56 protein-coding genes, 1 tRNA gene and 1 pseudogene (2 of these 58 cut by a window edge) are annotated in these 56,519 nt (G+C 63.0%); 38 read left to right on the top strand and 20 right to left on the bottom strand.

The genetic code is table 11. The annotated features are described in order from the left end of the window. Positions 1-505, bottom strand: the 5' portion of a protein-coding gene (locus ACN50D_RS01610; RefSeq protein ID WP_211920430.1) for a GNAT family N-acetyltransferase. It extends 317 nt beyond the left edge of the window; the window shows 505 of its 822 coding nt (coding positions 1-505); its start codon is at positions 503-505; its stop codon lies off the left edge, out of view. Between the two features lie 53 nt (positions 506-558). Here ACN50D_RS01610 and ACN50D_RS01615 point away from each other — a divergent pair, with 53 nt between their 5' ends. From ACN50D_RS01615 to ACN50D_RS01680, 14 genes are all read left to right on the top strand, one after another. Next, positions 559-1,191 (top strand): alpha/beta fold hydrolase, encoded by a 633-nt coding sequence (locus ACN50D_RS01615; RefSeq protein WP_007731295.1) that lies wholly within the window; start codon positions 559-561, stop codon positions 1,189-1,191. Further along, positions 1,188-2,468, top strand: a complete 1,281-nt coding sequence (locus ACN50D_RS01620) for an NAD(P)/FAD-dependent oxidoreductase (protein ID WP_211920428.1) — start codon at positions 1,188-1,190, stop codon at positions 2,466-2,468. The genes ACN50D_RS01615 and ACN50D_RS01620 overlap by 4 nt, the downstream gene beginning before the upstream one ends. Further along, positions 2,459-3,202, top strand: a complete 744-nt coding sequence (locus tag ACN50D_RS01625) for a DUF1365 domain-containing protein (RefSeq protein WP_211920426.1) — start codon at positions 2,459-2,461, stop codon at positions 3,200-3,202. The genes ACN50D_RS01620 and ACN50D_RS01625 overlap by 10 nt, the downstream gene beginning before the upstream one ends. Continuing rightward, positions 3,199-4,488 (top strand): SAM-dependent methyltransferase, encoded by a 1,290-nt coding sequence (locus ACN50D_RS01630; RefSeq protein ID WP_007731299.1) that lies wholly within the window; start codon positions 3,199-3,201, stop codon positions 4,486-4,488. Before ACN50D_RS01625 ends, ACN50D_RS01630 begins: the two co-directional genes overlap by 4 nt. After that, a complete protein-coding gene (locus tag ACN50D_RS01635; protein ID WP_211920424.1) occupies positions 4,485-5,801 on the top strand; it encodes an SAM-dependent methyltransferase in 1,317 nt (438 codons plus the stop codon). The genes ACN50D_RS01630 and ACN50D_RS01635 overlap by 4 nt, the downstream gene beginning before the upstream one ends. After that, complete coding sequence (locus tag ACN50D_RS01640) at positions 5,798-6,601, top strand: DUF1295 domain-containing protein (protein ID WP_037130102.1); 804 nt, start codon at positions 5,798-5,800, stop codon at positions 6,599-6,601. The genes ACN50D_RS01635 and ACN50D_RS01640 overlap by 4 nt, the downstream gene beginning before the upstream one ends. Before the next feature lie 23 nt (positions 6,602-6,624). Continuing rightward, on the top strand, positions 6,625-7,002 hold the full coding sequence (locus ACN50D_RS01645) for a fluoride efflux transporter FluC (RefSeq protein WP_007731302.1): 378 nt from the start codon (positions 6,625-6,627) through the stop codon (positions 7,000-7,002). Then, the gene (gene crcB, locus ACN50D_RS01650) at positions 6,999-7,343 is read left to right on the top strand and encodes a fluoride efflux transporter CrcB (protein ID WP_003942344.1); all 345 of its coding nucleotides are present in this window, start codon (positions 6,999-7,001) and stop codon (positions 7,341-7,343) included. The genes ACN50D_RS01645 and crcB overlap by 4 nt, the downstream gene beginning before the upstream one ends. Before the next feature lie 97 nt (positions 7,344-7,440). Further along, positions 7,441-9,078: a phosphoglucomutase (alpha-D-glucose-1,6-bisphosphate-dependent) gene (pgm, locus tag ACN50D_RS01655; RefSeq protein ID WP_211920422.1), complete on the top strand. Its 1,638-nt coding sequence runs from the start codon at positions 7,441-7,443 to the stop codon at positions 9,076-9,078. Positions 9,079-9,120: 42 nt separating this feature from the next. Continuing rightward, positions 9,121-10,374 (top strand): MFS transporter, encoded by a 1,254-nt coding sequence (locus ACN50D_RS01660; protein ID WP_211920420.1) that lies wholly within the window; start codon positions 9,121-9,123, stop codon positions 10,372-10,374. Positions 10,375-10,399: 25 nt separating this feature from the next. Continuing rightward, complete coding sequence (locus ACN50D_RS01665) at positions 10,400-10,888, top strand: MauE/DoxX family redox-associated membrane protein (protein ID WP_211920418.1); 489 nt, start codon at positions 10,400-10,402, stop codon at positions 10,886-10,888. A 42-nt stretch (positions 10,889-10,930) separates the two neighbouring features. Further along, complete coding sequence (locus ACN50D_RS01670) at positions 10,931-11,674, top strand: thioredoxin domain-containing protein (RefSeq protein WP_007731305.1); 744 nt, start codon at positions 10,931-10,933, stop codon at positions 11,672-11,674. A 145-nt stretch (positions 11,675-11,819) separates the two neighbouring features. Next, positions 11,820-11,892: transfer RNA gene (locus tag ACN50D_RS01675), tRNA-Ala, on the top strand. Positions 11,893-12,018: 126 nt separating this feature from the next. After that, positions 12,019-13,062 carry an NAD(P)/FAD-dependent oxidoreductase gene (locus ACN50D_RS01680; protein ID WP_307850403.1) on the top strand — a complete coding sequence of 348 codons (1,044 nt, stop codon included), beginning with the start codon at positions 12,019-12,021 and terminating at the stop codon, positions 13,060-13,062. Between the two features lie 10 nt (positions 13,063-13,072). Here the strand turns inward: ACN50D_RS01680 and ACN50D_RS01685 are convergent, their stop codons facing one another. Further along, positions 13,073-15,607: an alpha/beta fold hydrolase gene (locus ACN50D_RS01685; RefSeq protein WP_211920416.1), complete on the bottom strand. Its 2,535-nt coding sequence runs from the start codon at positions 15,605-15,607 to the stop codon at positions 13,073-13,075. A gap of 178 nt (positions 15,608-15,785) precedes the next feature. Here ACN50D_RS01685 and ACN50D_RS01690 point away from each other — a divergent pair, with 178 nt between their 5' ends. The 3 genes from ACN50D_RS01690 (at position 15,786) to bluB (ending at position 18,148) form a co-directional block, all read left to right on the top strand. After that, positions 15,786-16,388, top strand: coding sequence for a lipocalin family protein (locus ACN50D_RS01690; RefSeq protein ID WP_064444372.1), 603 nt, complete (start codon positions 15,786-15,788; stop codon positions 16,386-16,388). 81 nt (positions 16,389-16,469) lie between these two features. Continuing rightward, positions 16,470-17,522: a CobW family GTP-binding protein gene (locus tag ACN50D_RS01695; RefSeq protein ID WP_030534965.1), complete on the top strand. Its 1,053-nt coding sequence runs from the start codon at positions 16,470-16,472 to the stop codon at positions 17,520-17,522. Then, positions 17,519-18,148 carry a 5,6-dimethylbenzimidazole synthase gene (gene bluB, locus ACN50D_RS01700; protein ID WP_042924489.1) on the top strand — a complete coding sequence of 210 codons (630 nt, stop codon included), beginning with the start codon at positions 17,519-17,521 and terminating at the stop codon, positions 18,146-18,148. Before ACN50D_RS01695 ends, bluB begins: the two co-directional genes overlap by 4 nt. 40 nt (positions 18,149-18,188) lie before the next feature. Here the strand turns inward: bluB and ACN50D_RS01705 are convergent, their stop codons facing one another. The 4 genes from ACN50D_RS01705 to glp form a co-directional block, all read right to left on the bottom strand. Continuing rightward, positions 18,189-19,628 carry a DEAD/DEAH box helicase gene (locus ACN50D_RS01705; protein WP_042450056.1) on the bottom strand — a complete coding sequence of 480 codons (1,440 nt, stop codon included), beginning with the start codon at positions 19,626-19,628 and terminating at the stop codon, positions 18,189-18,191. 228 nt (positions 19,629-19,856) lie between these two features. Beyond that, the gene (locus tag ACN50D_RS01710) at positions 19,857-20,270 is read right to left on the bottom strand and encodes a molybdenum cofactor biosynthesis protein MoaE (RefSeq protein WP_003944730.1); all 414 of its coding nucleotides are present in this window, start codon (positions 20,268-20,270) and stop codon (positions 19,857-19,859) included. Continuing rightward, a complete protein-coding gene (gene moaCB / locus ACN50D_RS01715; protein WP_054187785.1) occupies positions 20,263-21,249 on the bottom strand; it encodes a bifunctional molybdenum cofactor biosynthesis protein MoaC/MoaB in 987 nt (328 codons plus the stop codon). Before moaCB ends, ACN50D_RS01710 begins: the two co-directional genes overlap by 8 nt. A gap of 28 nt (positions 21,250-21,277) precedes the next feature. Then, entirely contained in the window at positions 21,278-22,480 is a 1,203-nt protein-coding gene (gene glp, locus ACN50D_RS01720; protein ID WP_003944714.1) for a gephyrin-like molybdotransferase Glp, read from the bottom strand. A gap of 111 nt (positions 22,481-22,591) precedes the next feature. Here glp and moaA point away from each other — a divergent pair, with 111 nt between their 5' ends. The 3 genes from moaA (at position 22,592) to ACN50D_RS01735 (ending at position 24,970) form a co-directional block, all read left to right on the top strand. Next, positions 22,592-23,650, top strand: a complete 1,059-nt coding sequence (gene moaA, locus ACN50D_RS01725) for a GTP 3',8-cyclase MoaA (RefSeq protein ID WP_007731315.1) — start codon at positions 22,592-22,594, stop codon at positions 23,648-23,650. Next, positions 23,643-23,900 (top strand): MoaD/ThiS family protein, encoded by a 258-nt coding sequence (locus ACN50D_RS01730; protein WP_003944706.1) that lies wholly within the window; start codon positions 23,643-23,645, stop codon positions 23,898-23,900. Before moaA ends, ACN50D_RS01730 begins: the two co-directional genes overlap by 8 nt. 314 nt (positions 23,901-24,214) lie before the next feature. Next, positions 24,215-24,970 carry a hypothetical protein gene (locus ACN50D_RS01735; RefSeq protein ID WP_166809713.1) on the top strand — a complete coding sequence of 252 codons (756 nt, stop codon included), beginning with the start codon at positions 24,215-24,217 and terminating at the stop codon, positions 24,968-24,970. A gap of 25 nt (positions 24,971-24,995) precedes the next feature. Here ACN50D_RS01735 and nadE read toward each other — a convergent pair whose 3' ends face one another. After that, a complete protein-coding gene (gene nadE, locus ACN50D_RS01740; protein ID WP_064075192.1) occupies positions 24,996-25,820 on the bottom strand; it encodes an ammonia-dependent NAD(+) synthetase in 825 nt (274 codons plus the stop codon). A 68-nt stretch (positions 25,821-25,888) separates the two neighbouring features. On the opposite strand from nadE, the gene ACN50D_RS01745 reads away from it, so the two are divergent. After that, positions 25,889-26,443, top strand: coding sequence for a nucleosidase (locus ACN50D_RS01745; protein ID WP_192712528.1), 555 nt, complete (start codon positions 25,889-25,891; stop codon positions 26,441-26,443). A 19-nt stretch (positions 26,444-26,462) separates the two neighbouring features. Here ACN50D_RS01745 and ACN50D_RS01750 read toward each other — a convergent pair whose 3' ends face one another. Further along, on the bottom strand, positions 26,463-27,242 hold the full coding sequence (locus ACN50D_RS01750) for an META domain-containing protein (protein WP_211920414.1): 780 nt from the start codon (positions 27,240-27,242) through the stop codon (positions 26,463-26,465). Positions 27,243-27,277: 35 nt separating this feature from the next. After that, entirely contained in the window at positions 27,278-27,877 is a 600-nt protein-coding gene (locus tag ACN50D_RS01755; protein ID WP_192712526.1) for a TetR/AcrR family transcriptional regulator, read from the bottom strand. A 106-nt stretch (positions 27,878-27,983) separates the two neighbouring features. On the opposite strand from ACN50D_RS01755, the gene ACN50D_RS01760 reads away from it, so the two are divergent. Continuing rightward, positions 27,984-28,550, top strand: a complete 567-nt coding sequence (locus ACN50D_RS01760) for an NAD(P)H-dependent oxidoreductase (RefSeq protein WP_003944689.1) — start codon at positions 27,984-27,986, stop codon at positions 28,548-28,550. Positions 28,551-28,620: 70 nt separating this feature from the next. Here the strand turns inward: ACN50D_RS01760 and ACN50D_RS01765 are convergent, their stop codons facing one another. Beyond that, on the bottom strand, positions 28,621-29,448 hold the full coding sequence (locus ACN50D_RS01765; RefSeq protein ID WP_081557697.1) for a siderophore-interacting protein: 828 nt from the start codon (positions 29,446-29,448) through the stop codon (positions 28,621-28,623). A 291-nt stretch (positions 29,449-29,739) separates the two neighbouring features. Between ACN50D_RS01765 and nrdH the strand changes: the two genes are divergently transcribed. From nrdH to nrdE, 3 genes are all read left to right on the top strand, one after another. Further along, a complete protein-coding gene (nrdH, locus tag ACN50D_RS01770) occupies positions 29,740-29,970 on the top strand; it encodes a glutaredoxin-like protein NrdH (RefSeq protein WP_003944717.1) in 231 nt (76 codons plus the stop codon). Between the two features lie 82 nt (positions 29,971-30,052). Then, positions 30,053-30,532, top strand: a complete 480-nt coding sequence (nrdI, locus tag ACN50D_RS01775) for a class Ib ribonucleoside-diphosphate reductase assembly flavoprotein NrdI (RefSeq protein ID WP_211920412.1) — start codon at positions 30,053-30,055, stop codon at positions 30,530-30,532. Further along, on the top strand, positions 30,490-32,673 hold the full coding sequence (nrdE, locus tag ACN50D_RS01780; protein ID WP_003944756.1) for a class 1b ribonucleoside-diphosphate reductase subunit alpha: 2,184 nt from the start codon (positions 30,490-30,492) through the stop codon (positions 32,671-32,673). The genes nrdI and nrdE overlap by 43 nt, the downstream gene beginning before the upstream one ends. Before the next feature lie 61 nt (positions 32,674-32,734). Here nrdE and ACN50D_RS01785 read toward each other — a convergent pair whose 3' ends face one another. Then, on the bottom strand, positions 32,735-32,947 hold the full coding sequence (locus tag ACN50D_RS01785; protein ID WP_003944723.1) for a hypothetical protein: 213 nt from the start codon (positions 32,945-32,947) through the stop codon (positions 32,735-32,737). Between the two features lie 12 nt (positions 32,948-32,959). Next, a complete protein-coding gene (locus tag ACN50D_RS01790; protein WP_211920410.1) occupies positions 32,960-33,877 on the bottom strand; it encodes an SPFH domain-containing protein in 918 nt (305 codons plus the stop codon). Between the two features lie 170 nt (positions 33,878-34,047). Here ACN50D_RS01790 and nrdF point away from each other — a divergent pair, with 170 nt between their 5' ends. Continuing rightward, positions 34,048-35,013 carry a class 1b ribonucleoside-diphosphate reductase subunit beta gene (gene nrdF, locus ACN50D_RS01795; RefSeq protein WP_003944744.1) on the top strand — a complete coding sequence of 322 codons (966 nt, stop codon included), beginning with the start codon at positions 34,048-34,050 and terminating at the stop codon, positions 35,011-35,013. 75 nt (positions 35,014-35,088) lie between these two features. On the opposite strand, the gene ACN50D_RS01800 is transcribed toward nrdF, so the two are convergent. The 3 genes from ACN50D_RS01800 to ACN50D_RS01810 all read right to left on the bottom strand — a co-directional run bounded on the left by ACN50D_RS01800 (position 35,089) and on the right by ACN50D_RS01810 (position 37,768). Continuing rightward, positions 35,089-35,562, bottom strand: a complete 474-nt coding sequence (locus tag ACN50D_RS01800; protein ID WP_073512987.1) for an NUDIX hydrolase — start codon at positions 35,560-35,562, stop codon at positions 35,089-35,091. 66 nt (positions 35,563-35,628) lie between these two features. After that, complete coding sequence (locus ACN50D_RS01805; RefSeq protein WP_020969287.1) at positions 35,629-36,723, bottom strand: iron-siderophore ABC transporter substrate-binding protein; 1,095 nt, start codon at positions 36,721-36,723, stop codon at positions 35,629-35,631. Positions 36,724-36,772: 49 nt separating this feature from the next. Continuing rightward, on the bottom strand, positions 36,773-37,768 hold the full coding sequence (locus ACN50D_RS01810) for an ABC transporter substrate-binding protein (protein ID WP_030534954.1): 996 nt from the start codon (positions 37,766-37,768) through the stop codon (positions 36,773-36,775). Between the two features lie 350 nt (positions 37,769-38,118). Here ACN50D_RS01810 and ctaD point away from each other — a divergent pair, with 350 nt between their 5' ends. The 4 genes from ctaD (at position 38,119) to ACN50D_RS01830 (ending at position 42,860) form a co-directional block, all read left to right on the top strand. Continuing rightward, positions 38,119-39,909 (top strand): cytochrome c oxidase subunit I, encoded by a 1,791-nt coding sequence (gene ctaD / locus ACN50D_RS01815; RefSeq protein ID WP_020907234.1) that lies wholly within the window; start codon positions 38,119-38,121, stop codon positions 39,907-39,909. Positions 39,910-40,025: 116 nt separating this feature from the next. After that, positions 40,026-41,246: a phosphoserine phosphatase SerB gene (serB, locus tag ACN50D_RS01820; RefSeq protein ID WP_003944761.1), complete on the top strand. Its 1,221-nt coding sequence runs from the start codon at positions 40,026-40,028 to the stop codon at positions 41,244-41,246. Next, positions 41,243-42,028: a peptidyl-tRNA hydrolase gene (locus ACN50D_RS01825; protein ID WP_063836273.1), complete on the top strand. Its 786-nt coding sequence runs from the start codon at positions 41,243-41,245 to the stop codon at positions 42,026-42,028. The genes serB and ACN50D_RS01825 overlap by 4 nt, the downstream gene beginning before the upstream one ends. Positions 42,029-42,065: 37 nt before the next feature. Continuing rightward, a complete protein-coding gene (locus ACN50D_RS01830; protein WP_249342735.1) occupies positions 42,066-42,860 on the top strand; it encodes a YczE/YyaS/YitT family protein in 795 nt (264 codons plus the stop codon). Here ACN50D_RS01830 and glgX read toward each other — a convergent pair. Continuing rightward, positions 42,773-44,815: pseudogene (gene glgX, locus ACN50D_RS01835) on the bottom strand (glycogen debranching protein GlgX); the annotation flags it as partial. The gene ACN50D_RS01830 and the pseudogene glgX sit on opposite strands and share 88 nt — an antisense overlap. Before the next feature lie 51 nt (positions 44,816-44,866). Between glgX and ACN50D_RS01840 the strand changes: the two are divergent. The 5 genes from ACN50D_RS01840 to ACN50D_RS01860 are packed head-to-tail and all read left to right on the top strand — an operon-like array spanning position 44,867 to position 49,582. Beyond that, on the top strand, positions 44,867-45,688 hold the full coding sequence (locus ACN50D_RS01840; RefSeq protein WP_003944728.1) for an ABC transporter ATP-binding protein: 822 nt from the start codon (positions 44,867-44,869) through the stop codon (positions 45,686-45,688). Positions 45,689-45,744: 56 nt separating this feature from the next. After that, a complete protein-coding gene (locus tag ACN50D_RS01845; protein ID WP_003944751.1) occupies positions 45,745-46,563 on the top strand; it encodes an NUDIX hydrolase in 819 nt (272 codons plus the stop codon). A 10-nt stretch (positions 46,564-46,573) separates the two neighbouring features. Beyond that, complete coding sequence (locus tag ACN50D_RS01850) at positions 46,574-47,353, top strand: enoyl-CoA hydratase/isomerase family protein (protein ID WP_003944701.1); 780 nt, start codon at positions 46,574-46,576, stop codon at positions 47,351-47,353. A gap of 53 nt (positions 47,354-47,406) precedes the next feature. Then, a complete protein-coding gene (locus ACN50D_RS01855; protein WP_003944733.1) occupies positions 47,407-48,423 on the top strand; it encodes a class I SAM-dependent methyltransferase in 1,017 nt (338 codons plus the stop codon). A 1-nt stretch (position 48,424) separates the two neighbouring features. After that, positions 48,425-49,582, top strand: a complete 1,158-nt coding sequence (locus ACN50D_RS01860) for a THUMP-like domain-containing protein (RefSeq protein ID WP_007729420.1) — start codon at positions 48,425-48,427, stop codon at positions 49,580-49,582. Between the two features lies 1 nt (position 49,583). Here ACN50D_RS01860 and ACN50D_RS01865 read toward each other — a convergent pair whose 3' ends face one another. Beyond that, a complete protein-coding gene (locus tag ACN50D_RS01865) occupies positions 49,584-50,891 on the bottom strand; it encodes a PQQ-binding-like beta-propeller repeat protein (protein WP_007729417.1) in 1,308 nt (435 codons plus the stop codon). 137 nt (positions 50,892-51,028) lie between these two features. Here ACN50D_RS01865 and ACN50D_RS01870 point away from each other — a divergent pair, with 137 nt between their 5' ends. Together ACN50D_RS01870 and ACN50D_RS01875 are read left to right on the top strand one after the other, a co-directional pair. Further along, on the top strand, positions 51,029-51,793 hold the full coding sequence (locus ACN50D_RS01870; protein WP_003944741.1) for an acyltransferase: 765 nt from the start codon (positions 51,029-51,031) through the stop codon (positions 51,791-51,793). A 97-nt stretch (positions 51,794-51,890) separates the two neighbouring features. Next, complete coding sequence (locus tag ACN50D_RS01875) at positions 51,891-52,526, top strand: maleylpyruvate isomerase family mycothiol-dependent enzyme (RefSeq protein ID WP_007729415.1); 636 nt, start codon at positions 51,891-51,893, stop codon at positions 52,524-52,526. A gap of 18 nt (positions 52,527-52,544) precedes the next feature. Here ACN50D_RS01875 and ACN50D_RS01880 read toward each other — a convergent pair whose 3' ends face one another. Genes ACN50D_RS01880 through ACN50D_RS01890 form a run of 3 tightly spaced genes read right to left on the bottom strand, consistent with a single transcriptional unit; the run spans position 52,545 to position 56,121 of the window. Continuing rightward, a complete protein-coding gene (locus ACN50D_RS01880) occupies positions 52,545-53,789 on the bottom strand; it encodes a glycosyltransferase family 4 protein (RefSeq protein ID WP_003944732.1) in 1,245 nt (414 codons plus the stop codon). After that, entirely contained in the window at positions 53,786-55,312 is a 1,527-nt protein-coding gene (locus ACN50D_RS01885) for a glycoside hydrolase family 57 protein (RefSeq protein ID WP_211920601.1), read from the bottom strand. Before ACN50D_RS01885 ends, ACN50D_RS01880 begins: the two co-directional genes overlap by 4 nt. Before the next feature lie 29 nt (positions 55,313-55,341). Continuing rightward, a complete protein-coding gene (locus ACN50D_RS01890; protein WP_307850402.1) occupies positions 55,342-56,121 on the bottom strand; it encodes a class I SAM-dependent methyltransferase in 780 nt (259 codons plus the stop codon). Positions 56,122-56,392: 271 nt separating this feature from the next. Between ACN50D_RS01890 and ACN50D_RS01895 the strand changes: the two genes are divergently transcribed. After that, positions 56,393-56,519, top strand: partial view of an electron transfer flavoprotein subunit beta/FixA family protein gene (locus tag ACN50D_RS01895; protein ID WP_003944754.1) — the beginning only. It continues 674 nt past the right edge of the window; 127 of the gene's 801 nt are visible here — the first part of the coding sequence; its start codon is at positions 56,393-56,395; the stop codon falls past the right edge of the window.

Genomic DNA, 56,519 nt, shown 5'->3' on the forward strand with positions numbered 1-56,519 from the left:
CGAAGAAACGTATTACTGCGGTTGAGGGCGGCGACCAATTGGCGGCCATCACGGCGGCGTAGTCGGCGAGCTGCGAACGAGTCGTCACTCGCTGAACGCACAGTTCTGAGACAGGCGTTGGGCGTGGGACGACGTCCAAGTCTGCCGTCATCGCTCTTTCTTCCTCGGAGCGCACGCAGCCGAGGGCTGACAAGCGAGCACCGAGGTCAGAGGGCTTGTCGCGCGGACCCGTCCACCAGGAGAACGGACGACCGGTTGCTCGAAGCCACGCGAGTACGTCGAGTAGTCGTCGGTCTTCTTCCGGGCCTTCAGCAGCAGGTACAGCGAAGCGCGCACCAGCGATGATGTTGAAAGTGTCGTCGGTGAGGCCGCTGTCTGCGACGACAACATCTGCAGAGTCCGTGACCGATCCCGTCGGCAAGTGTTCATGCAGGTGGCAAGCATGGGATACCAAGTTGGCGTCCATGGCGTCGAGGACATCGCCGACGAGTGCTTCACGATTCACAAAAGAAATTCTACGAACCCCATCCAAATGGTTTTCGGCTCCGAATGCCGTGTATGACGCCCAACCGACGGCAACAGCAGGACGGTGACCAGCACCTGGTGGTGCTAGTGCTGCCTGGAGGAAAGGTATCGAGCCATCGCCCGGCTCGCGCCTGGCATCTGTCCAACCTTCGGATGTGCCCGTTCACCGCTCAGCTTCGCCTCTCCGGTGTGAAAGCGGTGCAGGCTCGCTATCGAGTTCGAGGTTGGAACGGTGCCGAGCGCAGTCCGGTCGCCGACGCCCGCGCCGCACTCGACGCGATAACGAAACGTAATTCACAAGCTCAGGTGATCCTGCTGGGGCACTCGATGGGCGGACGGGTCGCCGCCGAACTATGTGGCGATCCGGCGGTGGTCGGTGTGGTCGCGCTGGCGCCGTGGTGGCCCGATGGAACGTCGGTGAATCTGCATTCGGACACACCGCTGGTTGTGCTCCACGGCACGGCCGACTCGTGGACCGACCCGGCAGCGTCTCGGCGGAAGGTTGACGAACTGCAGAAGTCGGGTAAGAGCGCTGAATGGATCGGCATCGACGGCGCAGGCCACTTCATGCTCCGTCGGGCGGCGACTTGGCATCGCCTCGTCGCGGATGCAATCGCAGGAATGAGTCGCGGGGTAGCCGCAACAAAGATGGGAGAACGACGATGAGTTCCGACAAGCGCAAGGTGGCCGTCGTCGGTAGTGGTGTCGCAGGTCTGACAGCGGCGTGGGTGCTCAGTAAGGACAGTGACGTCACCCTCTACGAAGCGGATTCACGGCTCGGCGGGCACGCGGACACCCATTCGGTCACCGACCCGGAAGGGCGAAGCCTCGCCATCGACACGGGGTTCATCGTCCACAACGATCGCACCTATCCGACATTGTTGCGATTGTTCGCAGAACTAGATGTGCCTACGCAGGAATCCGATATGAGCATGTCGGTCAGGTGTGGGGGGTGCGGGCTCGAGTACTCGGGAGGCCAAGGGTTGCGCGGCGTTCTCCCGACGCCGGGGCTGCTGGTGAACGGCAGTTTTCTGTCGATGTTGATGGAGGTCAAGCGCTTCCATCGCCGTGCCCGCGCATTGCTCGACAACACGGATCCGTCGGCACCTGACCAGACGCTGGGAGTGTTTCTGCGCAGCGGCCGGTTCTCCGACTACTTCACCGCTCATTTCATGACTCCGCTCGTGTCGGCAGTCTGGTCGTGTGATCCCGGCTCGGCCCTGAAATATCCCGCGCGGTACCTGTTCTCGTTCCTCGATCACCACGGAATGCTGAGCGTCACTGGATCGCCGACCTGGCGAACAGTCACCGGTGGATCGGGCGAATACGTTCGTCTCGTCGCCAAAAGTATCGGGGATATCCGCCTCAACACGCCGGTTCGCGCCGTCCACCGGTTCGACGATCGCGTCGACATTCGTGACGGCGACGACCAGATCCAGACCTTCGACGCAGCCGTGGTCGCAACGCATCCGCAGCAAGCACTGAAGATTTTGGCGGATCCGACGCCTGCCGAATCCCAGGTCCTCGGCGCAATGCCGTACTCCGTCAACCACACCCAACTTCACACCGACGAGAATGTGCTGCCCGGCAACACCAATGCGCGCGCGTCGTGGAACTACTACATCCCTGAATGCAACGCGAAGCCGGATCACGTTCTGGTCAGCTACGACATGACGAGGTTGCAGCGGCTGCCGGAGACCGGCCGGCGCTACCTGGTGACGTTGGGGGGAGACGAAATGGTGGCCCCGGACTCGGTGATCGATCAGATGACCTACGAGCATCCGCAGTACACACCCACCTCCGTCGCCGCTCAAGCGCGGCTTCCCGAGTTGGACTCGGACGTGCTCGCGTTTGCCGGTGCGTACCACGGATGGGGCTTCCACGAGGACGGTGCACTCTCTGGCCTGCGCGCCGCCGAACGCGTCGGAGGTCGGTGGCCGTGACTACTCCCATCACGCCGTCCATCGTTCATACGAGCATTCGGCACGTACGAACGGAGCCGTTGCACAACGAGTTCGAGTACCGAAGCTACAGTTGGCTCGTCGACGTCGACGATTTGCCCGAGCTCCCGAAGGCTTTGCGGCCCTTGGCGAAGTTCGACGCCGGGGATCACCTCGGCGACCCCGCTCGATCGATTCGTGCCAACGTCGAGACTTTTCTGACAACCAACGGACTGGAGTTCGCCGGCGGTCGCATCCTCATGCTTACGAACGCGCGTGTGTTCGGCCATGTGTTCAACCCGCTGAGTGTGTTCTGGTGTCTGAACGACGACGGCAGTCAGCGGTGCGTCGTTGCCGAGGTTCACAACACCTACGGCGAACGGCACTGCTACCTGCTCGAAACCGACGAACGTGGCGGGGTTCGCACGTCCAAAGAGTTCTACGTATCTCCGTTCAACGATCTGGACGGCGAGTACCGGATGCGACTTCCGCTACCCGACACCGCGCTCGCGCTCTCGATAGTTCTGGCCCGTGACGGCAAGGCGCCCTTCGTGGCCACGGTGTCCGGTCGTTGTGTGCCGGCGACGACGCGCGAGATCGTGCGCAGTGCGCTCGCCATCCCGCTGGCTACGCTCCGAGTCGCCGCGCAGATCAGATTTCAAGGAATCCGGCTGTGGGCCAGGCGCTTACCCATCGTTCCCCGACCGCAACATCACCCGCAGGAGGCAGTGCAATGACCACAACAACTCTCGGCACCGAACCTTCCGCTCACACGATCGAAACCGAGCGGTGGCCGGGCGTCGCCACCGTGCCGAGCGGGCTCAAAGTGCGGGTTGCATCACCGGTTGCCCGCGCCCTGTTCCACAAGGCGGTCGCACGTTTGCCGCTGCGTGTCCAGATGCCCAACGGTGAGTTCTCCGGTGGCGGTAGCCCCGATTCGCCGTTAATGGTCATTCACCGCCCAGACGACTTCGCTGCTCGTGTGGGTGACAGTGGTTTGATCGGATTCGGCGAGTCGTACATGGCGGGCGATTGGGAAGCATCCGACCTCACTGCGGTCCTGGAAGTCTTCGCCTCCCGCGTGGCGACGCTCATTCCCGACTTCCTGCAGCGGCTACGAGGCCTCTACATTCCGAAGCAGCCTCGCAGTGAGCGGAATTCGACGCAGAACACGCGCTCGAACATCTCCCGGCACTACGACCTCTCGAACGAGATGTTCGAACTGTTCCTCGACGACACCATGACGTATTCCAGTGCTCTCTTCGAAGATTTGTCGGTAGGAGCTACCCCGTCGTGGGACGTGTTCGCAGCGGCGCAGCATCGGAAGATCGATCGACTGCTGGATGGCGCAGGTGTCGGACCCGGTTCGCGAGTGCTCGAAATCGGCACAGGCTGGGGAGAATTGGCGATCCGAGCTGCCCAACGGGGAGCGACGGTGCGCTCGGTGACACTTTCGGTCGAACAGCAGGAATTGGCAGCGAAGCGGATAAGCGCTGCGGGACTGGCAGATCGCGTTCAGGTCGACCTTCTCGACTATCGGCAAGTACAGGGGGAGTACGACGCCGTTGTGTCGGTCGAGATGATCGAGGCCGTCGGCCACCAGTACTGGGGAAGCTACTTCCAGACGATCGACGCCCTGCTGGCGCCGGGTGGGCGCGCGGCGATCCAAGCCATCACGATGCCGCACGATCGAATGCTCGCGACCCGCAACACCTACACCTGGGTGCACAAGTACATCTTCCCCGGCGGATTTCTCCCGTCGGTGCGGGCGATCGAGGACGTCACCGAGCGCATGACAACCCTGCGGGTGCGTGAGCGGATGTCGATGGGCGATCACTACGCGCAGACGTTGCGACTGTGGGACGAGCGATTCAGCGCTCGCACCGACGAGGCGTCCGCGCTCGGGTTCGACGCAGTGTTCGCGCGCATGTGGCATTTCTATCTCTGCTACTCCGAGGCGGGGTTTCGGTCGGGGTATCTCGACGTCCAGCAAATTGTTCTCGATCGGAGGAACCAGCGATGACTGCCACAATGGATCGAACGACACAAGGTACCGGCGTTGCGGGTCGTCTCTCGGACATCCTCAGTCCACTTGTCGGCGGCGAACTTCCGGTGCGGTTGACTGCATGGGACGGCAGCACAGCAGGTCCGGAAGATGCTCCGAAGGTGACGCTTTACAGCCCGAACGTTTTGCGACGCTTGCTCTGGAATCCCGGCGAGTTGGGGGCTGCGCAGGCGTATGTTCTTGGTGAACTCGACGTCGAGGGCGATCTAGGCGACGCACTCACACACGTGTGGAAGGTGTCTGCCGAGCGGGGGCTCGGGTCGATTACCCCGACACCGTCGCTTCTCCTGGCGGCGGTTAAGGCTGCGCGATCCTTCGGTGCTTTCGGGAGACCTTTGGCTCCGCCGGCGTCGCAGGCTCAGGTGAAGGGGCGCCTGCACAGCCTCGCCCGCGACCGCGAGGCGATCGGGCACCACTACGATTTGTCGAACGATTTCTACCAATTGATCCTCGATGAGAACATGGCGTACTCCTCGGGCTATTGGACTTCCGATGCACCGGACTACACGCTCGAAGACTCACAGACAGACAAGCTGGACCTGGTGTGCCGCAAGGTCGGTCTCGATCGAGCGCGAGGCTTGCGGTTTCTCGATGTCGGCTGTGGTTGGGGCTCGCTCAGCCTGCATGCAGCGCGGGAGTACGGCGCCAGGGTTGTCGGAATCACGATCTCGGCGGAGCAGAAGGCTTTTGTCGACGCGAAGGTCCGCGCGCTCGGTTTGGAAGACTGGGTCGAGATTCGCCTCCAAGATTATCGAGAGATTCCAGACGGTCCCTTCGATGCGGTCGCTTCCATCGAGATGGGTGAGCACGTCGGTGAGGACAACTATCCGACCTACGTGAAAGCGCTCCACGACAATGTTATTGCCGGTGGCGGTGTGCTGATTCAGCAGATGTCCCGCACTGGCCCGCACCCCGGGGGAGGTCCGTTCATCGAGTCGTTCATCGCGCCGGACATGTACATGCGGCCCGTCGGTCGCACTGTTGCGATGATCGAGGAAGGTGGACTCGAAGTGCGGGACGTCCACGCCCTGCGTGAGCACTACGTGCGGACCGTCGACGCGTGGATCGAGACCTTCGAATCGAACTGGGATCGCGTCGTGGAACTCGTAGGTGTCGAAGTCGCTCGGGTGTGGCGTCTCTACCTCGTCGGCGGAGGAATGGCATTTCGGGACGGCAGGATGGGCGTCGATCAGATTCTGTCGGTCCGGCCGCACGGTGATGGTCGATCGGGTATGGAACCGGTACGGCCGCAGTGGGTGTCGCGGCGATGAACGGATTCGACTGGGGCGCGTTCGGAGTGGTCACACTCACGAGTCTGCTGGCGATCGCCGTCGGAATGGCGGTGACAGCCACGATCGGTGTACGGATCGGGCGCCACAACGTTGTCGACGTGTCATGGGGCGCCGGCTTCGTTCTGATCGCGCTCGTGTCCGCGATAGTGGGAACCGGCGACCTCTGGCGCCGGTTGCTGATGCTTGCGCTCGTGGCGATCTGGGGTCTGCGGTTGGCGACGCACATGGCGATTCGATCGCGTGGCAAAGGTGAAGACCCGCGGTACGAAGAAATGCTCGGACGAGCGACGGGTAATCGAACGCTGTATGCGATCCGCAAGATCTATCTCACGCAGGGGATTTCGTTGTGGTTCGTCTCCCTGCCGATCCAGGTCGCAGCAGTGTCGAACGGCAGCTTCGGACTTCTTGTCGTACTCGGAATCGCGCTGTGGATTGTCGGCGTCACGTTCGAGACGGTCGGCGACCGACAGATGGAGGAGTTCAAATCCGATCCGGGCAGCCGTGGCCACATCATGGATCAAGGTTTGTGGGCATGGACGCGGCATCCCAACTATTTCGGCGACGCCTGCGTCTGGTGGGGGATCTTCCTCGTCTCGGCGTCCGTGTGGCCGGGGGTGTTGACCGTCCTCTCACCGATCGCCATGACGTACTTCCTGGTCTTCGCCACCGGAGCGCGGTTGCTCGAGCGACACATGGAACAGCGTCCGGGCTATCGCGAGTATCAGCAGCGGACAAGTTACTTCATTCCTCGCCCGCCGAAAGCCCGCTCCGGGACGTAGGCTCTTTCGGGTGAGGCCAGAGCATGGGTGATCTGAAACTGCCGGCCGCGGTGTGCGCGGTTGCCGTCGGCGGAGGGTTGGGCGCGCTCAGCCGCTACGGTCTGGGGGAGCTCTTTCCCCACATCTGGACGACGCTGGTCATCAACGTCGTCGGCTCGTTCGTTCTCGGTGTTCTCGCGGCCCTGCTCGTGCACAACAAGGTTGGGTACCTCTTTCTCGGCACGGGCTTCTGCGGCGGCTTCACCACCTTCTCGTCCTTCGCGGTTCACGCCGTGACGGAGAGTCCGTGGCGATCGATTCTCTATGTTCTCGGGACGTTGATTCCCGCGATCCTCGCTGCAGCACTGGGCAAAGGGCTCGGTGAACGCTGGATCCGCGCGCGGGACGGAGCGTCGGCATGACAGTTCTCCTGGTGGCGCTCGGCGGCGGCGCTGGTGCGAGTGGCCGGTACCTGTTGGCGCGGTATGTGCCCGCGTACAAGGGATTTCCGGCTGCGACGTTCGCCGCGAACGTGATCGGCTGCTTCCTCCTTGGATTGTTCACCGGGGCAGCTCTTTCCACCGAGATGGCCGCACTTCTGGCGACCGGCTTCTGCGGCGGCTTGTCCACCTATTCGACCTTCGCGACCGAGAACGTCGGGATGATCGAGAGGCGCCAGACGGCGCTTTCTCTGATCTACATCGTCCTCAGTCTGATCGTGGGACTGTCCGCTGCGTGGTTGGGAATCCAGATCACGGATTGACGGATCCGGCGCCGAGCGTGCACGCCACGCGGCCAGGGTAGACAATTGTCCACAGTCGCGTCGACACAGTGGTCGACCACCGGGCCGAGGGGGATTCGTGGCGCACGAACGAGCAGGACAAGTGGCTCTGCCAGAGGATCTGATCAATGTTCCTCATCTGGTCACCGGGTATTACACGCGCACTCCGGATCCCGAGAACCCGATGCAGCAGGTACTTTTCGGCACTTCAGGACATCGCGGTTCCAGTCTCGACTCGGCGTTCAACGAAGCTCATATCCTGGCGACAACCCAGGCGATCGTCGAGTACCGCGCTTCGCAGGGAATCGACGGCCCGCTGTTCATCGGCCGGGACACACATGCGCTCTCGGAGCCGGCCTGGCTGTCGGCCTTGGAGGTCCTGGTCGCCAACGACGTCGTCGTCCTCGTCGATTCACGCGACGCCTACACTCCCACCCCGGCTGTCAGTCATGCGATCTTGCGATACAACTCGACGGGTCCGGAGGCCAAAGCCGACGGCATCGTCGTGACACCGTCACACAATCCGCCTTGTGACGGTGGCTTCAAATACAACCCGCCGCACGGCGGGCCCGCGGACACGGATGCGACGTCGGTTATCGCCGATCGAGCGAACGAGCTACTGCGCAAGGGGCTTTCCGGGGTACGGCGTGTGACGGCGGCACAAGCGCTGGACCGCGTCGAACGCTACGACTTCCTCCGCTACTACGTCGAAGACCTCCCCAGTGTCCTCAACCTCGACGCGATCCGCGATGCCGGAATCAGGATCGGTGCAGACCCCCTCGGCGGGGCAAGCGTCGACTACTGGGGCGCGATCGCCGAAACTCATCGACTGGACCTCGAAGTGGTGAATCCACTCGTCGATCCGACCTGGCGGTTCATGACGCTCGACACTGACGGCAAGATCCGCATGGACTGCTCGTCGCCCGACGCGATGGCGTCGCTGATCGGGATTCGGGATCGCTACGACATCGCGACCGGAAACGATGCGGACTCCGACCGCCACGGCATCGTCACTCCCGACGGCGGTTTGATGAACCCGAATCACTATCTGGCCGTTGCCATCGAGTACCTGTTCGCGAACCGGCCAGGTTGGGGCGCAGATACCAAGGTCGGCAAGACCCTCGTGAGTTCCTCGATGATCGACCGTGTCGTGAGCAGCCTGGGCCGCGAATTGCTCGAGGTTCCGGTCGGGTTCAAGTGGTTCGTTCCCGGATTGCTCGACGGGTCTGTGGGATTCGGCGGCGAGGAAAGCGCCGGCGCGTCCTTCCTCCGACACGACGGTTCCGTCTGGACGACGGACAAGGACGGCATCATCCTTGCGTTGCTCGCGTCGGAAATCACCGCGGTGACGGGAAAGTCTCCGTCAGCGCACTACGCCGCGTTGGCCGAGAAGTTCGGGAGCCCGGCGTACGCACGTATCGATGCGCCCGCGACACGCGCACAGAAGGCAGTCTTGGCAAAACTGTCTCCCGACCAGGTGAGTGCAACCGAGCTGGCGGGTGAACCGATCACCGCGACACTGACTGCCGCGCCCGGAAACGGCGCGGCGATCGGTGGTCTCAAGGTGACGACGGAGAACGCGTGGTTTGCAGCGAGGCCGTCCGGCACGGAGGACGTGTACAAGATCTATGCCGAGTCGATGAAGGGCGCCGATCATCTGGCTCAGGTTCAGGCAGCGGCCAAGGACTTGGTGTCCGGCGTCTTGAAGGCGAACTAGCCCGCGGACCGCTCATGTCGCCCGGCTAGAATTCCGGGCGACATGAAAACTCGTGCAGCCAAGCTGCCACAGGAAATTTGGGTACTGGTAGCCGCCAGCTTCGTCATCGCCCTCGGATTCGGGTTGGTCGCCCCGGCACTACCTCAGTTCGCGCGCAGCTTCGACGTATCGGTCACCGCCGCCACGATCGTGATCTCGTCTTTCGCTTTCATGCGATTGGTGTTCGCGCCGATGAGCGGCACTTTGGTACAGAAACTCGGTGAGCGGCCGGTCTACATCGTCGGCCTTCTCATCGTCGCGGTCTCGACCGGTGCGTGCGCTTTCGCGGGGGAGTACTGGCAACTTCTGCTGTTCCGGTCGTTGGGTGGCATCGGGTCGACCATGTTCACCGTGTCGGCTCTCGGGCTGATCATTCGCATGTCACCGCCGGACAGTCGCGGCCGCGTGTCGGGTCTGTACGCGACAAGCTTTCTCATGGGATCGATCGGCGGCCCGCTGGTCGGCGGTGCGCTGTTGCAGTTCGGTCTGCGGATGCCGTTCATCATCTACGCAATTGCGTTGGTGATCGCCGCGCTCGTTGTCTTCGTGAGCCTGCGTGGATCTCATTTGGCGTCACCGGACAAGGCTGTCGATGTGAAGTCGATGACTCTCACAGAAGGCCTCCAGTCTCCGGTGTACCGGGCAGCGCTCGGATCGAATCTCGCCTTCGGCGGCGTGATCTTCGGAGTTCGCGTTGCCATGGTTCCCCTGTTCGTCGTCGAGTTCCTCGGCCGAGACCCCTCGATTGCGGCCTACGCCCTGACGATCTTCGCCGTCGGCAATGCGTTGGTGTTGATCGTGTCCGGACGACTCTCCGACCGCTTCGGACGCAAGCCCTTTGTCGTGAGCGGTCTGCTCATCTGTGGTCTGGGAACCATCGCAATGGGATTCACCGACAACCTCGTGGTGTTCTTCGCCATCGCCGCAGTGACTGGTGTCGGCTCCGGCCTCATGAGTCCGGCCCAGCAGGCCGCGGTTGCTGATGTTGTCGGATCGACGGCCCGAGGTGGACCCGTTCTGGCGGTATTCCAGATGATGTCCGACATCGGTGGGGTAGTGGCGCCGATTTGTGCCGGGCTGATCGCCGAGTATGTGTCGTACTCTGCGGCCTTCGCGGTGATGGGAGCGGTTGTCGTCGTGTCGGCTACGGGGTGGTTGTTCGTCCCGTCGCGAACGAAGCCTGTCGAATCCGTTGTAGAAGATCTGACTGATGTGACGGTGCTAACGGATACTCCTGCGCGGACAAACCTGGACTGACCGGGCATTCTGTACTCTCGATCGGGTGGCAATTCGCATCGTGAGTCTTGTGGCCCGATTGGGTTTGGCGGCCGTCTGGCTGATTTCCGGGGGACTCAAGTTCTTTGATCCCGTTCAGACGAAGATCGCGGTGCGCGCCTATCAACTATTGCCCGAGTCACTGGTGGGTTCGGTGGCGACGGCTCTTCCCCTGGTCGAAATAGTCCTGGGCCTGCTGATCCTCGTCGGGTTGGCGGTGCGAGCATCCGCTGCAGTCTCGGTGGTCATCCTCACGGTTCTCATTGCGGTGATCATTTCGGCGTGGGCCAGGGGATTGTCCATCGACTGCGGATGTTTCGGCGGCGGAGGTGCAGCCGACGTCGGCGCTTGGGACTATTCGAAGGAGATTCTCCGCGACCTGGGCTTCTTGGCACTTGCCGTCTGGCTGCTCGTGTTCCCGCGTTCGCCACTCGCATTGGGGCCCGGATCACGCGCGGCGTTCTCAGTGGATACTCAGTCTTCAGTGGCAAGGTAAGCAATCGGTAAATCGTTTCGACGCACGAAGGACTGCATCAGCGTGAGCACCAAGAGCAGCAAGAACAAATACTCGCCGGAACCGGTCTCGAGCCGCTCCACCTACATCATCGGTGGCCTCGCGGTGCTCGTGATCGCGGCCCTCGTCATCGGCGGTGTCTTGTGGACGAACAGCAAGAACAAGCCCCAGAACGACGGTTACGGCTCCGTGCAGAGTTCCGAAGTTGCCGTCACGGTGCAGGACAACGGAGTGGTGCTGCTCGGCAAGCCCTCCGCCGCGACAACCATTGATCTCTTCGAGGATCCGCTGTGCCCCGCCTGTGCCGCTCTCGAACACCTCAGTGGCCAGGCTCTCGCGGCCGCTGTCGACAACGGTGACGTCGCCGTGCGATACCACATGCTGAACTTCCTCAACCGGGCGTCGGGCAGCGGTGACTACTCCACACGGGCCGGCGCTGCGCTCCTGTGCGTTGCTCAGGGCGGCGACGCGATCGCGTACTCCGCATTCCACAACAAGCTTTTCGCGACCGACACGCAGCCGGCCGAGGGCGGCAGCAGCGACCACACCAACGACGACCTCGCCCAGATCGCTCGTGATGCGGGCGCATCCGAGGACGTGGCAACCTGCATCTCTTCCGGTACCAACGTCGAAGCCGCCGCGGCCAATGCCGCAGCCGCCAGCCAGGCGCTCAAGGATGTCGGGTCGAACGGGACGCCCACGGTGGTGGCGAACGGCAAGATCGTTGACACAGGCAGCAGCGACTGGGTTTCCAAGCTCTCCTCTTGAGCTGGAGCGGCCGCTTCGACAAGGAGCGGCCGCTTCGCTCTGACCAGGCGATTTGTTGCCCACGAGTCAAGTGGTGTAACTTTCTTCCAGCAAGCGGAAAGCAGAACAGCCGCTGCGAGTTCGACTGTTAGAGCGAACTGAATACGGGGCTATGGCGCAGCTGGTAGCGCACCACACTGGCAGTGTGGGGGTCAGGGGTTCGAGTCCCCTTAGCTCCACCCAATACAAATGCTCTGCACCAATCGGTGCAGAGCATTTGTTGTTTTCGTGCGCAATACTGTCCGCTGTGAGGCCTGATCGGCCCGTGCATCTCGGTACGGAGACCAGCGACGGAATGGGGAATCGTGCGCGCACACGTGGTGGTGATCGGTGCAGGATATGCGGGCGCCATGGCAGCGAAGCGTCTGCATCAGATGATTGCGGCTGGCTACGACGCGACGGTCTCGTTCGACAGGGCGCTACCGCGTGCGGCACACCGAGTCTTCGGAGAGGTGACGACGATCGAGGCGGGGCTCGGCAGGCTTACCCTCGACGACGGCAGTGTGCTCGACTACGACTATCTGGTCTACGCAGTCGGAAGTGGGCAGTTACCCAGCACTATCGGCGGGGCGGCGGAGCACGGGTTCAGCGTCTCCGAATTCGAGGACGCGGTTCGCCTCGAATCCAGACTGGCGACACTCGACGGGAAGGCTACGGTCTGCGTTGTCGGCGGCGGTCTCACCGGAATCGAGACTGCCGCAGAATTGGCTGAGCAGCGAAGCAGCCGAATCACTTTGGTGACCGGAGGAATCGTGGCCCCGGATCTGTCAGAGCGTGCGCGATCTGCAATTCTCAGAACATTGACCGATCTTGGGGTCGACATCGTCACCGAATCCCGGGTGACGCGGATCGACGGTTCGTCCTGCGAGCTTGCGGGAGGCGCACGGGTGGAGGCAGATTGCACGATTCTCGCGACAGAATTCGGGGTCCCCGATCTGGCGCGCCGAAGTGGCCTTCCCGTCGACGGTCTCGGTCGTCTGAAGGTCGACGACCGACTCGAATGCTCGTCCCACCCCAACATCGTCGGTGCGGGTGATGCGGTCGCAGTCGGTGATCTTTTACTGAGGATGAGTTGTCAGGCCGCGATTCCCTTGGGAGTCCATGCGGCCGAGACGATCCTGCATCGACTCGAAGGTTCCGCGCCGCGCCCGGTGGCTCCGAAGTTCGCAGGCCGGTGCATCAGTCTCGGGAGGCGGCGAGGTGTGTTCCAGCGGACCACTCGTGTCGACAACGCAACGGGCATGTTCGTCGCAGGCAGGGCGGGTGCGTTCGTCAAGGAACGAGTGTGTTCGTCGACGACCGACTGGGCCCTCACTCCGCGCCGCTCTTTCTTCTACAGCTGGACATGAGGAGCGCTGGTCACGCTCGATCACAGACTCGATCGATGATCGCCGCAGTCTTGCGGACGTGCGGTTGGCGGACGACGTCTTCGTGGCACGCGTCGACGTCGTCGAAATCCAGTGAGCCCGTGGCAATGAGTGACCAGATCTCGCGTCCACGGTTGTTGGTGGCCCCACGGATCAAGGTGACGGGCGCGGCGCATGCTCGTATCCGATGCTTCCGGAGCGCCTGGCCTCCTATGTAGAGGAACACGGTCCACTGGGTGGCCGGCGGGTACTGCAGAATGCCGGCGAACAGCGTGCGGATCCACATGGCCGCGACGGTGCGTCTGGTCGGCTTCCAGCGGGCATTGGTGGATGGTTGTGGTGCAAGGTCGACGATCGACGGATCCAAAGTGATGCCCGCTCGACCAGCCAGTCGTGCGGCAGCCTCGGTGGAGATTCTGGTGTCGAGAACGGTGACGTGTTCGACAGTGTCACCTGACTCGGACAGCTGTGTCGCCATTTCCAGCGCCACGTAGCCGCCGTACGAGTATCCGGCGAGGAGGTATGGCCCGGTGGGCTGAATCTTCTTGATTTCGAAAATGAAACGGCGGGCGCTTGCTTTCACCGACCGGTCGGGTAGTCCGCGAGATTCGAAGCCATGTGGCTGAAGTGCGTAAACCGGCCGATCGGTGTGAAGCGCTTTCGACAAGGCGGACAGCGTCGTCGATGGGCACCCCGCTCCGTTCATGATGAACAGCGGTCGCCCGGGGCCTTCGAGCTTCAGTGGCACCATTGTGTTGTGACAGACGCGATCATCGGGATCGATTCTGCGCCGATCCACCAGCGCTGCAAGGTCTTTGACGGTACTGGCGGCCGCGAACTCCGCCGCCGTGATCCGGATCCGGAACATGTCGTGAATCTTTGCCACCACTTCGGTTGAAGCAAGCGAATCGCCGCCGAGTTCGAAGAAGTCGTCCTCACGGTCGATGGAGTCGATACCGAGAATCGACTCCCAGATCGAGGACAACCACAATTCGGCGGGCCCGGCGAGAGTCGGTGGAGTGGACCGCACCTCGACGGAGGGCAGCGCTGTTCGATCGACCTTTCCTCTTTCGTTGCGGGGCAACGCCGGCATCAGAACAAAATGTCGGGGGAGCATCCAGGCCGGCAGATATGTCGCCAATTCGCGCCGCATCTCGGCGCCCGACCGTGCCATCACGGCTTTGGTCAGGACCACGTAGGCGACGATCTCCGGTCGATCGTTCTCGAGGACGACGGCCACGAAAACATCGGCGACGCCTGGAATTCGACGAATATGCGCCTCGACTTCCATCGGCTCCACCAGGTAGCCCCGAATCTTGACGGCGTCGTCGACGCGTCCCCGCAGTTGCAGTTCTCCGCGTTCGTCGATGCGGCCCCGGTCACCGGTCCGGTAGATGCTCACTCCGTCGCCCAGTCGCGTGAATCGTGTTGCAGTTCGATCCGGGTCGCCGTGGTATCCGTCGGCAAGATCACTGGAGACAACCTGAATCTCTCCGATCTCTCCGTCGGGGAGAGGCACGCCGTTCACATCGACGATCTGTACGTCCTTGCCGTCGCGAGCACGTCCGGCCGGTACCACTCCGACGGGTAGTTCGGAATGTGGTGGGAACGCGTTGTACGCGACGACACCGGTCTCGGTGGTGGCCAGCCAGTTGACGTACGTGACGCGAGCGAAGCCGTGACTGCGATGGCGCGCGTAGTCCTCGCCGTGAACTGCTTCTCCGTACGTTACGACGACGCGTAGGGAACCGATCGAATCATCATTTGCTGCATCGCAATCGAGATCCGACCACGCCCGCAGAAAGGACGGCGCACAGTGCGTGGTCGTGATCGAATTCTCGATCAGCCAGTCGTCGATTCCCGAGACGCCGTCGATACGTGGATCCCAGCAGAAGACCGTGACTCCGTTCATCAGGCCCATGATCAGGGCCGTGATTCCGGCTCCGAAACTGACGGGCAACAGGTTCCCGATGTGATCATCGGGTCGCAGGTCGATTGCTGCGGCAAGTTCGTCGGCCTTGTTCAGGCACATGGAGTGGCTCAACACGACTCCCTTGGGTGCCCCGCTGGTGCCTGACGTGAACGCGATCATGGCAGGGTCGGAACTCGATGGTTCCAACGCGCTGTCGAATCTGAAGCCCGTCGCAGCAGACTCGTCGAGTATCGACTGCAGCGCGACGGCGCCCGAGGTGCTCATGATGTGCGCTCGGCGGGCCTCGGGGAGTTGTGGGTCGATCATGACCAAGGGCCGACCGGAAATCAGAGTGGCGAGGATGGCGGGCACCGACTCGGCCGTTGGTTCGAGATCGACCGCAACCGGGCGTGCCCCGTGTGACCCACGTAGGCGAAGTTCGCGGACCAATGCGTCGGTCCGGAGTTCGAGTTCGGCGAAAGTGATCCGGTCGCGCGGAGTCACGACGGCAACGGCGTCGTGCTGCATAGAGGTGACTCGGCGCCACCTCGACTCGATCGTCTCGTCGATGACTGCATAGCGAGTGCGTTCTAGACCTAAGTCGACAACCTTCATCACAGTAGCTCCGTCCGACTTTCAGCTATCTTTTAGCAAAGACTACATAAGGTTTGTGAAGTAGGTCCATAACAAACCAAAAGTAGTTTTACATACCGCCCCATCCTCCAGTCCGTCAGCTCCGAATGCCTTGAGGAACCAATGCCGATCGAGCGGTGTACAGACGAGGAGCAGTGACATGAAGTGGTCGGGGCGAAGTGCGATTGCGATTGCGGGAGTGTGCGCCGCAGCGACGATGTTTTCGGGAACCGCGCAGGCGAGCCCACTCTGGGAACCCTTGCAGCCGGTGGCGAACCTGGACGTCGCGCGCTACGTAGGGGAATGGAACCAGGTGGCGGCGATTCCTCAGCCCTTCAACCTCGCGTGCGCGAGGGACACCCGGGCGAGTTACGGGATCGTCGATTCGTCGAACGTGAGCGTGAAGAACACGTGTACGACGTGGACCGGTCAAGCCAACGAGATCGTCGGGAATGCCCGAGTTACCGATCCAGCAACGGGTGCCCAGTTGCATGTGAGCTTCCCCGGGGTGCCCTCACAGGAAAGCTTGGACGGCCCACCCAACTACATCGTCACCTACATTGCCGACGACTATTCATGGGCACTGGTGGGCGATCCGCTCAGGCTTTCCGGGTTCGTGCTCTCACGGTCGGCGGTCATCGACGCGGCAGGCTGGAGTGAGATCCGCCGGGTCGCCGAATCCCGTGGATACAACGCATGCACGATCCTGACGTCACCGACCACCGAGGGCACGTCGGACATCCGTCCGCTCTGCACGGTGTGAGTCTGCTGTCAGCGTGAGCCTTCCGGAGCCACACTCCACTACGATCACTGATCGGTACGTGTGGTTTCGGAAGGTTGTGTGGTGGCGAAGAAGCAGATTCCCGTAATAGTCGTCGCAGGCTTTCTCGGTTCGGGCAAGACGACGCTGCTCAACCATCTTCTGCGTAACAACGACGGTGTACGCATCGGCGTGATCGTCAACGACTTCGGATCCGTCAACATCGACTCGATGATGGTCGCCGGTCAGGTCGATTCGATGGTCTCTCTCAGCAACGGCTGTTTGTGCTGCGCTGTCGACGTCTCGGACATGGACGAGATGCTGAACAAGTTGGCGCACCGGCAGTCCGGGATCGACGTGATCGTCATCGAGGCCAGCGGGCTTGCCGAGCCGCGGAACATGATTCGACTCGTCCTCGGAAGTGAGAACCCGTCTGTCGTCTACGGCGGCCTGGTGGTCCTGGTCGACGGAGCCAATTTCTCCACCGTTCGCCGCGAACATCCCGAGCTCGATCAACATGTCCGCCTGGCAGACCTGGTGGTAGTCAACAAGATCGACAGCGTTCCGGTCGCCGAACGCGAGCGATTCACGACCGAAATTCGTAAGTTGAATCCGCGAGCGCCGATGGTGGAAACCTCGCACTCGCGGATAGACCCCGCTCTGTTGTTCGATACCGGCGAGGTGACCCCTCCGGCTCCGGGCGATCAACTGAGCCTCGACGAGCTCCTGCGCGACGGGCACGACGACGATCACGAGGACGGCTCGTGTCACCACGATCACCTGCACCACCGCTACGAATCGGTTGATTTCGCATCGGAGACGCCTCTCGATGCCAGGGCTCTGACGCACTTTCTCGAGAATCAGCCGTCGGGTGTTTACCGCATCAAGGGCTTCGTGAACTTCGAGATTCCGGGCTACACAGGAAAATTCGAGATCCAATCGGTGGGTGATCATGTCCGGATCACGCCGCTGCGATGGAAGTCGGGCGAACCTCGAACCACGCAACTGGTCGTGATCGGTACCGGGATGGATTCGGGGGCGGTCGGCAGCGCGCTCCGCGCCTGCGTGCGCGAAGAAACGGTCGAACCGCACCCCGACGCCATGCTGGGATTGCACCGCTATACCGTCGGGGCGTGAGTGAATCAGCTGTATCCGTGTACGAAGCTATTCGGCGACGGCGAGACGTTCGCGCCGAGTTCTCGGGAGAGATCGTCCCCGACGAAACTCTGATGCGCATTCTCGACGCCGCCCATCGCGCGCCGAGCGTGGGAAACACGCAACCGTGGGATTTCGTCGTCGTTCGTAATCCGGAGACGCTCGACACCTTCGCGGCACACGTCGCCGATGCCCGGGTGAAATTCGCGCAGTCCTTGCCCGAGGATCGCCGCTCGACGTTCGACCCCATCAAGATCGAGGGAATCGCCGAGAGTGGTACCGGCATCGTCGTCACTTACGACCCGTCGCGCGGTGGCCCGAACATCCTCGGCCGTCATACCGTCGACGACACCGGGCTGTTCTCGGCGGTACTGGCAATTCAGAATTTGTGGCTCGCCGCGGTAGCCGAGGAGATCGGCATCGGCTGGGTTTCGTTCTACGACGAGAAGTACCTCACCGAACTCATGGGCATTCCGTCACCCGTTCGCCCCATTGCGTGGCTGTGCGTCGGGAAGGTGACCGAGTTTCAACAGGTTCCGGATCTCGAACGCTTCGGATGGCGACAGCGCCGGCCACTGGCCGACGCTGTCCATTTCGAAACCTATTGAGTTGTACCGGGCGGCGTTGCGCGCGGGGCGGCGGTGTGGCCTAGCGTGCGGGACGGCCACCGGTGGAGCCTGCGGTGCGAGCGCCGCCGCCGGTGCGGGGACGGCGAGCGCCACCACCGGCATGTTCCTGACGGGCAGCTCCGCCGGTGCGAGCACCGCGTGACTGACCGCCCTGTCCGGAGCGAGCCTGACCCGAACGTGCTGCGCCGCCGCGTCCACCCTGGCCGGCGGGACGCTGTCCGCGTCCACCGTTGGGCTGGGCAGGAGCCTTCGGAGCCGGCGTGACGTGCGGTGCGATGTCGCCGACCAACTTGACGACGTGCTCGGAGTTGGCAGTCGAACGGACCGGGGTCACCTTGATGGCTGCCTTGCGCATGAGGATCGCAAGATCCTTACGCTGCTCGGGCAGAACCACGGTGACCACGTCGCCGGCGCTGCCTGCGCGAGCGGTGCGACCACTGCGGTGCAGGTAAGCCTTGTGCTCGGCCGGCGGATCGACGTGGACGACCAACTCGACGTCGTCGACGTGGACGCCACGCGCTGCGACGTCGGTGGCGACGAGGACGCGCGCTTCACCGGCGGAGAATGCCGCCAGGTTACGGTCGCGAGCAGCCTGCGAGAGGTTGCCGTGAAGGTCAACGGACGGGATGCCCGACTCGGTGAGCTGGCGAGCCAACTTGCGAGCCTGGTGCTTGGTGCGCATGAACAGGATGCGACGACCGGTACCGGAAGCGAGCTTCTCGACCAGAGCCTTCTTGGCTTCGACGCCGTCGACGTCGAACACGTGGTGCGTCATTGCGGCGACGGGGGAGTTGGCCTCGTCGACCGAATGCATGACCTCGTTCTTGAGGAAACGCTTGACGAGCTTGTCGACGCCGTTGTCCAGCGTTGCCGAGAACAGTAGACGCTGCCCGTCCTGCGGGGTGGACGAGAGGATGCGGGTGACGACGGGCAGGAAGCCGAGGTCGGCCATGTGGTCGGCCTCGTCGAGCACGGTGATCTCGACGGCGTCGAGACTTACGAACTTCTGCTTCATGAGGTCTTCGAGGCGACCGGGGCAGGCGACGACGATGTCGACTCCGGCCTTGAGAGCCTGAACCTGGCGGTGCTGCGAGACACCACCGAAGATCGTGGTCACGCGCAAGTCGTATGCGGCGGCCAACGGTTCGAGGGTTGCGGTGATCTGGGTGGCGAGCTCACGCGTGGGTGCGAGCACCAGGCCGAGCGGTCGACCCGGACGACGCTTTCCTCCGGACAGTTCGCCGGCGAGGCGGGAGACCATGGGGATGGAGAACGCGAGGGTCTTGCCGCTTCCGGTCTTTCCGCGGCCCAGTACGTCGCGCCCCGAGAGAGTGTCGGGGAGGGTGTCGATCTGGATCGGGAACGGAGAAGTGATTCCGCCGTCTTCGAGAGCTTTCACCAGCGGTGCGCGCACACCGAGGGCTGCGAAGGTGGTAGCGGGCGTAGAGATGTCAGACAAGTGTGTTCAGAGCCTTTCGGGCACGTGTTCGTGCCCGGATGCCGACACGGGAATTAACCGGTCGAACAATCAAGCACAGTGGTGGCGGCGCTGCCGGTCGGCAGGCTTCTTCGCCGTAAGAAGAGCGGGTGCATTGAGCACTCAGCAAGAAAATTTGCGTTCTACGACGCTGGATGCCCGATTTCAGGCACCTAGTGATCGCAACTCTACCTTCCCGGAGCGTTCGACCTACAACCCGACCCATTCGGAGACGCCGTTCGCGAAGTGTTGCCGCTTCCAGATCGGTACCTCGTGCTTGATGCGCTCCACCAGTTCGGCGCACGCGGCAAACGCCTCCGCTCGATGCGGCGCGGCGACGGCGGCGACCAGTGCGAGATCACCGATCTCGAGGTGACCGACGCGATGGATCGCAGCAACCGGCAGGCCGGTCGAGGCCGCAACCTCTTGGCAGCACGTCTCGAGGAAGCGTTCGGCATCCGGATGCGCTTGGTACTCCAACGCCGAAACCGCTTGACCTCCATCGTGATTGCGCACCGTTCCCGTGAACACCACAACAGCGCCGTTCTTCGGACCGGCAACGGCGGCGTCGACGGTGTCTGCGTGAATCGGTTGCTCGGAGATCCGAGCCAATAGCTCACTCATCGTGCGCTCCTCCGCCTGCGACCTGCGCGAGCAGGTGATCGATGATGGGTCCGAGGACGGCGAGACCGTCCTTCACTCCACCGGGAGAACCCGGAAGATTGACGATGACCGTCGTACCTGTGAGACCTGCCACACCACGGCTCAGCGACGCGTGCGGTGTCTTCTCGAGGCCCTTGGTCCGGATCGCTTCTGCGACGCCGGGCAACTCACGGGTCAAGACTGCCCGGGTAGCTTCCGGTGTGGCATCCGTGGGGGAAGCCCCGGTGCCGCCGGTACTGATGACGAGTGACGGGGAGCCCTCCTTGGCGTCAGCGATGCCCGCCGCGATGTCTGCGTCGGCGTACACAAGCGGTCCACGTACCTCGAAGTCCCGTTCACGTAGCCAGGTCGCGATCGTGGGTCCGGTGGTGTCGGGTCTGGTGCCGTTCGCACCGCCGGTGGAAGCCACGAGGACGGTCGCGGACCGTGCCGAGGTGAAGGTGTGCGCCGGAGCTGTCTGTGCGTTCTGAGTGTCGCGGGTCCAATGTCCGCGCTTACCACCGTCTTTGGTGAGCAGACGAACACCGTTCATGGTAGCTCCGGGGTCCACCGCTTTGACCATGTCGTGCAAGGTCAGGCCGGCTACCGCGACGGCGGTGAGTGCTTCCATCTCGACGCCGGTCTGTCCGCGAGTCTTCGCCGTCGCCTCGACGGTGATCGATGTTTCGGTGAACCCGAATTCCACCTTGACCGACGAGAGCGCGAGTTGATGACACAGCGGGATCAGTTCGGAGGTCTTCTTCGCACCGGCGATTCCGGCGATGCGCGCGGTGGTGAGGACATCAGCCTTGGGCATGCCGTCGGCGCGGACAAGGCGAACTACCTCGGCGGTCGTGACGAGTTCGCCGGCGGCGACGGCGATACGCGTCGTCTCGGCCTTGGCGCTGACGTCGACCATGCGCGCTCGGCCCTCGCTGTCGACGTGTGTCAATTCGGTCATCAGTGTCCTTTGAATCAGATCGAGTGAATCAGATCGAGGAAGTCGAGAGCGGGACGACGTCGACGAGATCGCCCGCGCCGAGCTCGGTCACGGCGGCGGGGATGTCGATCAGGACGTCGGCCCACGCCATGGCTGCAACAAGGTGCGATCCGGGTCCGGCAACGAGTTCGATTCCGTCCGCAGTTCTGCGTGCTCGCAGGAACTGCCGCTTGCCGTCCACCGAACGCAGCGGTGCAGTCAACGGGAGTCGCTCGCGCGGGATCTCGGGCAGGCCCGCGGCCCGGCGCAGTTCGCCCCGTGCGAAGACCTCGAAGGAGACCATCGTGCTCACCGGGTTGCCCGGGAAGCTCAGTACCGGCACTTCGTTCACCACTGCAGTGCCTTGCGGACCGCCCGGCTGCATTGCGACGTGGCCGAAGTGTGCTCCCAGAGGCGTGAGAGTTTCCTTCACCACCTCGAAGTCGCCCATGGACACTCCGCCGGAGGTGAACACCAGATCAGCGACCGAGGTTGCGTACGAGAGCAATTCGCGGAACTCGGCGGGGTCGTCGCTGCTTCGGGCGACGGATACGACATCGGCGCCGTTGGCTTCGGCCAATGTTGCCAAAGCTGGACCGTTGGAATCGTAGATCTCACCGGGTTCGAGAGTTGTTCCGGCACTTTTCAGTTCGGCGCCCGTCGTAATTATCGCGACCCGTGGCTTCGTGTAGGTGTCGAGCGAGGCCAGGCCCACAGCACTCAGTGCGGCGATATGGCGAGGTTCCAAGTGCGTTCCGGCCGTGACCAGTAGCATTCCGGCGGTGATGTCGCTGCCACGTTCGCGTACGAATTCGCCTACCGACCTGCCCCGTTCGATCGTGACGACGTGCTCGGTGACACCCGTTGTGTCCTCGACCGGAACAACGGCGTCGGCACCCTCGGGGAGCGGAGCACCGGTCATGATGCGAAATGCCGATCCTGGAAGGTGTTTCGGTGGTTTTCCGCTTCCAGCGGCGATCACGCCTCGAACCGTCAGTGTGGTCGGAACCGAGGCCACAGAAGCAGCATCGACGGCATACCCGTCCATCTGCGAGTTGCGGAAGAGTGGCAGGTCTACCGGCGATGCGATATCCGAGCAAGTTATGCGCCCCAACGCTTCTGCCGTCGGAACTGCCGTCGGAGAGAGGGTGTGCAGGCCGGTGAGCAATCCGGAGATGTGCGACGCGTGTTCCTCGACCGAACGCGCGCTCATGACAGTAACCTCGACAACCTCGACATGTTTTGATCCTAGGCGGTGTGGTCCGTCCGACACACGGATTACGGCTTTCGGTCATACTGGAGCAATACGGAAGTTGGTGAAGTGATGACAGTGGTCTCGATGGGAATTCCCACCGTGCGGTTCGACGCTGCCTCCCTCGCCGGTCGTCCCGAGACGGATCTCCTGGTCGACAGGTTCGGGCGTGTTGCCAGAGATCTGCGAGTCTCGATCACCGAGAAGTGTTCACTTCGTTGCACGTATTGCATGCCGGAGGAAGGCTTGCCGGCCATCGCTGCGGAAGATCTTCTGAGTGCCGACGAGATCATTCGAGTAGTCGGAATCGGCGTCGAACGAGTCGGTATTCGCGAGGTGAGATTCACCGGCGGCGAACCGCTGATGCGTAGTGACCTCGAAAAGATCATCGGGGGGTGCGCCGCGCGCGTGCCAGGAATTCCACTTTCCATGACTACCAACGCCGTTGGGCTCGAACATCGTGCGGCGAAGTTGGCTGCAGCTGGTTTGACTCGCATCAATGTTTCCCTGGATTCGGTTGATCGCGCCCATTTCGCTGAATTGACGCGTCGAGACAGGTTGCCGTCCGTTCTCGCGGGAATTCGAGCGGCAGCTGCGGCCGGGCTCGCGCCACTGAAGATCAATGCGGTGCTGATGCGTGAAACGCTCCACGGCGCGGCGGATCTTTTGCAGTGGTGCCTCGAAGCCGGCGTCGAATTGCGCTTTATCGAGCAAATGCCTCTGGACGCAGACCATGCATGGGCACGCGAGAACATGGTGACCGCGGCTGAATTGTTGTCCGTTTTGGGAAGCCGTTTCGAATTGGAAGCAATCGGCCGTGAAGATCCGTCGGCTCCTGCCGAAGAATGGCGTGTCGACGGGACCACGATGACGGTAGGGATCATCGCTTCCGTGACCCGCTCGTTCTGCAGTGAATGCGATCGGACGCGAATGACCGCAGAGGGAACAATTCGGTCATGTCTGTTCAGTGACCGTGAAGTTGATCTGCGTGCCGCGCTCAGGGCCGGAGCAAGTGACGACGAACTAGCGGATTTGTGGCGCGGTGCGATGTGGAACAAGTGGGCTGGGCACGGCATCGACGCCGCGGACTTCGTTCCGCCGGAAAGAAGTATGGGAGCGATTGGTGGCTGATCCGCATTCGATCTCGGTTCGTTACTTTGCTGCTGCAGCGGATGTATCCGGTTGCCGTAGCGAGGTAGTCGCCATCTCGCCTGACAACACACTTGCCGAGTTGGTGGCGGTGCTGGTCGGGCGATACGGACCGGAGATGGAGCGGGTGCTGTCGGTCTCGGCTTTCCTCGTCGGTGACGAGTTGACCCGCGACGTCTCTCGAGCCTCCGGTAGCGCTGTCGATATTCTTCCGCCTTTCGCTGGAGGCTAGTCCGAGAATTGCCGGCGTAGCTATTTGTGGGCTGCCGACGTATTGTCCTTTTTCGGTTTGCCGGTCCAAATATTTATATCTTGATCACTCCAGCTCAAGTGGCATCTATCTCCGTTTTCTCCATTGTTGGTCAATTGTCCAGCATTGGTCGTTTTGTTTAGTTTCTCCTACTTTTGGGGGAGCGAATGCACTTCGAATTGCCAAGGTGAATTGTCATCTGTTTGGATGACAAAAGAAATACCTTCACTGTTGGTAATTGTCGACATGTGTTAATTTTGGCGCAATTCCACTCGGGATATGTGAAAGGTATTTCAATGTCGATTAATTCCACGCGCCGTGTCGGAGTCGTCGTAGCGCTCCTCGGGGCAGCTGCACTCACCGCTCCGGCAATTGCTACTGCGCTTCCGTCCACCGGTTCTCTCGGCTCTTCTGCGCCGGAAGCCTCGTGCTCGACCCTGTCCACCGAAGCGACGCCGAACGGGTGGGGCATCCCGTTCACCGACGAGAAGGATCAGACCGCGTCGTACTCGGCCGACAATGTTCTCGACAAGGACGGTTCACTGAAGCTGGCCGTCGACGGTACCGGCGATCGTTCGGTTTCCTACCATTCGGCCGGCGGTATCAAGCTGTCCGACGCAGTCGGCAAGGCGATCGGCTTTGCCGAGCGCGCCGCCACGCCGACTGCGGCGTTCCAGCTCCGCCTCACCGGAACGACCGGCGGAAGGTTCGAGAACGGATTCACCACCTTGGTGTGGGTCCCGGGACCCGACGCCACGCCGACGGCTGACGGCGGCGTTCACGCGGATCTCCAGAAGGGCGTGTGGTGGAGCACTCAGAACATCGACGGCGCCAAGGACCGCGTGTCAGTGCCTTTGGCTGACATCGTCGCCGCGAACCCGAACGCGGTAGTCGACCACTACGGCGTCAGTGTGGGCACCGGTTCCGCCGCCACGTCGACGCTGGTCGATGCAGTGCAGTTCAACGGATGCACCACCAACTTCGCGAAGAAGGATCCGGCTTCGGGAACGGGTTCGCTGGGCGACGTCTTCGGCAGCCTGTTCGGTAGCTAGTCGCTGGTAAGAGCTCTGGTAGGAGTTACTTCCACCAGTCATCGAGGGGTGTGACCGGCACCGTGCGCTTGTGACGAGTGTTGGTGAACATCTTCTCGAGCTTCTCGGCTACCTCGGAGGAAACGTCCTTTCCTTCGAGGTAGTCGTCTATCTGTGAGTACGTGACGCCGAGGGCAACTTCGTCGGGTAGCGCGGGTCGGTCGTCCTCGAGGTCGGCGGTCGGCACCTTGCGCCACGTGCTCTCGGGTGCGCCCAATTCCTGCAGCAATGCGGCGCCCTGGCGTTTGCTCAAGCCGGTGAGCGGCGTGATGTCGACACCGCCGTCACCGAATTTCGTGAAGAAGCCGGTAATCGCTTCTGCGGCGTGGTCGGTACCGATCACGAGGTAGCCGAGCTGACCGGCAATCGCATACTGGATGACCATTCGTTCGCGCGCCTTGATGTTGCCGCGGACGAAGTCGCGCAGTTCGCCGTTTCCCAGCGCCTCGGAGGCCTCACGGGCTGTCGCGTCGGCGCCAGGCTTGACGTTGACCGTGAGAGAGCGGTCCGGCTTGATGAAGCCGAGCGCGATCTGAGCGTCGGATTCGTCGGCCTGCGCGCCGTAGGGGAGTCGAACGGCGACGAACTCGGCCTCGAGGCCCTCTTCGCGAAGTTCCGTGACCGCGCGTTGGGCGAGGGCTCCGGCGAGCGTGCTGTCCTGACCGCCGCTGATTCCCAGAACGAACCCTTTGGCGGGGGTCGAGCGCACGTAGTCCTTCAGGAACTGGACTCGCGCGCGAACCTCCGCTGCGGCGTCGATTGTCGGCTTTGTGCCGAGTTCTTCGATGATGCTTTCACGCAGTGTGGCCATGAATGGACTCTAGCGATGTGAGCAGGTGCGTGCAGTGCCACCGTATCCGGGGCGGTACGGTCGCGCACATGAGTGCGAACAACGTTCTGGTGGTCAGTGCGACGAAGTCGGAAGCGGCATACGTGCCGCAAGGATACGAACTGCTGGTCACGGGGATTGGAAAGGTCAGTGCTGCAACAGCAGTCGCCTCTGCTCTCGCGCGGTACGAGCGGGATGATCTGCCGCTGGTCGTCAACATCGGGACAGCCGGTGCGCTGCACGCGCACCACGGCGGCCTCTATGTTCCCGGCGTCGTCATCAATCACGACATCAGCAGCACCGCGATCCGAGCGCTGGGGCACGACGTCGCGGACCGTTTGGTGCTCGCCGGCGGTGACGACTCGGTGTTGGCGACCGGCGACGCATTCATCGCCGACGCTGCAACCCGGGACGCCCTTGCGCAGCGAGCCGATCTGGTCGACATGGAGGGATTTGCCATCGCATTCGCCGCGCAGGCTGCGGGTGCTACCTGCCGACTCGTCAAACACGTCAGCGATCACGCGGACGACTCGGCCTTGGACTGGCCCGCGATGATCGATGCCAGCGCCCGCGAGTTGGGGCGCTGGCTGCTCGACAACGTCTGATCGAGCCTGCAGCGTCTGGTCAAGCCTGCGCAGTCAGTATCAATCCGGTGTCGTCGGGCTTGCGCAGGGTCAGCGTGTCGGCGTCGACGGTGTAACTCACTTCGCCGTCGAGCACCGCCAGGATCTGGCGCTCGATGTCCATGTTCTCCTCGGGGCAAGCCATACGCGTGGTTGCCATCGGCGTGAACGTGACTGTGGTGTCGGACGTCTGGGCGCTTCCGGTCATGCGATTGCATCCGGTGCTCCCGCTGACCGAACCGTCTGCGGCAATCGTCAGTTCGGGAGCTGACGTCTCCAGAGCCAGGCTCGTACTGATCGCATCGGGACTGATGAGGGACGTGACAGTCCACGTCGTGCCCTGCAGCGGTCGATCCGGCGTGACAATTTTCTTGTCCTGCAGGGTGACTGTGGCGTCCTTCGATGTCAGGACGAGGGTGTCGCCGTCGAGGCTCCACGCCGGCGCAGCGGTCAGCAATGTTGTTGTCCAGGAGTCGGACTCGGCGATGCCGGGAGGGCAGCCCATCATGGTCGACGCCATGGTGCCGGTGGTCAGCTTGCCGTCGGTGAACTCGACCGAACCGTTTGCCGTGTTGCATCCGGCGCTCGCGGACACTCGACCGGCCTGGCTGAAGTCGAGAGTCAGCGGGCCGCCGCCGGGAATTGGTGTTCCATCCACGGAGGTCGAGATGAACACACGACCGGAGGGATCCGTCTTGTCCTCGGGGGAGTCGGACGAAGCGGAGCAACCGCTTACCGCGGCGATGGTCAGGAAGCCGATGACGGCAGCAGCGATGCGCATGGGCTCACATTAAGCGGTGGGACGAATCGGGGGAGTCAACATCGAGTAACGCGCCGGGCAAGGTCTTCCCAGCCGGCGGCCAGACGCTCGGTGGTCATCCCGAGATCGCGCACCTGATGAAGGACGAGCGACGCTTCGAGCGGTGCCAACAGTGCTGAAGCGAGCAGCTCGAGGTCGCCCTCGACGTCGGCTCCTCGAAGAAGCCCGATGACGTGAGCGATGCCGAGAGCCCGGGCCGGACCGCCGAAGCGGTATTCAGGAGCGTTTTCCGCTGCTCGGAGGACTTCGCCCTGTACTTCCACCATGGCAATCCGGGCTCGTCCGAACGCGATGAGGCGCTCGATCGGCGGCGCGCCCGGACCCAACGGTGGGGGGCCGAACATGAATGCCTGCTGCAGTTCTCGCTCGGTGTGATCGAGCAAAGCCTGCATCAGTCCCGATCGATTGCCGAAGCGCCGAAAAACTGTGCCCTTGCCCACACCGGCCCGGCACGCGACAGCATCCATCGTCACCGCGTCGACACCTCGCTCGGCAACGAGGAGGGCTGCGGCGTCGAGCAGAAGTACGCGGTTACGTGCTGCGTCACCGCGCTCGACCGGCGCGGCGCCGATCTGGGGGAGGGGGATTGCGCTCACGGGATCAGGTTACAGGGCCGGGGAATGTAAGTGGACCGCGGTCCGTTTAGTTGATATAACTTTCAACCGGAGCCACCAACCGCACCACTCTCGAAGGAAACTCGCTATGTCACAGACCAATGTTCTCGTTCTCGTCGGCAGCCTGCGCGCCGGATCCGTCAACCGCCAGCTTGCCGAGACGGCTGTGTCCGCCGCGCCCGAGGGTGCAACGCTGACGGTCTTCGAAGGCCTCGCCGACGTCCCCTTCTACAACGAAGACATCGACGTCGAGGGTGCTTCCATTCCCGCTGTCGACGCACTGCGCGCCGCTGCGAGCGACGCTGACGCGTTCCTGCTCGTCACCCCCGAATACAACGGCACCATCCCCGCAGTTCTGAAGAACGCCATCGACTGGATCTCGCGTCCGTACGGTGTCGGTGCAGTCAAGGACAAGGCTGTCGCAGTCATCAGCGCTTCGCCCAGTGGCAACGGCGCCAAGTGGGCACACGAAGACACCACCAAGGCAGTCCGCATCGCCGGCGGCAAGGTCGTCGAGGACACCGCACTGAGCATCGGTGGAACCGGCGCACTGTTCGGTGAGCTGCACCCGCGTGAGAACGCAGAGGTGCTCGCTCAGGTCTCCAAGGTCGTCTCCGACCTCGTCGACGCCGGCAAGCAGCTCGTCAACGCGTAATCCGTTTCACGAGTGAGGGCCATGCCGGAAGGTATGGCCCTCACTCGTATGCGAGTCACGCCCATATGCGCTAAAGCCCTTCGCGTTCCATCGCGTCGTCGACGGCGTCGCGAACCGACTCGAAATCCTTGCCGGCCATCATCGCTTCGCCCATCGCGGCGTCGATACGGTCGGCGACGACGGCGTACCGACGCTCCCAGTTCTCCTTGTCCTCCCGCCAGTAACCCATCACGTGCATGCGGGGTGCCGGGATTTCCCATGTTCGACGCAGATGGGCGCGGATGCGTCTGGCGGTCGCGGCCTCGACTGCACACCAGATGTAGCCCTCGCCGGGAGGCAGGGCAGCGCCGGCCAATTCGGCGAGCAGCGAGTCCGATTCCTCGATCCATCGGTAGTGAGCGTCGGCGCGCGTCGTGAACGTCTGCTGTTCGCTCGGCGCGGGTACCTGCGCGATGACGTGGATCGGTAGACCGTCGGGTGCTTCTTCGAGAATTCGCCCGATCGCGGGCAGAGCGGCGTGATCGGCGACCATCAGCAGCCAGTCGCAACCTGCCGGCGGCGTGAACCACCCGCTCGCCGTCGAGAGGTGAACGGTCTCGCCCGGTTGCGCAGTCGCGGCCCAGAGTGCCGCGCCGCCGTGGCCGTGGAGAACGAAGTCGATCTCCAGCTCGTTCTTCGACGGCTGCCAGCGCCGGACCGTGTAACTGCGGGCGTGAGGGGGAATGAGAGGGAATCTGACGAGCACCCGTTCGTCCGGGCTACCACTCGTCTCGAAGTCGCTCAGGCCCTCCCCACCGAAGGTGATTCTGCGCATCAACGGTGTCACCTGCTGTGTTCTCGTCACGGTTGCCTGGTGGCGTGGAGCCTCGTCCTTCGGGGGTGTTTCCACGACGCTCATGGTAGGTCCGTGGCGCGGCTCCGAGAGGCCGGCGAGCAAAAAAATAAACTGTGACGCGCGACACGCCGACGCGCCGGGAAATGAAGGCGCTGAACAGGGGCGACCTGGGAATTCCAACGATGTGACTCACAACATCTCGCGTTATGTGTTTCTGTCGGCCACTAGGTGTAGTGTCTTGAGCACTGAGAGACCACAACGCGGAACGCTTCGAGCGAGACTCCGGCAATCGGTCGTATCGGTGCTGAACATCACTACATCGGCCTTTGTTGGCTAAGCGAAAGAGGGACTCTCATGAGCATCACCGTCTACACCAAGCCCGCTTGCGTTCAGTGCAATGCCACCTACCGCGCCCTGGACAAGGCCGGTCTCGAATACAACGTCATCGACATCACCGAGGATGCCGAAGCCCGCGACTACGTCATGGCTCTCGGGTACCTCCAGGCACCCATCGTGGTTGCCGGTGAAGATCACTGGTCGGGCTTCCGTCCCGATCGCATCAAGACCCTGACCGTCGCTGCTTGAAGCGCCGCAGTGTCGGCGGTGGACACCTCCGCCGACACATCTGAGTAGTTCCGGGCACCGTACAAGAAAATGGTGACAACCGATGACTTCGCTGGTCTACTTTTCCAGCGTGTCGGAGAACACCCACCGATTCGTTCAACGTCTCGGCCTGCCTGCGACACGTATACCTATCCATGACCGTGACGGCTCATTTCGTGTAGACGAGCCCTATGTGCTGATTCTGCCCACCTATGGTGGCGGGGTCACCGTGACAGGGCGCGACTCCAGTTATGTACCGAAGCCGGTCATTCGTTTTTTGAACAATCCACACAACAGGTCGTTGATCAGAGCAGTGATCGCGGCGGGAAACACCAATTTCGGTGAGTCCTTTTGCTATGCAGGAAACATCATTTCCCAGAAATGCCACGTTCCTTTTCTGTACCGGTTCGAACTCATGGGCACTGCCGAGGACGTCGACCGGGTACGAGAAGGCTTGGGGGAGTTCTGGAATCATTTCGAAACAGAGAAGGAGCACGGGCAGTGGCGCCAACCATCACTGACACGATCGCGGCAGGAAGCGTAGAGCGTGATGCGCGCGGCGGCGATTCCACCAACGGTCTCGACTACCACGCACTCAACGCCATGCTCAACCTGTACGGCGCCAACGGTGAGATCCAGTTCGAGATGGATGTCGCTGCAGCCCGTCAGTACTTCTTGCAGCACGTCAACCAGAACACCGTGTTCTTCCACAACCTCGACGAGAAGCTGGACTACCTCGTCGAGGAAAACTATTACGAGCCCGAGGTTCTCGATCAGTACTCACGTACTTTCGTGAAGTTCCTGATCGATCACGCGTACGCCAAGAAGTTCCGCTTCCCGACGTTCCTGGGTGCATTCAAGTACTACACCTCCTACACGCTCAAGACCTTCGACGGTAAGCGCTACCTCGAGCGTTTCGAAGATCGTGTCTGCATGGTTGCGCTCACCCTGGCCGCAGGCAACGAAGACCTGGCCGTCGAACTCGTCGACGAGATCATCGCCGGACGCTTCCAGCCCGCCACCCCGACGTTCCTGAACTCGGGCAAGAAGCAGCGCGGTGAGCCCGTGTCCTGCTTCCTGCTTCGTATCGAAGACAACATGGAGTCCATCGGTCGCTCCATCAACTCGGCACTGCAGCTGTCCAAGCGCGGTGGCGGAGTTGCCTTGCTGCTCACCAACGTTCGTGAGCACGGCGCCCCGATCAAGAAGATCGAGAACCAGAGTTCGGGTGTCATCCCGATCATGAAGCTTCTCGAGGACTCGTTCTCCTACGCCAACCAGTTGGGTGCGCGTCAGGGCGCCGGTGCTGTGTACCTGCATGCGCACCACCCCGACATCTACCGGTTCCTCGACACCAAGCGTGAGAACGCCGACGAGAAGATCCGTATCAAGACGCTCTCACTCGGCGTCGTGATCCCGGACATCACGTTCGAACTGGCGAAGAAGAACGAGGACATGTACTTGTTCTCGCCGTACGACGTCGAGCGCATCTACGGAGTTCCGTTCTCCGACATCAACGTCTCCGAGAAGTACTACGAGATGGTCGACGACAAGCGAATTCGCAAGTCCAAGATCAAAGCTCGCGAGTTCTTCCAGACCGTCGCCGAATTGCAGTTCGAATCGGGCTACCCCTACATCATGTTCGAGGACACGGTGAACCGGGCAAACCCGATCGAGGGCAAGATCACGCACTCGAACCTGTGCTCGGAGATCCTGCAGGTTTCGACGCCTTCACTGTTCAACGACGACCTGTCCTACTCGAAGGTCGGCAAGGACATCTCCTGCAACCTGGGTTCGCTGAACATCGCGAAGACCATGGACTCGCCCGACTTCGCCAAGACCATCGAAGTGTCGATCCGCGGATTGACGGCGGTGTCCGACCAGACGCACATCTACTCGGTGCCGTCGATCGAGCAGGGCAACAACGACTCTCACGCCATCGGCCTCGGTCAGATGAACCTGCACGGATACCTCGCTCGTGAGCGGATCTTCTACGGCAGCGAAGAAGGCATCGACTTCACGAACATCTACTTCTACACCGTGCTGTTCCACGCACTGCGTGCGTCGAACAAGATCGCCATCGAGCGCGGCTCGTACTTCAAGGGTTTCCCGGAGTCGAAGTACGCCTCGGGTGAATTCTTCGACAAGTACACCGATCAGGCTTGGGAGCCGGCAACCGACAAGGTTCGCGGACTCTTCGCCGATGCGAAGCTGCACATCCCCACTCAGGACGACTGGCGTGAGCTGAAGGCTTCGGTTCAGAAGCACGGTATCTACAACCAGAACCTTCAGGCCGTCCCGCCGACCGGCTCGATCTCGTACATCAACTACTCCACCAGCTCCATCCACCCGGTGGCGTCGAAGATCGAGATCCGCAAGGAAGGCAAGATCGGCCGCGTCTACTACCCGGCGCCCTACCTGACCAACGACAACCTGGAGTACTACCAGGATGCCTACGAAATCGGGTACGAGAAGATCGTCGACACCTATGCTGCCGCAACGCAACACGTCGACCAGGGCCTGTCGCTGACGCTGTTCTTCAAGGACACCGCAACCACTCGCGACATCAACAAGGCGCAGATCTATGCGTGGCGTAAGGGCATCAAGACGCTGTACTACATCCGTCTGCGTCAGATGGCACTCGAAGGCACCGAGGTCGAGGGCTGCGTTTCCTGCATGCTGTAAAGGGCTCCGCCCCCGTGCGCCTTTTCGGTAGTGGTTACTACCAAAAAGGCGCACAGGGGTATCAGGCCGGCGGGCGGCCGGGACCGTGCATCTTGCCGGCGTTCTTCGGCATTCGACCGTGCTCGGTGAGTGCGCGCCGAAGGAGAAACTCGATCTGGGCGTTGGTACTTCGGAGATCGTCGGCGGCCCAGCGGGCGAGGGCGTCGTGTACCGCTGGGTCCAACCGAAGAAGGATCTTCTTACGCTCGGATCGCGGAGCTGGATCCGTGGCCATGTGGCCTTTCCTTTACTGGTAGAGCGAACCGGTGTTGAGCACCGGTTGTGCGTCGCGGTCGCCGCACAGCACGACCAGAAGGTTACTGATCATCGTGGCCTTGCGTTCCTCGTCGAGTTCGACGACGTGCTTTTCCTCGAGCTGCTTGAGTGCCATGTCGACCATGGACACCGCGCCTTCGACGATTTGCTTGCGGGCGGCTATCACAGCACCCGCTTGCTGGCGCCGAAGCATCGCGCTGGCGATCTCCGGTGCATACGAGAGCCTGTTGATGCGTGTCTCGATAACTTCGACACCCGCCGCACGCACGCGGGCGTGAACCTCCTCCGACAAGGTGGTGGTGATGATATCGGCGTTCTCGCGCAACGAGACTCGGCCTTCGGCGTCGTACGGGTAGCTACCGGCGATATGGCGGACGGCCGCCTCGGTCTGTACGGAGACGAACTCCTCGTAATCGTCCACCTGGAACGAGGCGAGCGCTGTGTCGGCCACCTGCCAGACGACCACCGCCGAGATCTCGATGGGATTGCCGTCGGCGTCGTTCACTTTCGCCTGACCGGTCTCGTGGTTTCGGATACGCGTCGAGATCGATCGACGGACCGTCAGCGGATTTGTCCATCGCAGGCCCGGCGTGCGCAGGGTGCCGCTGTACGAGCTTCCGAGAAGTTGCAGAACTCGGGCTTGATTAGGTTGCACCAAGGTCAGGCCCATCAGGAGGGGGAGTGACGCGATGAACAGCACCACTCCGACCGGAATCAGGGCGAAGAGTCCCAGAACTCCGCCAACGACGGACAGCGCGATTCCGGCCAGGAAGAGAAGGACGCCGCCGAGGAGCATCCAGCTGCCGGACAGGTCCCAGCCTGGGTGTTCGGCGATCGTTGTGGTGGCGACACCGGTCGGTTTCTCGGCCACGGTGGGTGTGCTGGTCATGCGAGACTCGCTTTCCATCGGTAAGTGATATTTAATTGATATCACATTTTTTGTACTCGTGGAGGGGCGCGTGCGACACATGTTGTTGTGTTGGCATCGCGAACCCGGCACAACGGGTAGTGTTCAGGCAAGCCAACATTCGGCAGTATCTCTCTCGCTAGGTAGGAATTATGGTCAAGCTGGTCAGTCGCGTTTCCGCCATCAACTGGAATCGCGTCCAGGACGAGAAGGACGCCGAGGTATGGGATCGCCTCGTCAGCAACTTCTGGCTGCCCGAAAAGGTGCCGGTCTCCAACGACATCCCTTCCTGGGGAACGCTGACCGCGCAGGAGCAGCAGCTCACCATGCGCGTCTTCACGGGCCTGACGCTGCTCGACACCATCCAGGGAACGGTCGGCGCCGTCAGCCTCATCCCGGACGCGATCACTCCCCACGAAGAAGCGGTGTACACCAACATCGCCTTCATGGAATCGGTGCACGCGAAGAGTTACAGCTCGATCTTCTCGACGCTGTGCTCCACCCCCGACATCGACGACGCGTTCCGCTGGTCGGAGGAGAACCCCAACCTGCAGCGCAAGGCGCAGATCGTTCTCGACTACTACAACGGCGAGTCGCCGCTCAAGCGCAAGGTCGCATCGACGCTCCTCGAGAGCTTCCTCTTCTACTCCGGCTTCTACCTGCCGATGTACTGGTCCTCGCGAGCCAAGCTCACCAACACCGCAGACCTCATCCGCCTCATCATCCGCGACGAGGCCGTGCACGGGTACTACATCGGCTACAAGTACCAGAAGGGCCTCGAACAGCTCACCGAGGCCGAGCGTGAAGAGCTCAAGAACTACACGTTCGAGTTGCTCTTCGAGCTCTACGAGAACGAGGTCGACTACACCCAGGACCTCTACGACGGCGTCGGTCTGACCGAGGATGTCAAGAAGTTCCTGCGCTACAACGCCAACAAGGCGCTCAACAATCTCGGCTACGAAGGCCTCTTCCCGAAGGACGAGACGGACGTCAATCCGGCTATCCTGTCGGCACTTTCACCGAATGCGGACGAGAATCACGACTTCTTCTCCGGCTCGGGTAGCTCCTACGTCATCGGCAAAGCCGTCAACACCGAAGACGACGACTGGGATTTCTAGAGCGACCCTGCACCCAACGAAGCCCGACTCCTGCACACGCGGGAATCGGGCTTCGGTCGTCGATAGGGGAGTTGGTCAGCGCTGAAACCACGCTTCCGGCTTGTCCAGCAACGCTTTTGCGAGGCGCAGACGCGAGGTTTCCGTCATGTCCGAAGGCAGTGCGCTCGGCGCGAACCACGCGACCTCGAGGTTTTCGTCGTCCGCCACGTGTGCATCTCCGCCGGTCCACCTGGCCAGGAAGCAGACGTCGAGGTACTGAGTCACGTCACCATTGGGGTACGTAATGGGTTCTGTGACATCGACACTCGTGATCCGAATCAATTCGGCGTCGACGCCGGTTTCTTCCTTCGCCTCCCGCACCGCCGCCGCCGACGGTTCCTCTCCGGGCTCGAGAACGCCGGACACGACGGCCCACTGACCGTTGTCGGCGCGGCGGGTGAGCAGGACCCGGCCGTCGTCGTCGCGGATCACGACGCTCACGCCGGACAGCCAGAGCGGCGCATGACCGACCTTCTCGCGCAAAGCGACAATGAATTCCGGGATCGGCATGATCAGAACCCGACCGTCACAGTTGTGGCGAGCCGCCTCGAATGTGGGAGTAGTGGTTCGTTCCGGTCAGCTCGCATATCCGTTCAAGGTTCCCTTCAAGTCCGCCAATACGGCACGGGCGGCAGTCATCCCGTTTCCGTTCCAGATTTCGTCTTCAGCGACGAACACACGCCGGTCGGTGGCGGCGGCGAGGTCCTGCCACTGGTCGCTCTTCATGATCTCGGTGCCGTAGGTACGGCCGTTCGGCCCGTCGAAGAGTACGTAGATCAAGTCACCTTCGGCGGCGCTGAGATCGTCGGCCGGAATCGGTGCCGTGGTCGCATCGGTCAATCGCTGCGCCGGTGGGCGCCGGACGCCGACGTCGCTGAGGATCTGTCCGGCGAAGGATGCAGGGCCCTCGATCTGCAGGTCCTTCGAACCGAACCGAACCACTGATGCCTGCGTCTGCGATGCATTCAATGCGTCGCCGAGCTGCACGACGTCCTGCTGGTAGCGGTCGAGCTCCGTCGCAGCCGCGGACGAACGGCCCAGTGCCTGGCCGGCGAGGGCGAACTGCGCTTTCCAGTACACGGGATCCGAGCCCGCGAACACGGTGGGGGCGATGGCGTCGAGTTGCCCGTACAAGCCGTCGGACGCCGGACTGGACCCGAGGATCAAGTCCGGCGCGGCGGCCTTCACGGCGTTGACGTCAGGTGCGCTCACGGGGCCGACACTCGGAATCTCCGAGATGCCGAAACCCAGGTACGACGGTTGAGGTGAGTCGACACCGGTCGCGGCGCCCACTACCCGCTCCCACAGGCCGAGGGCGCACACGGCGTCCATCGAGACGCTGTCGAGGACCACGATCCGTTGGGGATCGGAAGGAACCTCGGTTTCACCCGCAGTGTGTACGACTCGACGCTTCACCCCGGGGCCCGCTCCCGGGTCGGCTTGCGTCGGCGTCGGGCACGCGGTGGCGGTGTCGCGTTCGATGCCCATCACGCCGGCACCGGCGATCGACGTAGTGGTCCGGACGATGGTGCTCGCGGGATCGTCCGACGAGTCGGACGAGCAACCACCGAGGACGAGCATCGTGGCGGCGATCCCCAGGATCGAGACACGACGAATGGACGTGCGGGCGGTCGTGCGTGAGAGAACAGACGTGCGTGAGAGAACAGACAAGTCGACGGCTTCCTGTGTGAGCGGGCGCCGTTCAGGTTAGCTGTTCGACTCAGCTGTTCTGCTTGTCCACCTCGAACGTGTCCGAGAGGTCGTCGAGGATCATGTGCGCGCCCTGGATGCTGACCGGCGACATCCACCGTGAATCGTCCACGTCCACCTTGCGTCCTCGAAGGGTCTGCCACAGCGGGCTCTCGAGGAATGGCTTCGCAGCTTCGGCGCTCTTGCCCTCGGCGTCCTGCCAGGTGCTGATGAAGATGACGTCCGCGTCGGCTTCGTTGATCAGCTCGGGGCTGATCTTCATCATGATGTTGCCGGCATCGGCGGGGTCGGGTCCCTGGTTGTCCGGGCGCTTCAGCCCGGCATCCTGAAGAACGATGCCGCTGAACGAGGTAGTGCGGTAGAGGCGTGCGGTCGGTTCACCGGCGAACCGGACTACCGAGATGACCGGGTTGTTCGCCTTCTCGTTGATTTCCTTGCCGACGGCAGCCGCGCGAGTTTCGTATTCGGAGATTTTCGCCTCGGCCAGCGATTCCTTGCCCAGCGCTTGACCGACTACGCGGATGTTGTCCTTCCACGTCGGACCGGTTGTCTGGGTGAAGACGGTGGGCGCGATTGCGGAGAGCTGCTCGTAGTTCTTCCCGTCGCGGACCTCGGCGGAGATGATGAGGTCCGGTTGCAGTGCGGCGATCTTCTCGAGGCTTGCGCTGCTGACCGTGCCGACCGAGACGGCGTCCGGGGCGAATTCCTCCCGGGAGGATCCGAGGTAGTCGGGCAGACCGGGCTCGCGGTAGTCGACGTAGCCGACGAGCGGGGATTCGAGGAGAAGGACGGCGTCGGTGAAGCTGTTGTCGAGCGCGACGATCCGCTGGGGTGCGGCCGGGATTTCGGTGCTTCCGCGGAAGTGCTCGACGGTACGGGGAAATGCGCCCGACTCGGTCGAGATGGTGGTTGCAGCGGGCTCGTCGTTACTCGAGCACGCTGGAACGACCAAGGCGATCGAAGCTGCGACCGCTACCAGCGCGGCCCGGCGGGGAAAGAATTTCACTGATTGGCTCCTGAGATGAGTTAGGCGAGGGTGACCTTATCAGTGGAGAGGTTGGCCGAAAACGGACACCGACCGAATTCTTCGACGCGCACGACACGCCGATTCGGAAGTGGGTTCGGACTCCCGGGGGAACATAAACCGCAGGTCGTTCGTTCGGTGCCGTGAAAAACGGATGCTCGAGTACGACGCAGAGTAGGACCGGGTCGCGGTGCCTCGGAGTCACGGTCTACGATTCGATGAGCGCAAGCCAGAAGCCGTTGTCCGCAGCCCGGGCGACGGACCCTGCGGGCGCAACCAAGGGCTCTTTGACGGAGTCTGCGGAGCGACCAAAGGCACATTCAGGAGGATCAGTGACTGCCGTAGCGCCCCAGCCAGTCCCCACGATAGCGCCGGCCAGGCCTTACCCGCCGCGGCAGGGACCCAAGGGCTCATTCATTTTCAAGATGATCACGACCACCGATCCCAAGGTGCTCGGAATCATGTACTTGGCGACTTCCATCGCCTTCTTCCTCATCGGTGGCCTCATGGCACTGATGATGCGTGCCGAACTTGCTGTACCCGGCATGCAGTTCCTTTCCAACGAACAGTTCAACCAGCTGTTCACCATGCACGGCACGATCATGCTGCTGCTGTACGCGACCCCGATCGTCTTCGGCTTCGCGAACTACATTCTTCCGCTCCAGATCGGTGCACCCGACGTCGCGTTCCCGCGCCTGAACGCGTTCAGCTACTGGCTGTACCTGTTCGGTGCGATCATCACGACGGCCGGATTCGTCACGCCCGGTGGCGCAGCAGACTTCGGTTGGACGGCATACACGCCGCTGACCAGCGCGCTGCACAGCCCCGGCGTCGGCGCCGACCTGTGGGTCCTGGGTCTGGCCGTCGCCGGCCTCGGCACCATCCTCGGTGGCGTCAACATGGTCACCACCGTGATCTGCCTGCGCGCACCCGGTATGACCATGTTCCGCATGCCGATCTTCACCTGGAACATCTTCATCACCAGCATCCTGATCCTGCTGGCGTTCCCGCTGCTGACCGCTGCATTCATGGGCTTGTTCGTCGACCGCCATCTCGGTGGGCACATCTTCGACCCGGCAACGGGCGGTGTGCTCCTGTGGCAGCACCTGTTCTGGTTCTTCGGTCACCCCGAGGTGTACATCATCGCGCTGCCGTTCTTCGGCATCGTCTCGGAGATCTTCCCGGTCTTCAGCCGTAAGCCGATCTTCGGCTACAGCGGCCTGGTGTACGCAACGTTGGCCATCGCCGCTCTGTCGATCGCTGTGTGGGCCCACCACATGTACGCAACCGGCGCTGTTCTCCTGCCGTACTTCTCGTTCATGACGTTCCTGATCGCCGTGCCGACAGGTGTGAAGATCTTCAACTGGATCGGCACGATGTGGAAGGGACAGTTGACCTTCGAATCGCCGATGCTGTTCTCGATCGGCTTCCTGATCACCTTCCTCTTCGGTGGTCTGTCGGGTGTCATCCTCGCGAGCCCGCCGCTCGACTTCCACGTCACCGACAGCTACTTCGTCGTCGCCCACTTCCACTACGTGGTCTTCGGCACGGTCGTGTTCGCCACGTACGCCGGTATCTACTTCTGGTTCCCGAAGATGACCGGTCGCATGATGGACGAGCGCCTCGGCAAGTGGCACTTCTGGACCACGTTCGTCGGTTTCCACGGCACGTTCCTCGTTCAGCACTGGCTCGGTGCCGAAGGTATGCCGCGTCGTTACGCCGACTACCTGCCCTCGGACGGGTTCACGGTTCTGAACTCGGTGTCCACGATCTTTGCCTTCGTACTCGGTGCCTCGACGCTTCCGTTCATCTGGAACGTCTTCAAGAGCTACCGCTACGGCGAGGTGGTCACCGTCGACGATCCGTGGGGTTACGGAAACTCGCTGGAGTGGGCAACCACCTGCCCGCCGCCGCGTCACAACTTCACCGAGTTGCCGCGCATCCGTAGCGAGCGTCCGGCGTTCGAGCTGCACTACCCGCACATGGTGGAGCGGATGCGCGCGGAAGCGCACGTCGGCCCCGGCCACGGCGGGAAGAACGCCAGCACCGTGCTCGAAGATGCTCGTCACGAGCCGCTCACGGTCGGGGACGAAGGCGACCCCGGAACCGACAGCCGCTCCTGAGCGAAGTAACACACTGAAGTAATCAGCGAAGGCCCCGCCCGAGTAACGGGTGGGGCCTTTCGCTTGGCACAATAGTGACGATCAAGACGCGAACGAAGAAACGATCGGAGTTTTCGGTGGGTGCCTCTGACACCACTGTTCTGGTGACTGTGACCGGGCCGGACCGCCCTGGCGTCACCTCGGTACTGTTCGCGGCGCTGTCGCGGCACGATGTGCGTCTACTCGACGTGGAGCAGGTGGTGATTCGAGGTCGACTGACACTCGGTGTCATGGTTGCCTGCCCGAACGATCCCGAAGCGCTTCAGGAAGAACTCGAACAGGCGATGGCGACGGTCGGAATGAACGTCGACATCGAAATCGGTGCCGATCCCGGACGGCCCGCGGTGTCCACCCACGCGGTCGTTGTTCTCGGTAGCCCGGTCAATGCTCGCGCAATGCGATCGGTTGCACGCGAACTCGCGAAGCAGGGCGCAAACATCGATTCCATCCGTGGTGTCGCCGACTATCCGGTCACCGGCCTCGAACTCAGCGTCAGCGCGGCCGATACGGCCGACGGCGACGCGAAGCTGCGCACCGGACTCGCCGAGGTCGCCGCTCTCGAAAACGTCGACATCGCGGTCGAGCGCGCAGGTCTCGCTCGCCGGGCCAAGCGTCTGATCGTGTTCGACGTGGACTCGACGCTCGTCCAGGGCGAGGTCATCGAGATGCTCGCCGCGAAGGCCGGCGTCGAGGACGAGGTCCGCGCCGTCACCGAAGCTGCGATGCGCGGCGAGATCGACTTCACCGAATCACTGCACCAGCGTGTGGCGACACTCGCCGGTCTCGACGCCTCCGTCATCGACGAGGTGGCAGAGAGCATCGAACTGACGCCGGGTGCGCGAACCACGATTCGCACCCTGCGCCGTCTCGGATTCCACTGCGGCGTGGTGTCGGGTGGCTTCCGGCAGGTCATCGAAGGCCTCGCACACGAACTCGAACTGGACTTCGTGCACGCCAACACCCTCGAAATCGTCGACGGCAAGCTGACCGGACGTGTGATCGGTGAAATCGTCGACCGCGCCGCGAAGGCCGTTGCGCTGCGCAAGTTCGCCGATCAGGTCGGTGTGCCGATGGAACAGACCGTCGCCGTCGGTGACGGTGCCAACGACATCGACATGCTCAACGCCGCGGGCCTGGGCGTGGCGTTCAACGCCAAGCCTGCGTTGCGGGAGGTCGCAGATGCTGCGTTGTCGCATCCCTTCCTCGACGCTGTGCTGTTCATTCTCGGTGTGACCCGCGACGAGGTCGAGGCTGCGGACGCCGTCGACGGTGGCGTGCGACGCGTACCGATTCCATGAGTTCCGATCCAGCATTCAGTTCCGATCCAGCTGTGATGTCCGGCCCCGATTCGCGCTGGCGCGAGCGCCACGCGGTGCTGGCTGCTGGGTACGGAGGGCGAGACGATCCCGCGGATCCGGCGCTGGTGTTGGCGATGCCGATCGTTCTGCACATTCCGAAGGCAGACCCGCCCAAGCGCACCGCACTGCTCGAGGCTGCGGCAACGGCGGCTGTGGCGCTGTGTCTGGACGAACGCGTCGGGTTCACCGAAGACGGGGAACCCGGCCCCTGGCACGAGGACTATTCGGCGTGGGTGGGTGCCCGGATTCGGAAGGTGTCTCGTCGAGCGCGAGGAGCGCAGTGGCTCGCCGCGCAGGAGGTACCGGGAATCACCGTCGATGTGGATGGCGCGCAGGCGCGGGCTCTGGTTCCCGGGCCGGTCGGAGAACTGGACCCGCGAATCAAGAAGTTGCAGATCGGTGGGACCGATCTCGAGCACGACGAGCCTGGCCCGCCGGAGCCTGGTCTTCCGGTGCTGTGGATCGACTCGGCGCTCGAGATGACGGTTGGCAAGGCGTCGGCACAGGTCGGGCATGCCTCGATGTTGTTGGCGGCGGCCATGTCCGAGAAACAGTGCTGGGCCTGGGCGCAGAACGACTTTCGCTGCTCGGTGCGCGACGCGAGCCCGGAACAGTGGGCCGAAGCAGTAGTTCGGCTGAAGAAGTCGGAGGCCGTCGCGGTTCGTGACGCTGGTTTCACGGAAGTGGCACCAGGCTCCATGACAGTCATCGCGGTTCCGTAGAGACGCAACCGACCAGTCCAGTATCGGCAAATTGGCTATGGATGAACAGTCCAGTGGCCTTCAAGATGGTCGGGTGTTGATACGGAGATTCGCCTCGCTGTTCGTTGGTCTGTGGTTGTACGGCTTCTCGATGGCCATGATGATCACAGCCGGTCTTGGTCTGGATCCCTGGGATGTGTTCCATCAGGGCGTGGCCGAGCATGTTTCGCTCAGTTTCGGCGTGATCACTGCGATTACCGGTGCGGTGGTACTGCTGCTCTGGATTCCGATCCGTCAGCGGCCGGGATTCGGAACGGTCGCCAATGTCGTTGTAATTGCCATCTCGGTGGATACCTCACTGGCCTTCTTGCCGGTCTTTGATTCCATGCCAGTTCGAGCCATGATCATGGTCGCGGGAATCCTCCTCAACGGACTGGCCAGCGTTCTCTACATCGGCGCGGGCATGGGGCCGGGCCCCCGCGACGGATTGATGACCGGACTGGTCGCTCGCACAGGTCTGTCGGTCAGGCTCGTGCGTACCAGCATCGAGATCGCGGTCCTCACGACCGGATGGCTCCTCGGTGGAACCGTCGGCGTCGGAACAGTGTTGTACGCCTTCGGGATCGGACCGACCATTCAATTCCTCATCAAGGTGCTGCCGGATTCCATGACAGCAGCGGTGACCGGAGGACGTGTCACGGAACGTAAGGCCAAGACCGTGGGGCCGGTCAGCGAAATCTCGGTGCCGACGGGAACTTCGGCCGTGGAGGCAGGTTCTCCGGTGGGTGACGCCGAATCGAACGATGCAGTCAAGGTGCCGTCGAACCAAGCCGGAGTGCCGACGGTGACCTGAACCGGTCCACCGGAATGCAGGATCAGGAGCCAACTGTCGTCACCGAGTGGGCGCCCGGTTCGAGTGTGAGACCGAACGTCGGCTCCGTCGATCCAGGCCTGCAGCGTTCGGTGACTCTCGTCGTACCATGCGGTGTCGTCGAATTCGACGCCGGCAGCGTCGAACCAGACGAGGTCCGGGTGCTCCAGTCTTCTTCTGCCTTCGAAGAATTCGGGCTGACGCAACGCCGGTGCCGTTCGGCGTAATCCGAACGCTCGGGAGACGAACTGCACCAACGACTGATCGGCCGCCGTCCAGTCCAGGGCCCACGAATCGGCTGGGGAGGCAAGTGTGGGAACACAATACGCGTTGTTGTTTCCGCCGAGACTGTGGCCGAACTCGTCTCCGGCGGTGAGCATCGGTGTGCCTGTCGACAGCACGAGCGTGGCCAGTAGCGCCCGTACATGACGTGCTCTGGCGTCCTGAATCTCGGGATCGGTGCTCGGGCCTTCGATTCCGTGGTTGAACGAATCGTTGTGATCGGCGCCGTCACGATTGTCTTCACCGTTGGCTTCGTTGTGCTTGTGGTTGTACGCGACCAGATCGGCGGCGGTGAACCCGTCGTGCGCTGTGACGAAGTTGATCGACGCCCAGGGGCGACGGCCGCTGCCGGCAAAGATGTCCTCGGAACCGGCGAGGCGCGACGCGACCTTCCGGACGCTGGAGCCGCCGTTCCAGAACTGGCGAATGGTGCTGCGGTACTTGTCGTTCCATTCCGACCATTGGAGTCCGAAGTTTCCGACCTGGTAACCGTCGGCAGTGGCATCCCACGGTTCGGCGATGAGCTTGCACCGAGTCAGTACCGGATCGGAGGAGATGGCGGACAGGATGGACGCCCGCTGGTCGAAGCCGCCGCCGCGCGGCCTACCCAACGCGCTCGCAAGATCGAATCGGAAGCCGTCGACACCCATTTCGGTGGCCCAGTAACGAAGGCTGTCGGTGATCATGCGGACGGCGATGGGGGAGCAGGCGTCGACCGTGTTGCCGCACCCGGTCAGGTCGATGTCGCGGCCGTCGCCGTCGAGAAGGTAATAGCCGGGGCCGTCCAAACCTCGCCAGCTGACACTGATTCCGTCGACACTCTGCTCGCAGGTGTGGTTGTAGACGACGTCGAGGACGACCTCGATGCCTGCCGCGTGTAGTGCGTCGACCATGATCCGGAACTCGGTGACTTCGCCGCCCGGAGTTGCCGCGTATCCGGGATGCGGGGCGAAGTACGACGCCGTCGAGTATCCCCAGTGGTTGCGCATCCCTCGCTCGCGGACGCTCTGTTCGGTCAGAAACGCCTGTACGGGAAGCAGTTCCACGGCAGTGACGCCGAGTGAGACGAGGTGATCGATCACGGCCGGTGCCGTCAGGCCGAGGTACGTTCCGCGGTGGGCGGCGGGTACTCCTGGATGACTGGCGGTGTACGCGCCCACATGCAGTTCGTAGATGACGCTTTCCTCCCACGGCGTCTCGAGGCGGGCTCCGGCGGGCGCGAGGCCGGGAGTCACCACGGACAGCGGCACGTGGCCGAGCGAGTCGACCGTCGACGGGTCGCCGAAGGGATCGTCGGCGTACGACAGGAGGGCACGGTGATCACCGAGATCCCCCTCGATGCGGCGCGCCCACGGATCGACGAGCAGCTTGTGTGGATTAAGTCTCAGCCCGGCGCGCGGATTCCACGGGCCGGACGCCCGAATTCCGTAACGCTGCCCCGCACCGATCCCGGAGATGATTCCGTGCCAGATTCCGTACGTGTGTTGCCGAAGTTCGACGCGATCTTCGTTTCCGTCCTGGTCGATCAGGCAGATGTGGACGCTCGACGCGGCCGGGGCGTGGACCGCGAACTGGGTTCCGGAGTCCACGATGTTGGCGCCGAGTGGGAACGGAGACCCGGGCGTCGGGGGGTGAGTTTCGATGAGAGGCGACACGCAAGATGATCCTGCCGTGAACGGCCGGAGAATGTGCGGGAAGATGTTCGGGTGCCGCTACCTGATCCAGATCTGCTCATCGATTTCGACAACGTACTCATCCGTCGGGGAGGGTCCACTCTCGTGGGGCCCGTCACCTGGAAAGTGGAGCTGGACGAGCGATGGGTGGTGCTCGGACCCAACGGTGCCGGCAAGACCTCGCTGCTGCGCATCGCGGCCGGTGAGACTTTCCCGACCAGTGGTTCTGCCCACCTCCTTGGCGAAGTGCTCGGCAAGGTCGACGTCAACGAGTTGCGCCCGCGAATCGGTTTGTCCTCGTCGTCGTTGGCGAACCGCGTGCCCGGCGACGAGAAGGTCAGCGACCTCGTCGTGTCGGCGGGCTACGCCGTTCTCGGTCGGTGGCGCGAGGAGTACGAATCCATGGACACCTCGCGCGCTGTGGAGATGCTCGAAAGCCTCGGCGCCGAGCACCTGGCGGATCGGACGTACGGGACGCTTTCCGAAGGCGAGCGCAAGCGCGTCCTCATCGCGCGAGCCTTGATGACCGATCCCGAACTTCTTCTCCTGGACGAGCCCGCCGCCGGGCTCGATCTCGGTGGACGTGAGGAACTTGTGGCAAGACTCGCCGAACTGGCTGCCGATCCGGACGCCCCGGCTACCGTTCTGATCACCCATCACGTCGAGGAAATCCCGCCGGGATTCACCCACGCACTCCTTCTCAAGGAAGGGGAGGTCGTCTCTCAGGGCCTTCTGGACGACGTCATCACCGCCGAAAATCTGAGCGCGGCATTCAGCCAGTCCATCAGCCTCGACAAGGCGGACGGCCGATACTTCGCGCGCCGCGCGAGACCGTCCGGAGCTCATCGCGCGTGAGCTTCAGTGGGACCTGAAATGCGGCCCAGATCACAGATCGCGTAGGTTCGCGAAGCATGGCTAACGAGAATGCAAACGCTGTCCCCGAGCCCAAGGATGCGTCGACCGTCATCTTGGTGCGCGATGCCGAATCCGGTATCGAGATCTTCCTGCTTCAACGAGTACAGGGGATGGCGTTTGCCGGGGGCATGACGGTATTCCCCGGCGGCGGCGTCGACAAGTCCGATGCGACGGCCGAGGTCGAGTGGGCCGGACCGTCGGTCGAGTGGTGGGCCGAGCGGTTCAGCACGGATGTTGCTCGGGCGAAGGCTCTCGTCTTGGCTGCGGTGCGGGAAACTTTCGAGGAGTGCGGTGTCCTGCTGGCCGGCCCCACGGCTGACACGGTCGTCGCGGACACGGCCGGCTATGCACAGGACCGAGTAGCTCTCGAAAAGCACGAGCTGTCGTTCAGCGATTTCCTGAAGAAGGAGAACCTGGTCCTGCGCACGGATCTGCTGCGGCCGTGGGCGAACTGGATCACGCCGGTGGGCGAGACCCGCCGCTACGACACGCGCTTCTTCGTCGCAGCGTCACCGACCGGACAGATCGCGGACGGGGTCACCTCCGAGGCCGCCGAGGTGCGTTGGCAGAGCCCGCAGGACGCGCTCGCGCATTGGCGGGAGGGTGGCAGCATCCTGTTGCCGCCGACGTGGAGTCAGCTGACCGAATTGGCCAAGTTCAGTTCGGTGGCGGAGATACTCGCAGCCGAGCCGGAGATTCCCGTCATCCTGCCTACGTTGATCACCGACGAGGAAACGCTGCGCGTCGAGTTCCCGAACCAGGACGGTTACTACGTCGCCGGGCCGCATCCGTGGTCGGTCAAGGCGGCAAAGTAACCTCTCGACCATGGCTGAATTTGTGACTCTCGAGGTTTCCGAAGGCATCGGCACCATCCGTCTGGCGCGTCCGCCCATGAACGCTCTGAACCGTCAGGTTCAGGACGAGTTGGCTGCTGCCGCACACGCTGCGACCGTCGACAAGGCAGTCAAGGCCGTCATCGTCTACGGCGGCGAGAAAGTCTTCGCAGCCGGTGCCGACGTCAAGGAAATGGCCGAGATGGATTACGGCCAGATCCGTGACGCGATCGGCGGCATGCAGGCCGGACTCGGTGCCGTGGCGTCCATCCCGAAGCCGACCGTTGCCGCGATCACCGGATACGCACTCGGCGGTGGACTCGAAGTTGCACTCTCGGCCGATCGCCGGATCGTCGGAGACAATGCCAAGCTCGGAGTTCCGGAGATTCTGCTCGGAATCATTCCCGGTGGCGGCGGAACGCAGCGTCTGGCTCGTCTGATCGGTCCGGCCAAGGCCAAGGATCTGGTCTTCACCGGCCGTTTCGTCGGGGCTGACGAGGCGTTGGCCATCGGTTTGGTCGACGAGGTCGTCGCTCCCGACGACGTGTACACCGCGGCCCGGACATGGGCCTCGCAGTTCGTCGGGGGAGCGTCACGTGCGTTGGCTGCTGCCAAGGCAGCCATCGACGAGGGTCTGAACACCGACCTGGAATCCGGGCTCAAGATCGAGCAGCATCTGTTCGCCGGATTGTTCGCGACCAAGGATCAGGCGATCGGCATGGAGTCGTTCATCGCGAACGGTCCGGGCAAGGCCGAGTTCACGGGCGAGTAGGCTCCCCTAAACTAGAACTTGTTCATCTCTTACCAGCGAGTAGGATAGCCGCCATGACAGCCAGCCCGAATGACGACGCAACCGTCACGCCGCCCGCCGCTACCGACACCTCGGTAGTCGACCCCGCGCCGCGGCCGCACGCCACGGCCGAAGAGGTCGAGGCCGCTCGTAAGGACACCAAGCTCGCCCAGGTGCTCTACCACGACTGGGAAGCCGAAACCTACGACGACAAGTGGTCCATCTCGTACGACGAGCGCTGCATCGACTATGCACGTGGTCGTTTCGACGCCGTCGCGGGCGATCAGCCGCTCCCGTACGAGCGCGCGCTCGAACTCGGTTGCGGCACCGGATTCTTCCTCCTGAACCTGATGCAGGGTGGAGTCGCCAAGACCGGTTCGGTCACCGACCTCTCGCCCGGTATGGTCAAGGTCGCACTGCGCAATGCCGAAAGCCTCGGCCTTCCGGTCGACGGCCGTGTTGCCGATGCCGAGACCATTCCGTACGAGGACAACACCTTCGACCTGGTGGTCGGCCACGCCGTGCTGCACCACATTCCGGACGTCGAGAAGTCGCTCCGTGAGGTCCTTCGTGTCCTCAAGCCCGGCGGACGTTTCGTCTTCGCCGGTGAGCCCACCACTGTCGGCAACTTCTACGCCCGCTGGCTCGGCCGCGCGACGTGGGAAGCAACCACACGCGTGACCAAGCTGCCGTTCCTCGCAGACTGGCGTCGTCCGCAAGAGGAACTCGACGAGTCTTCTCGTGCAGCAGCTCTCGAAGCTGTCGTCGACATCCACACGTTCGACCCCACCGACCTCGAGAACATGGCGAAGTCTGCGGGCGCCGATCAGGTCCACGCTGCCACCGAGGAATTCGCCGCGGCGCTTCTCGGCTGGCCTGTCCGTACCTTCGAAGCGGCTGTTCCGCCGGAGAAGCTCGGTTGGGGCTGGGGGCGTTTCGCTTTCGGTGGTTGGAAGACGCTCAGCTGGGTCGACGAGAAGGTGCTCCGCCACGTCGTTCCTCGCGGATTCTTCTACAACGTCATGATCACCGGCGTGAAGCCCGGCAACTGAATTGGGTTATGACTTCACCCTCGGCGACGTCGACTATCTCGGAAGTGATTCCGGCGTAGCTGCCTTGGCCGAGGTGGATCAGCTCGAACTGTCCACGCGTACGCGTCTGGCCGACATCGGCCGGACGCGTACGCGTTTCGGTGATCACATGCCTGCGCTCGTGGACACCGTCCTGCTTCGACGCAAGGCCGTTACGAAACTGCCCGGCAGTGATCAGTGGTTGTTCACGGACGACGCGATGCAGCAGGCCACTCCCGGTGTTGTGGCGGCGCACCGCGCGCAGCGTCTGATCGGGCGCGACGTCCACGACGTGACGTGCTCCATCGGCGCCGAACTGCATGCCTTGACCGGAGTTGCGCATCGCGTGATCGGCAGCGACATCGATTCCGTTCGCCTGGCGATGGCACAGCGCAATGTGCCGAGCGCAGCGTTGCTGCGGGCCGACGCGCTCCGCCCGACGACACGCGACACCGTCGTACTGGCAGACCCCGCACGGCGATCGGGCGGTCGCCGCACTCACGATCCGGCAGCGTTGATGCCACCTCTACCGGACCTCATAGAGGCGTACTCCGGCCGTGATCTCGCGGTGAAGTGTGCTCCCGGACTCGATTTCGACAATCTGGGCTGGGACGGGGAAGTCGAGGTCGTCTCGCTCGACGGCGGCGTCAAGGAAGCCTGCCTGTGGTCGACGGGACTGGCCGAGTCCGGCGTCACGCGCCGAGCTTCGGTGCTTCGCTCCGACGGGAGCGGGTGGGCGATCACCGACGCCGAGGACGACGTGATTCCGGAGCAAGCGCCGGGGGAGTGGATCATCGACCCGGACGGAGCGGTAGTGCGCGCGGGCCTCGTGCGCCACTACGCGGCCAGACACGGCCTCTGGCAGCTCGATCCACGCATCGCTTATCTGACCGGTGACAGCGTCCCTGAGGGAGTTCGCGGATTCCGGATCCTCGAGCAGATCAAGTACTCCGAGAAACTGCTCAAACAGACACTGTCCAAGCGGGACTGCGGTGTGGCCGAAATCCTGGTGCGAGGAGTCGACGTGGACCCGGCAGTGCTGCGTCCACGGCTCAAGCTCAAGGGCTCGCTTGCGCTGAGCGTCGTGATCGTACGGATCGGGCGATCGGCGTCGGCCTTCATCTGTGAGGCATCCCGCTAGCTCACTTGAAGACGAACAGTTCACCGATTGCGCTGGGCGTCAACACTTCGCCCTTGGGGCCGATCGAGGTGCCGACGGTGAAGCCGACTGCTCCCGGCAACGTGTCCTGATCCACCGTCTCACCGGTTTCGGTGTCGAAGGTGATCAGGCTCAGTCCGTTCTCACCCTCGCGTACGACGGTGTATCCGGTGTTGCCGGCGGTCTGCGCCGGAACGCCCAGTTGCAGAAGGTCTTTACGTTCCCAGGCCAGTTCGGCGTGATCTCCCTCGTCGCGCACGGCAAGGAGGTGGCCCTTGTCGCCGCCGGCGGGAATGATCAAACCGTCGTCGGACGTCGAGGCACTACCGGCCGAGTTGAAGCCGATGTCGTAACTCCACCTGGTGTCACCGGTTTCGGCGTTCACTGCCCAGAGAGATCCGTTGTTGTCGGTGGCGTAGACGGTCTTGCCGTCCTTCGACAGGTCCGGGCTCGACGCCGTTCCACCGGGAAGCGCGTCGGTGGACCACTCGCGGGTGATGGACGGATTGTCGCCGCCCGTGTACTTCATGGCGACCAGATCGGCTGCCTGAGAACTGGGTCCGTAGAAGGTGAAGTAGAACTTGCCGGTGCCCAGGTCCACTGCCGGGGTATTGGCCACCGGGCAGCCGGACGTGCCGAGGAAGCACTCGTTCAAACCCTTGTTGTCGGGAATGAGTTCTGCATTCGCGCCCTGGTCGATCGACGGCGGCGGGATCAGGTCGAACGACGGAACCACTTTTGCGCCGGTCTGCGGGTCGAGCACGTTGATCTGACCCAATTGGGTGATGAACAACAGGTTTCCGTCGCCGGTGAACTGTGACGAGAGAGGAGTGCCCACAACGAGCGTGCGCCAACGCAATTGACCAGTCTCGGTGAAGGACATCATCGCGCCGCTCTCGCCGACGTAGACATTGGTGGCCGTGTCGACGATGGGTGTGGACGCGACTACTCCGTCGTTGAGTCGAGCGCACCACTTCTTGCGACCCGTATCCATCTGGAACGAGAAGAGATTGCAGCCGTTCTCGGTGCGGGCGGTGACGAAGCTCTGGCCGTTCGCGGCCACCGAGGCGTACGCGGCAACCGGACCGCCGAGAGGGCGTGACCATGCGAACTCGACATCGCGTGATCCGGTGACCGGGCTCGTGTCGCTGTTGCGGGCGTCGGCGTGCATGGCCGGCCAACCCGCCGACGCGTACCGGTCCACCCGTCCGTCGTCGCTGCCGCAACCGGCGATCAGGGCCGCAGCGATCGCCGTCGACACCATCACGGACGACCGTAGGACCCGCCGCATCACAATCTCCCTGCCTTCAGTTGATCAAGAGCCCTCGGTAACTGCACAAGCCCGGACCAGAGACTATCCCGACCGGGGCAACGTGACGGGGCACACCCCGAGGGTCGGTGAGTCGGCCCCACGTAGGCTGAACACTCATGACGAGCATGTGGGGCGCACCGTTGCGCACTCGATGGCGGGGATCACGCCGAGGCGACAGCGATCAGGCCAAGTTCTTGACGGTCGATTCCCTCAAATGGGTTCTGGCGAACAAGGCGTACACACCCTGGTATCTGGTGCGGTACTACCGTCTCGCCAAGTTCAAGATGGCCAACCCGCACGTGATCCTGCGCGGCATGGTGTTCCTCGGCAAGAACGTCGAAATCCATTCCACCCCCGACCTGTCCCGCCTCGAGATCGGGCGCTGGGTGCACATCGGTGACGGCAACGCGATCCGCTGCCACGAAGGCTCGCTGCGCATCGGCGACAAGGTCGTCTTCGGCAAGGACAACGTCGTCAACACGTACCTCGACATCGAAATCGGTGCGTCGACGCTCGTAGCCGACTGGTGCTACATCTGCGATTTCGACCACCGCATGGACGACATCAACACACCGATCAAGGACCAGGGCATCGTCAAGGGCCCCGTCCGTATCGGCCCGGACACCTGGGTGGCAGCGAAGGTCACCGTGCTGCGAAATACCCGCGTCGGACGCGGTTGTGTCCTCGGTGCGCACGCCGTCGTCAAAGGCGACATCCCGGACTACAGCATCGCGGTCGGCTCGCCCGCGAAGGCGGTCAAGAACCGCAAGTCCGATTGGGAAGCCGGCGCTGCCGATCGTGCAAAGTACATCGCGGCGCTCGAGGACATCGCACGCAAGAAGGCTGCTGCGGACGCTGCCGACGCGTCGTCGACGTCGTAGCTCACTTTTTGGCAGAACCAGCGATTACTTTCGGCGCCGCCACCGGTCTGTATCGGTATCGGCGCCGAAAGTCTGCGCCGGTGAAAGGAGTGCCGACATGAGCGAACAGACACCCGAATGGGTCGTGGCGCAGCGCCGCGAACTGGTGGGATTTCTCGAAGGCCTGAGCACGGAGCAGTGGAACGCGCCGACCCTGTGCGAGGGGTGGCGGGTCCGCGAAGTGATCGCGCACATCACCATGCCCTACCGATACTCGGCGCCGCGATTCGTCGTGGAAATGGTCAAGTCACGCGGAAACTTCAACAAGATGTCGAACCGGCGAGCGCTCGCCGATACGTCGGAAGTCGGTGAGCGACAACTGCTTGCCTCGCTTCGCGACAACGTTGCACACCCGTGGAAGCCTCCAGGCGGCGGCTTCGAGGGTGCGCTCTCGCACGACGTGATCCACGGTCAGGACATTCGCGTGGCACTCGGCGACGATTACGTGGTGCCCGAAGACCGGCTCACTCGTGTGCTCAGCGGACTCTCGCCCAAAACCGTGAAGTATTTCGGAACTGACCTCGACGGCGCTCGGTTGCGCGCCGACGACCGAGACTGGACGTACGGTGCCGGCGCCGAGGTTCACGGGGCGGCGCAGGATCTCCTGCTCGTGCTGTGCGGCCGGATGCTGCCACCAGGCCATCTGCTCGGGGATGCGAGTTCTCGTTTCACCGCGCCACTCCCGACCCCCTGAGATCAGCACAAAGCGAGCTCAGCGACCGGGCAGCGGACGCTCGGGAATCTGTGGCCGTGCCAACGGCTGCCGCACCCGACGCTTCGCGCCCGCGTAGACGTGAGCAGTCTCCTCGGCGACCTGATGCCAGTCGAAGTCCGATGTCAGGCGTGCGCGGGCGGCCACTGCCCGTTCCTGCGCCCCGGCGGGATCGTCGAGTACCTCGCGGACAGCCGAGGTGAGCCCGGCGATGTCGCCCGGTTGGAAGGACATCCCCGTCACCCCGTCGACGACGGCTTCGCCCAGTCCGCCTGCGGTGGACGTGATCAGCGGAGTGCCGGCCGCCGCCGCTTCGAGGGCGATGATCCCGAACGGCTCGTAGCGCGACGGCAGGACGATGGCGTCCGCTCCGTGCAGCCAGCTGAGCAGTTCCGTGTGATCGAGGTTGCCGAGAAAGTCCACCGCCCGCGCGACGCGATGCGTGCGTGCCTGTTGGTAGAGCCAGGTGAACTGGGTGCCTTCGCCCGCGATCGCGAGGGTCGTGCCGGGGTGGCTACGACGGATTCGGGGGAGTGCTGCGATGGCGTCCTGCACGCCCTTCTCGTATTCCAGGCGGCCGACGAAGAGGAGTTTCGGCGGTCCGGATCGCGGTCCACGTTCGCGAAAGTTCCACGTGGTCACGTCGATTCCGTTGCGGATGACGGTGATCGGCGGCAGCGTCGGGCCGTAGAGCTCGGTCACTTCTTCCTGCATGGACGCCGAACAGGTTATGAGAGAGTCGGATTCGTTTGCCAGCCACCACTCGACGGAGTGGACCTGGCGGTTGATGCGTCCGGAGATCCAGCCGCTGTGGCGACCCGCCTCGGTGGCGTGAAGTGTGGAAACCAGTGGGACATCATAGAATTCGGCCAGGGCGATCGCCGGATGCGCGACCAGCCAGTCGTGCGCGTGCACGACGTCGGGCTGCCAGCCCTCGCCCACTCCTGGCTTGTGCAGCGCCATCCCGGCCCGGACCATCGCGTGACCCATCGCGAGGGTCCACGCGAGCATGTCCTCGCCGAAGACGAAGTGTGCCGGGTCCTCGGCCACTGCGACGACCAGTACGCCTTCGGAGATGTGCGTGATCGTCGGGTGCGTCGACGCATCCGTTCCGGAGGGGCGGCGTGAGAGCACCACGACCTCGTGGCCCGCCGCTGCCAATTCGGTGGCGAGATGGTGGACGTGTCGACCGAGCCCGCCGACGACGACCGGTGGGTACTCCCACGAGACGATGAGAATTTTCACGACGGACTCAGTTCTGTGTCAGGTAGACGGCGAGCATCCAGTCCCGGGAACAACCCGTCGGCGCGATTCCAGCCTTCGGCGAGTCGCACCGCGACGGCATCGCGGCCGGAAACCAGCGCTTCGGAGATTTCCCTGGTCGCGTGGGCGTGCTTGTGCGCACGTTCGCGGGCGTACCCCGCGGCCGAATCCTTGCTCACCATGAATGCCCAATCGCTCGAAACTGTCATCAGTGTCTCGCGAAGTATCTGATCGTTGACGCGGTTTCGCAGTTCCGGTCGTCCGGGTGCGTTGTCGCGTCCGCGAGACTTGTCCACGGTGCCGAGCGCGGTATCGACCACTTCGGAGTTCAGTTGCACCAGGTCGGACACCTGATCGCCGGCCCAGACACGCCAGTCCTTACCCGATCCCCAGGACGAATCCTCGAGTTGAACGGGTTCGCCGACGTATCCCGATGCCTTGGCGTCGGCGAGGGTGCCGACGCGAATTCCGGCCTCGGGAAGCGCGCGCAGGAGTTTTTCGAGCCACTGCGGACCTTCGTGCCACCAGTGCCCGAACAGTTCGGTGTCGAAAGCTGCGACCACCAGGGCGTCGCGGCCGATGCGGGTGGATTCACTGCGCAGACGCGCCCGAACGGTTTCGACGAAGTCGGCAACATGCTTGTCGACGGCGGCCGCAGCGAGTTCGGGGTCGTACGGCAACTTGTCGGCGGAGTCGACGGTCCGTCCGGTGACCCGCGACGGCTTGAGACCCGTCTCGTGGTCGTAGGTGTGGAAGTCGCGGTAGGCGGCGTGACCCGGATATCCGGACTTGGGGGACCAGACGCGGTAGCTGACCTGCAGGTCGCGGCCGAATGCAACCACGTCGGATTCTCGAACCGGGCGACCGAGGGATGTGTCGCCGCGCAAGGCGGGGCCGTCGACCATGAAGTGGGTGACGCCCGCTTCGGCGTACCCGCGCTCCATGCCCGGGGTGTACCCGCACTCGGGTCCCCAGATCCCGGTCGGAGTGTGATTCCACCGGGCATGCGCGTCGGCGAGACCTTCGCGGAGGGAGAACGCCCGCAAGCGAGGATCGAGCAGCGGTTGGAACGGGTGGGCCAGCGGCCCGCCGAGAAGCTCGAAGGCCTCGCGATCGATGAGGTCGCGGAACACCGGTGAGGCGCCGTGCTGCCAGTGAGTCTCGAAATCTGCGAGAGCGGCAGCTGAGGCCCGGTGCTCGCGCGCGCCGAGTTCGCGGTGCGCCGCGTCCGGCATGCCGGCAGCCTCGTGGGCACGGATTTGCCAGTTGCCGAGCCAGTGATGCATCCCGGCGAGGCAGTGGGGATCGTCCAACTGGGCCGCGAGTACGGGCGTGATGCCCAGCGTCAGCAGGTGCGATCGGCCCTCGTCGGCCAGGCGTCGTAGCGCGGCGGCGAGCGGAATGTACGACGCAGCCCAGGACTGGTAGATCCATTCCTCGCCGACTGGCCATCTGCCGTGGTTGGCGAGCCACGGCAGATGGGAGTGCAGAACCAGGGCGAACATCCCCGGTTCGGTGACGGGTGTTGCGTTACTCACTCGCCGGTTTCCTTCACGGCAATAGCGACGAGGTCGAGGCTGTCGTCGATGTCGGGTTCGCTGATGCTGAAGTCGTCGACGGTGATGCCCTCGACGTCGCGGGTGAGATCTTCGGGCCAGGGCTCACCGGCCAACGCGCGGTCGATCTGCGCGTTGATGAACGATCCGCCGTGCTTGGCGTCGAGTTCCTTCAGGCGCGAACCGTGGTGGACGCCGGTCATCAACTGAACGCGGAATCCGGCGTCTTCGAGCAATTCGGTCATTTCGGAGGCGTTGAGCTCACGAGTGTGGAAAGGGTTGAGCGGCGTGTCGCGGCCGGGGGAGAAGGTGATCCGGTTGGGGGTGCTGATGAGAAGTTCACCGCCGGGAGCGAGAACTCGGAAGCATTCGCGTAGGAACTGACCCTGATCCCACAGGTGCTCGATCACCTGGAAATTGACGACGACGTCAACCGAGTTGTCCGCCAGTGGAAGCTCGGCGAGGTTGCCGTGGAGCATCTCGACGCGGGGGTAGCGGGCACGGACGTGCTCGACCGCGGAGATGTCGTAGTCGAGGCCGGTAACCTTTGTTGCGACGTCCGCAATCATGTTGGCGCCGTAGCCTTCTCCAGAACCGGCCTCGAGGACTCGGCGGTCCGTGCAGCGCTCCAGAAGTGCGCAGTACACCACTTCGTGGCGTCGGAACCAGTAGTTCTCCTCGGGGATTCCTGGCACGGTTCGTTCGCCCGTCAAGGGCAGGGGTGCGTCCTCGTGGTTGCTGACACTCGTTTCACTCACCCGTGCGAGATTAGTGCCATCCGAGTAGAACGTGTTCGCCGTGGTCCAGATCACTGCTGTCAATTCCTGTTCGTGCCGTTATGGTGGACGAGGTTCCACGTTAAGTTACCCACCGGTAACTTAACGTGGGGTAATCTAACGCACAGCCGACGTGAACCGAGAAATTCGCCCGTGGGGAGACCTGTCGGACTCTCTTTTCGGACGCTCGGACTGCGCGAGCACCACAGACGATTTATCAGGTGAATTACACACAGGAGGTCGACGAAGACCCATGACGAATATCGTTGTTTTGATCAAGCAGGTCCCCGACACATGGTCCGAGCGCAAGCTGACCGACGGCGACTACACGCTTGACCGTGAAGCCGCCGACGCAGTCCTCGACGAGATCAACGAGCGCT

Source organism: Rhodococcus sp. SB1D (assembly GCF_048573875.1).
Classification (GTDB): Bacteria; Actinomycetota; Actinomycetes; order Mycobacteriales; family Mycobacteriaceae; genus Rhodococcus_F; species Rhodococcus_F qingshengii.

Coding starts and splice junctions, on each gene's coding strand:
- ACN50D_RS01845 (WP_003944751.1), top strand. CDS start 45,745: ATGGCTAACGAGAATGCAAACGCTGTCCCCGAGCCCAAGGATGCGTCG.
- crcB (WP_003942344.1), top strand. CDS start 6,999: ATGACAGTTCTCCTGGTGGCGCTCGGCGGCGGCGCTGGTGCGAGTGGC.
- ACN50D_RS01690 (WP_064444372.1), top strand. CDS start 15,786: ATGAAGTGGTCGGGGCGAAGTGCGATTGCGATTGCGGGAGTGTGCGCC.
- ACN50D_RS01620 (WP_211920428.1), top strand. CDS start 1,188: ATGAGTTCCGACAAGCGCAAGGTGGCCGTCGTCGGTAGTGGTGTCGCA.
- nadE (WP_064075192.1), bottom strand. CDS start 25,820: ATGGCCACACTGCGTGAAAGCATCATCGAAGAACTCGGCACAAAGCCG.
- ACN50D_RS01800 (WP_073512987.1), bottom strand. CDS start 35,562: ATGCCGATCCCGGAATTCATTGTCGCTTTGCGCGAGAAGGTCGGTCAT.
- ACN50D_RS01865 (WP_007729417.1), bottom strand. CDS start 50,891: ATGCGGCGGGTCCTACGGTCGTCCGTGATGGTGTCGACGGCGATCGCT.
- ACN50D_RS01750 (WP_211920414.1), bottom strand. CDS start 27,242: ATGCGCATCGCTGCTGCCGTCATCGGCTTCCTGACCATCGCCGCGGTA.
- ACN50D_RS01640 (WP_037130102.1), top strand. CDS start 5,798: ATGAACGGATTCGACTGGGGCGCGTTCGGAGTGGTCACACTCACGAGT.
- ACN50D_RS01660 (WP_211920420.1), top strand. CDS start 9,121: ATGAAAACTCGTGCAGCCAAGCTGCCACAGGAAATTTGGGTACTGGTA.
- ACN50D_RS01870 (WP_003944741.1), top strand. CDS start 51,029: ATGACGAGCATGTGGGGCGCACCGTTGCGCACTCGATGGCGGGGATCA.
- ACN50D_RS01765 (WP_081557697.1), bottom strand. CDS start 29,448: ATGAGCGTCGTGGAAACACCCCCGAAGGACGAGGCTCCACGCCACCAG.
- nrdF (WP_003944744.1), top strand. CDS start 34,048: ATGGTCAAGCTGGTCAGTCGCGTTTCCGCCATCAACTGGAATCGCGTC.
- nrdH (WP_003944717.1), top strand. CDS start 29,740: ATGAGCATCACCGTCTACACCAAGCCCGCTTGCGTTCAGTGCAATGCC.
- ACN50D_RS01735 (WP_166809713.1), top strand. CDS start 24,215: ATGTCGATTAATTCCACGCGCCGTGTCGGAGTCGTCGTAGCGCTCCTC.
- ACN50D_RS01885 (WP_211920601.1), bottom strand. CDS start 55,312: ATGTTCGCCCTGGTTCTGCACTCCCATCTGCCGTGGCTCGCCAACCAC.
- ACN50D_RS01785 (WP_003944723.1), bottom strand. CDS start 32,947: ATGGCCACGGATCCAGCTCCGCGATCCGAGCGTAAGAAGATCCTTCTT.
- ACN50D_RS01645 (WP_007731302.1), top strand. CDS start 6,625: ATGGGTGATCTGAAACTGCCGGCCGCGGTGTGCGCGGTTGCCGTCGGC.
- ACN50D_RS01850 (WP_003944701.1), top strand. CDS start 46,574: ATGGCTGAATTTGTGACTCTCGAGGTTTCCGAAGGCATCGGCACCATC.
- nrdI (WP_211920412.1), top strand. CDS start 30,053: ATGACTTCGCTGGTCTACTTTTCCAGCGTGTCGGAGAACACCCACCGA.
- ACN50D_RS01825 (WP_063836273.1), top strand. CDS start 41,243: ATGAGTTCCGATCCAGCATTCAGTTCCGATCCAGCTGTGATGTCCGGC.
- ACN50D_RS01745 (WP_192712528.1), top strand. CDS start 25,889: ATGAGTGCGAACAACGTTCTGGTGGTCAGTGCGACGAAGTCGGAAGCG.
- ACN50D_RS01760 (WP_003944689.1), top strand. CDS start 27,984: ATGTCACAGACCAATGTTCTCGTTCTCGTCGGCAGCCTGCGCGCCGGA.
- ACN50D_RS01855 (WP_003944733.1), top strand. CDS start 47,407: ATGACAGCCAGCCCGAATGACGACGCAACCGTCACGCCGCCCGCCGCT.
- moaA (WP_007731315.1), top strand. CDS start 22,592: ATGACAGTGGTCTCGATGGGAATTCCCACCGTGCGGTTCGACGCTGCC.
- glp (WP_003944714.1), bottom strand. CDS start 22,480: ATGAGCGCGCGTTCGGTCGAGGAACACGCGTCGCACATCTCCGGATTG.
- ACN50D_RS01630 (WP_007731299.1), top strand. CDS start 3,199: ATGACCACAACAACTCTCGGCACCGAACCTTCCGCTCACACGATCGAA.
- ACN50D_RS01635 (WP_211920424.1), top strand. CDS start 4,485: ATGACTGCCACAATGGATCGAACGACACAAGGTACCGGCGTTGCGGGT.
- ACN50D_RS01685 (WP_211920416.1), bottom strand. CDS start 15,607: ATGAAGGTTGTCGACTTAGGTCTAGAACGCACTCGCTATGCAGTCATC.
- ACN50D_RS01615 (WP_007731295.1), top strand. CDS start 559: ATGACGCCCAACCGACGGCAACAGCAGGACGGTGACCAGCACCTGGTG.
- ACN50D_RS01875 (WP_007729415.1), top strand. CDS start 51,891: ATGAGCGAACAGACACCCGAATGGGTCGTGGCGCAGCGCCGCGAACTG.
- moaCB (WP_054187785.1), bottom strand. CDS start 21,249: ATGACCGAATTGACACACGTCGACAGCGAGGGCCGAGCGCGCATGGTC.
- ACN50D_RS01790 (WP_211920410.1), bottom strand. CDS start 33,877: ATGACCAGCACACCCACCGTGGCCGAGAAACCGACCGGTGTCGCCACC.
- ACN50D_RS01830 (WP_249342735.1), top strand. CDS start 42,066: ATGGATGAACAGTCCAGTGGCCTTCAAGATGGTCGGGTGTTGATACGG.
- ACN50D_RS01710 (WP_003944730.1), bottom strand. CDS start 20,270: ATGAGTGAGCTATTGGCTCGGATCTCCGAGCAACCGATTCACGCAGAC.